Annotated in this window: 55 protein-coding genes (1 of these 55 cut by a window edge); 25 read left to right on the forward strand and 30 right to left on the reverse strand. The window is 65.9% G+C overall.

Annotated features, from left to right (window positions below):
- Both pepQ and G467_RS0104220 read left to right on the forward strand, forming a co-directional pair.
- Window positions 1-182, forward strand: the end of a protein-coding gene (pepQ, locus tag G467_RS0104215) for a Xaa-Pro dipeptidase (protein ID WP_022968484.1). Its footprint begins 1,135 nt before the window's first position; the window shows 182 of its 1,317 coding nt (coding positions 1,136-1,317); its start codon lies beyond the left edge, outside the window; its stop codon occupies window positions 180-182.
- A 471-nt stretch (window positions 183-653) separates the two neighbouring features.
- Window positions 654-3,410, forward strand: coding sequence for a valine--tRNA ligase (locus G467_RS0104220; protein ID WP_022968485.1), 2,757 nt, complete (start codon window positions 654-656; stop codon window positions 3,408-3,410).
- A 26-nt stretch (window positions 3,411-3,436) separates the two neighbouring features.
- On the opposite strand, the gene rimI is transcribed toward G467_RS0104220, so the two are convergent.
- From rimI to pssA, 3 genes are read right to left on the reverse strand one after another with little or no spacing between them, the layout of a single operon-like run.
- Window positions 3,437-3,931 carry a ribosomal protein S18-alanine N-acetyltransferase gene (gene rimI, locus G467_RS0104225; protein ID WP_022968486.1) on the reverse strand — a complete coding sequence of 165 codons (495 nt, stop codon included), beginning with the start codon at window positions 3,929-3,931 and terminating at the stop codon, window positions 3,437-3,439.
- Between the two features lie 4 nt (window positions 3,932-3,935).
- Window positions 3,936-4,220, reverse strand: a complete 285-nt coding sequence (locus G467_RS15345) for a hypothetical protein (protein ID WP_022968487.1) — start codon at window positions 4,218-4,220, stop codon at window positions 3,936-3,938.
- A complete protein-coding gene (gene pssA, locus G467_RS0104235; RefSeq protein ID WP_022968488.1) occupies window positions 4,217-5,020 on the reverse strand; it encodes a CDP-diacylglycerol--serine O-phosphatidyltransferase in 804 nt (267 codons plus the stop codon). Before pssA ends, G467_RS15345 begins: the two co-directional genes overlap by 4 nt.
- A gap of 102 nt (window positions 5,021-5,122) precedes the next feature.
- Between pssA and G467_RS17330 the strand changes: the two genes are divergently transcribed.
- From G467_RS17330 to fabB, 5 genes are all read left to right on the forward strand, one after another.
- A complete protein-coding gene (locus G467_RS17330) occupies window positions 5,123-5,494 on the forward strand; it encodes a DUF4124 domain-containing protein (RefSeq protein WP_022968489.1) in 372 nt (123 codons plus the stop codon).
- A 16-nt stretch (window positions 5,495-5,510) separates the two neighbouring features.
- Window positions 5,511-5,795 carry a DUF4124 domain-containing protein gene (locus G467_RS0104245; protein WP_022968490.1) on the forward strand — a complete coding sequence of 95 codons (285 nt, stop codon included), beginning with the start codon at window positions 5,511-5,513 and terminating at the stop codon, window positions 5,793-5,795.
- 55 nt (window positions 5,796-5,850) lie between these two features.
- The gene (locus G467_RS0104250; RefSeq protein WP_022968491.1) at window positions 5,851-7,551 is read left to right on the forward strand and encodes a proline--tRNA ligase; all 1,701 of its coding nucleotides are present in this window, start codon (window positions 5,851-5,853) and stop codon (window positions 7,549-7,551) included.
- Between the two features lie 199 nt (window positions 7,552-7,750).
- On the forward strand, window positions 7,751-8,260 hold the full coding sequence (gene fabA / locus G467_RS0104255; protein ID WP_022968492.1) for a 3-hydroxyacyl-[acyl-carrier-protein] dehydratase FabA: 510 nt from the start codon (window positions 7,751-7,753) through the stop codon (window positions 8,258-8,260).
- Between the two features lie 7 nt (window positions 8,261-8,267).
- The gene (gene fabB / locus G467_RS0104260) at window positions 8,268-9,479 is read left to right on the forward strand and encodes a beta-ketoacyl-ACP synthase I (RefSeq protein ID WP_022968493.1); all 1,212 of its coding nucleotides are present in this window, start codon (window positions 8,268-8,270) and stop codon (window positions 9,477-9,479) included.
- A gap of 3 nt (window positions 9,480-9,482) precedes the next feature.
- Here fabB and G467_RS0104265 read toward each other — a convergent pair whose 3' ends face one another.
- Entirely contained in the window at window positions 9,483-10,748 is a 1,266-nt protein-coding gene (locus tag G467_RS0104265) for a threonine/serine exporter family protein (RefSeq protein ID WP_022968494.1), read from the reverse strand.
- Between the two features lie 80 nt (window positions 10,749-10,828).
- Between G467_RS0104265 and G467_RS0104270 the strand changes: the two genes are divergently transcribed.
- The 5 genes from G467_RS0104270 to G467_RS0104290 are packed head-to-tail and all read left to right on the forward strand — an operon-like array spanning window position 10,829 to window position 15,207.
- A complete protein-coding gene (locus G467_RS0104270) occupies window positions 10,829-11,716 on the forward strand; it encodes a DMT family transporter (RefSeq protein ID WP_022968495.1) in 888 nt (295 codons plus the stop codon).
- Window positions 11,713-12,822, forward strand: a complete 1,110-nt coding sequence (locus tag G467_RS0104275; protein WP_022968496.1) for an MlaE family ABC transporter permease — start codon at window positions 11,713-11,715, stop codon at window positions 12,820-12,822. The genes G467_RS0104270 and G467_RS0104275 overlap by 4 nt, the downstream gene beginning before the upstream one ends.
- Before the next feature lie 20 nt (window positions 12,823-12,842).
- Window positions 12,843-13,664 carry an ABC transporter ATP-binding protein gene (locus tag G467_RS0104280; protein ID WP_026802346.1) on the forward strand — a complete coding sequence of 274 codons (822 nt, stop codon included), beginning with the start codon at window positions 12,843-12,845 and terminating at the stop codon, window positions 13,662-13,664.
- A gap of 2 nt (window positions 13,665-13,666) precedes the next feature.
- Window positions 13,667-14,593, forward strand: a complete 927-nt coding sequence (locus G467_RS0104285; protein WP_022968498.1) for an MlaD family protein — start codon at window positions 13,667-13,669, stop codon at window positions 14,591-14,593.
- Entirely contained in the window at window positions 14,590-15,207 is a 618-nt protein-coding gene (locus G467_RS0104290; protein WP_022968499.1) for an ABC-type transport auxiliary lipoprotein family protein, read from the forward strand. Before G467_RS0104285 ends, G467_RS0104290 begins: the two co-directional genes overlap by 4 nt.
- A 9-nt stretch (window positions 15,208-15,216) precedes the next feature.
- Here G467_RS0104290 and G467_RS0104295 read toward each other — a convergent pair whose 3' ends face one another.
- Both G467_RS0104295 and G467_RS0104300 read right to left on the reverse strand, forming a co-directional pair.
- Window positions 15,217-15,792, reverse strand: coding sequence for an alpha-ketoglutarate-dependent dioxygenase AlkB family protein (locus G467_RS0104295; RefSeq protein WP_022968500.1), 576 nt, complete (start codon window positions 15,790-15,792; stop codon window positions 15,217-15,219).
- Window positions 15,785-17,146, reverse strand: a complete 1,362-nt coding sequence (locus G467_RS0104300; protein ID WP_022968501.1) for an amidase — start codon at window positions 17,144-17,146, stop codon at window positions 15,785-15,787. Before G467_RS0104300 ends, G467_RS0104295 begins: the two co-directional genes overlap by 8 nt.
- A 97-nt stretch (window positions 17,147-17,243) precedes the next feature.
- On the opposite strand from G467_RS0104300, the gene G467_RS0104305 reads away from it, so the two are divergent.
- Window positions 17,244-18,845, forward strand: a complete 1,602-nt coding sequence (locus G467_RS0104305; protein ID WP_022968502.1) for an electron transfer flavoprotein-ubiquinone oxidoreductase — start codon at window positions 17,244-17,246, stop codon at window positions 18,843-18,845.
- Between the two features lie 148 nt (window positions 18,846-18,993).
- Window positions 18,994-19,560, forward strand: coding sequence for a hypothetical protein (locus G467_RS0104310; protein WP_155844820.1), 567 nt, complete (start codon window positions 18,994-18,996; stop codon window positions 19,558-19,560).
- Window positions 19,561-19,587: 27 nt separating this feature from the next.
- Here G467_RS0104310 and G467_RS0104315 read toward each other — a convergent pair whose 3' ends face one another.
- From G467_RS0104315 to G467_RS0104375, 13 genes are all read right to left on the reverse strand, one after another.
- Window positions 19,588-20,310 carry an HAD family hydrolase gene (locus G467_RS0104315; protein WP_022968504.1) on the reverse strand — a complete coding sequence of 241 codons (723 nt, stop codon included), beginning with the start codon at window positions 20,308-20,310 and terminating at the stop codon, window positions 19,588-19,590.
- A 130-nt stretch (window positions 20,311-20,440) separates the two neighbouring features.
- Window positions 20,441-20,854: a hypothetical protein gene (locus G467_RS0104320; protein ID WP_022968505.1), complete on the reverse strand. Its 414-nt coding sequence runs from the start codon at window positions 20,852-20,854 to the stop codon at window positions 20,441-20,443.
- Between the two features lie 108 nt (window positions 20,855-20,962).
- A complete protein-coding gene (locus G467_RS0104325) occupies window positions 20,963-21,697 on the reverse strand; it encodes a TonB C-terminal domain-containing protein (protein WP_022968506.1) in 735 nt (244 codons plus the stop codon).
- A 176-nt stretch (window positions 21,698-21,873) separates the two neighbouring features.
- Window positions 21,874-22,296 carry a calcium-binding protein gene (locus G467_RS15355; protein ID WP_022968507.1) on the reverse strand — a complete coding sequence of 141 codons (423 nt, stop codon included), beginning with the start codon at window positions 22,294-22,296 and terminating at the stop codon, window positions 21,874-21,876.
- Window positions 22,297-22,537: 241 nt separating this feature from the next.
- Window positions 22,538-23,002: a hypothetical protein gene (locus G467_RS17335; protein WP_022968508.1), complete on the reverse strand. Its 465-nt coding sequence runs from the start codon at window positions 23,000-23,002 to the stop codon at window positions 22,538-22,540.
- A gap of 10 nt (window positions 23,003-23,012) precedes the next feature.
- Window positions 23,013-23,513 (reverse strand): DUF4124 domain-containing protein, encoded by a 501-nt coding sequence (locus G467_RS0104340; RefSeq protein WP_022968509.1) that lies wholly within the window; start codon window positions 23,511-23,513, stop codon window positions 23,013-23,015.
- Complete coding sequence (locus G467_RS0104345; RefSeq protein ID WP_022968510.1) at window positions 23,500-25,152, reverse strand: M28 family metallopeptidase; 1,653 nt, start codon at window positions 25,150-25,152, stop codon at window positions 23,500-23,502. Before G467_RS0104345 ends, G467_RS0104340 begins: the two co-directional genes overlap by 14 nt.
- A gap of 87 nt (window positions 25,153-25,239) precedes the next feature.
- Entirely contained in the window at window positions 25,240-26,082 is an 843-nt protein-coding gene (locus G467_RS0104350) for a DUF3025 domain-containing protein (protein WP_022968511.1), read from the reverse strand.
- Window positions 26,070-26,777 carry an EcsC family protein gene (locus G467_RS15365; RefSeq protein WP_022968512.1) on the reverse strand — a complete coding sequence of 236 codons (708 nt, stop codon included), beginning with the start codon at window positions 26,775-26,777 and terminating at the stop codon, window positions 26,070-26,072. The genes G467_RS0104350 and G467_RS15365 overlap by 13 nt, the downstream gene beginning before the upstream one ends.
- 111 nt (window positions 26,778-26,888) lie before the next feature.
- Window positions 26,889-27,356 carry a hypothetical protein gene (locus tag G467_RS17995; RefSeq protein WP_155844821.1) on the reverse strand — a complete coding sequence of 156 codons (468 nt, stop codon included), beginning with the start codon at window positions 27,354-27,356 and terminating at the stop codon, window positions 26,889-26,891.
- Between the two features lie 98 nt (window positions 27,357-27,454).
- On the reverse strand, window positions 27,455-28,147 hold the full coding sequence (locus tag G467_RS0104365) for a COG3650 family protein (protein WP_022968514.1): 693 nt from the start codon (window positions 28,145-28,147) through the stop codon (window positions 27,455-27,457).
- A gap of 19 nt (window positions 28,148-28,166) precedes the next feature.
- Window positions 28,167-28,889: a hypothetical protein gene (locus tag G467_RS0104370; RefSeq protein WP_022968515.1), complete on the reverse strand. Its 723-nt coding sequence runs from the start codon at window positions 28,887-28,889 to the stop codon at window positions 28,167-28,169.
- Window positions 28,890-29,000: 111 nt separating this feature from the next.
- Window positions 29,001-31,649: a M1 family metallopeptidase gene (locus tag G467_RS0104375; RefSeq protein WP_022968516.1), complete on the reverse strand. Its 2,649-nt coding sequence runs from the start codon at window positions 31,647-31,649 to the stop codon at window positions 29,001-29,003.
- Window positions 31,650-31,899: 250 nt separating this feature from the next.
- On the opposite strand from G467_RS0104375, the gene G467_RS15370 reads away from it, so the two are divergent.
- Both G467_RS15370 and G467_RS17340 read left to right on the forward strand, forming a co-directional pair.
- Window positions 31,900-32,295, forward strand: a complete 396-nt coding sequence (locus tag G467_RS15370) for a hypothetical protein (protein ID WP_022968517.1) — start codon at window positions 31,900-31,902, stop codon at window positions 32,293-32,295.
- 332 nt (window positions 32,296-32,627) lie between these two features.
- Window positions 32,628-34,673 carry a beta-propeller fold lactonase family protein gene (locus G467_RS17340; protein WP_022968518.1) on the forward strand — a complete coding sequence of 682 codons (2,046 nt, stop codon included), beginning with the start codon at window positions 32,628-32,630 and terminating at the stop codon, window positions 34,671-34,673.
- Window positions 34,674-34,752: 79 nt separating this feature from the next.
- Here the strand turns inward: G467_RS17340 and G467_RS0104390 are convergent, their stop codons facing one another.
- A complete protein-coding gene (locus tag G467_RS0104390) occupies window positions 34,753-36,462 on the reverse strand; it encodes a hypothetical protein (protein WP_155844822.1) in 1,710 nt (569 codons plus the stop codon).
- Window positions 36,463-36,644: 182 nt separating this feature from the next.
- On the opposite strand from G467_RS0104390, the gene G467_RS0104395 reads away from it, so the two are divergent.
- Both G467_RS0104395 and G467_RS0104400 read left to right on the forward strand, forming a co-directional pair.
- On the forward strand, window positions 36,645-37,055 hold the full coding sequence (locus G467_RS0104395) for a hypothetical protein (protein ID WP_022968520.1): 411 nt from the start codon (window positions 36,645-36,647) through the stop codon (window positions 37,053-37,055).
- A 207-nt stretch (window positions 37,056-37,262) separates the two neighbouring features.
- Window positions 37,263-37,619: a hypothetical protein gene (locus G467_RS0104400; protein ID WP_022968521.1), complete on the forward strand. Its 357-nt coding sequence runs from the start codon at window positions 37,263-37,265 to the stop codon at window positions 37,617-37,619.
- A 52-nt stretch (window positions 37,620-37,671) separates the two neighbouring features.
- Here the strand turns inward: G467_RS0104400 and G467_RS0104405 are convergent, their stop codons facing one another.
- Window positions 37,672-40,623, reverse strand: a complete 2,952-nt coding sequence (locus G467_RS0104405; RefSeq protein WP_022968522.1) for a VIT domain-containing protein — start codon at window positions 40,621-40,623, stop codon at window positions 37,672-37,674.
- A gap of 79 nt (window positions 40,624-40,702) precedes the next feature.
- Window positions 40,703-41,551 carry a DUF3667 domain-containing protein gene (locus tag G467_RS0104410; RefSeq protein ID WP_026802348.1) on the reverse strand — a complete coding sequence of 283 codons (849 nt, stop codon included), beginning with the start codon at window positions 41,549-41,551 and terminating at the stop codon, window positions 40,703-40,705.
- Window positions 41,552-41,649: 98 nt separating this feature from the next.
- On the opposite strand from G467_RS0104410, the gene G467_RS0104415 reads away from it, so the two are divergent.
- The 3 genes from G467_RS0104415 to G467_RS0104425 all read left to right on the forward strand — a co-directional run bounded on the left by G467_RS0104415 (window position 41,650) and on the right by G467_RS0104425 (window position 43,177).
- Complete coding sequence (locus G467_RS0104415; protein ID WP_022968524.1) at window positions 41,650-42,111, forward strand: low molecular weight protein-tyrosine-phosphatase; 462 nt, start codon at window positions 41,650-41,652, stop codon at window positions 42,109-42,111.
- A 51-nt stretch (window positions 42,112-42,162) separates the two neighbouring features.
- Window positions 42,163-42,630 (forward strand): MarR family winged helix-turn-helix transcriptional regulator, encoded by a 468-nt coding sequence (locus G467_RS0104420; RefSeq protein WP_022968525.1) that lies wholly within the window; start codon window positions 42,163-42,165, stop codon window positions 42,628-42,630.
- Window positions 42,631-42,751: 121 nt separating this feature from the next.
- Entirely contained in the window at window positions 42,752-43,177 is a 426-nt protein-coding gene (locus G467_RS0104425; protein WP_022968526.1) for an organic hydroperoxide resistance protein, read from the forward strand.
- 58 nt (window positions 43,178-43,235) lie between these two features.
- Here the strand turns inward: G467_RS0104425 and G467_RS0104430 are convergent, their stop codons facing one another.
- Together G467_RS0104430 and G467_RS17345 are read right to left on the reverse strand one after the other, a co-directional pair.
- The gene (locus G467_RS0104430) at window positions 43,236-43,655 is read right to left on the reverse strand and encodes a nucleotide triphosphate diphosphatase NUDT15 (protein ID WP_026802350.1); all 420 of its coding nucleotides are present in this window, start codon (window positions 43,653-43,655) and stop codon (window positions 43,236-43,238) included.
- Window positions 43,652-45,265: a diguanylate cyclase domain-containing protein gene (locus tag G467_RS17345; protein ID WP_026802351.1), complete on the reverse strand. Its 1,614-nt coding sequence runs from the start codon at window positions 45,263-45,265 to the stop codon at window positions 43,652-43,654. The genes G467_RS0104430 and G467_RS17345 overlap by 4 nt, the downstream gene beginning before the upstream one ends.
- Before the next feature lie 207 nt (window positions 45,266-45,472).
- On the opposite strand from G467_RS17345, the gene G467_RS17350 reads away from it, so the two are divergent.
- Both G467_RS17350 and G467_RS0104445 read left to right on the forward strand, forming a co-directional pair.
- Entirely contained in the window at window positions 45,473-46,555 is a 1,083-nt protein-coding gene (locus G467_RS17350; RefSeq protein WP_022968528.1) for a toll/interleukin-1 receptor domain-containing protein, read from the forward strand.
- Window positions 46,556-46,564: 9 nt separating this feature from the next.
- On the forward strand, window positions 46,565-48,328 hold the full coding sequence (locus tag G467_RS0104445; protein ID WP_022968529.1) for an adenylate/guanylate cyclase domain-containing protein: 1,764 nt from the start codon (window positions 46,565-46,567) through the stop codon (window positions 48,326-48,328).
- Window positions 48,329-48,377: 49 nt separating this feature from the next.
- Here the strand turns inward: G467_RS0104445 and G467_RS17355 are convergent, their stop codons facing one another.
- Complete coding sequence (locus G467_RS17355) at window positions 48,378-49,223, reverse strand: putative signal transducing protein (RefSeq protein WP_022968530.1); 846 nt, start codon at window positions 49,221-49,223, stop codon at window positions 48,378-48,380.
- Between the two features lie 175 nt (window positions 49,224-49,398).
- Between G467_RS17355 and G467_RS0104455 the strand changes: the two genes are divergently transcribed.
- Window positions 49,399-51,651 carry a DUF5916 domain-containing protein gene (locus tag G467_RS0104455; RefSeq protein WP_022968531.1) on the forward strand — a complete coding sequence of 751 codons (2,253 nt, stop codon included), beginning with the start codon at window positions 49,399-49,401 and terminating at the stop codon, window positions 51,649-51,651.
- Window positions 51,652-51,658: 7 nt separating this feature from the next.
- On the opposite strand, the gene G467_RS0104460 is transcribed toward G467_RS0104455, so the two are convergent.
- The 5 genes from G467_RS0104460 to G467_RS17360 form a co-directional block, all read right to left on the reverse strand.
- The gene (locus tag G467_RS0104460) at window positions 51,659-51,973 is read right to left on the reverse strand and encodes a PilZ domain-containing protein (protein ID WP_022968532.1); all 315 of its coding nucleotides are present in this window, start codon (window positions 51,971-51,973) and stop codon (window positions 51,659-51,661) included.
- Window positions 51,974-52,049: 76 nt separating this feature from the next.
- Window positions 52,050-52,784 (reverse strand): hypothetical protein, encoded by a 735-nt coding sequence (locus G467_RS0104465; protein ID WP_022968533.1) that lies wholly within the window; start codon window positions 52,782-52,784, stop codon window positions 52,050-52,052.
- The gene (locus tag G467_RS0104470; RefSeq protein WP_022968534.1) at window positions 52,784-53,587 is read right to left on the reverse strand and encodes a hypothetical protein; all 804 of its coding nucleotides are present in this window, start codon (window positions 53,585-53,587) and stop codon (window positions 52,784-52,786) included. Before G467_RS0104470 ends, G467_RS0104465 begins: the two co-directional genes overlap by 1 nt.
- Window positions 53,580-54,446, reverse strand: a complete 867-nt coding sequence (locus G467_RS0104475) for an ATP-binding cassette domain-containing protein (RefSeq protein ID WP_022968535.1) — start codon at window positions 54,444-54,446, stop codon at window positions 53,580-53,582. Before G467_RS0104475 ends, G467_RS0104470 begins: the two co-directional genes overlap by 8 nt.
- 47 nt (window positions 54,447-54,493) lie before the next feature.
- Entirely contained in the window at window positions 54,494-55,366 is an 873-nt protein-coding gene (locus tag G467_RS17360; protein WP_081644562.1) for a penicillin-binding transpeptidase domain-containing protein, read from the reverse strand.
- A gap of 177 nt (window positions 55,367-55,543) precedes the next feature.
- Between G467_RS17360 and G467_RS0104485 the strand changes: the two genes are divergently transcribed.
- A complete protein-coding gene (locus G467_RS0104485; RefSeq protein ID WP_022968537.1) occupies window positions 55,544-55,975 on the forward strand; it encodes a PaaI family thioesterase in 432 nt (143 codons plus the stop codon).
- Window positions 55,976-55,992 lie beyond the last annotated feature (17 nt).

Here is a 55,992-nt window from a genome sequence, read left to right on the forward strand (position 1 = left end):
GCCTGTATTTCATCCCGACGCTGCTGGCCAAACTCAAAGAAAGCCAACACGGCCACGCGGTGAACTGGAAAAACGTCGAGCACCTCGCGAAATTCGGCGGCGTGCGCATCGAAGACGAAGTGCACTGCACCGACGGCGCTCCGGAAAACCTCACCCGCGATGCGTTTGCCGAATTGAGCTGAGCAAACGTGGCCCTAGGTCGCAGCGGCGACCCGAGGGGCTAGCCGCGACGACCGCTCGGTCGCAAGCGCCATCCGTGGCCAGCTCACGAGCGGCCATGCCGGCCATCCTGGCCGGCATTTCGTCGCGGCTAGCCCCTCGGGTCACCACTGCTCGAAGCAAGTTTCGCGAGAGTCAGAAGCGACAAGCTCTTCGTTCACCCTTCCAATCTGCTCGAGCGTCGGCGACCGGCGGGGGCATCGTGGGTGGAGTGAAGGCCATGGATGGCCGTAACGGTCGCTCGTGCGCTGGCCAGGATGGCGCTCGCGCCCGAGCGACCACCGACGATGCCCCCGCCGGTCGCCGACGCGTGCGCCTCAGCCCAGATTTCCATCCGCATCGCGCCCAAAGCCCTGTTTTGATAGGATTTGGGTATCAATTCGACCCGACAGCCGCCCGGCCCTGCGCCGGGCGTGCCGTCTTTGCCCTTTGCAGTGAGCCCCATGGACAAGAGCTTCGAGCCGCAGACTTTCGAGACCAAGTGGTATTCCCATTGGGAGACCACCGGCTGCTTCAAGCCGTCCGGGACCGGCAAGCCCTACACCATCATGCTGCCCCCGCCGAACGTCACCGGCACCCTGCACATGGGCCATGCCTTCCAGCACACCCTCATGGATGCCCTGGTCCGCTACCACCGCATGCGCGGCTTCGACACCCTCTGGCAGGTCGGTACCGACCATGCCGGCATCGCGACCGAAATGGTCGTCGGCCGCAACCTGTCCCGCGAGAATCTGACCCGCGACGGCCTTGGCCGCGACAAGTTCATCGAAAAAGTCTGGGAATGGAAGAAGCAATCCGGCGACACCATCACCCGCCAGATGCGTCGCCTCGGCACGTCCGGCGACTGGAGTCGCGAACGCTTCACGATGGACGAGGGCCTGTCGAAGGCCGTCGTTGAAACCTTCGTGCGCCTGCACGAACAGGGCCTGATCTATCGCGGCCAGCGCCTCGTCAACTGGGACCCCGTGTTGAAGACCGCGATCTCGGATCTCGAAGTCGTCAGCGAAGAAGAAGACGGCAAGCTGTGGTCGATCTCGTATCCGCTCAGCAACGGCGACGGCGCCCTGGTCGTGGCGACCACGCGCCCCGAGACCATGCTCGGCGACACCGCCGTCATGGTGCATCCGGAGGACGAGCGCTATTCGCACCTGATCGGCCAGACCGTGCGCCTGCCGCTGAGCGACCGCGAGATTCCGATCATCGCCGACGACTACGTCGATCGCGAGTTCGGCACCGGTGTCGTCAAGGTCACGCCGGCGCACGACTTCAACGACTACGCCGTCGGCCAGCGTCACGGCCTGCCGATGATCAACATCCTCACGCCGACCGCCGAGATCAACGACAACGCCCCGGCCAAATACCGCGGCCTGGACCGCTATGTCGCGCGCAAGGCCGTGCTCGCCGATCTCGAGGCCGCCGGCCTGCTGGTCGAAGAGAAAAAACACAAACTGCAGGTCCCGCGCGGCGATCGCACCGGCCAAGTCATCGAGCCTTATCTGACCAACCAGTGGTTCGTGAAAATGGACACGCTGGCGGCGCGCGGCCTGGAACTCGTCGAGAACGGCTCGGTGCGTTTCGTGCCCGAGAACTGGATCAGCACCTATCGCCACTGGATGAGCAACATCCAGGACTGGTGCATCTCGCGCCAGCTGTGGTGGGGCCACCAGATTCCGGCGTGGTACGACGCGAACGGCAAGATCTATGTCGGTCGCGACGAAGCCGAAGTCCGGCGCGTGCACGATCTCGCTGCTGACGTGGCGCTGACGCGCGAAAGCGACGTCCTTGAGACCTGGTTCTCGTCCGCCCTGTGGTCGCACAGCACGCTCGGCTGGCCCGACGGCGGCGACATGGCGAAATACGATTTCTCCAAGCGCCTGCCGACGTCGGTGCTCGTCACCGGCTTCGACATCATTTTCTTCTGGGTTGCCCGGATGATCATGATGACCGACCACTTCACCGGCGAAGTGCCGTTCAAGGACGTCTATATCACCGGCCTGGTGCGCGACAAGGACGGACAGAAGATGTCCAAGTCCAAGGGCAACGTGCTCGACCCGATCGACATCATCGACGGCATCACCCTTGAGGCATTGATCGCGAAGCGTACGACCGGTCTGATGAAACCGACCGACGCGCCGAAGATCGAGAAAGCCACGGCCAAGGAATTTCCGGACGGCATCCCGGCCTTCGGCGCCGACGCACTGCGCTTCACCTTCGCTTCGCTCGCGACCCATGGTCGCGACATCAAGTTCGATCTCAATCGCGCCGAAGGCTACAAGAACTTCTGCAACAAGCTGTGGAACGCCGCGCGCTTCGTGCTGATGAACTGCGAGGATTTCGCTGCTGCCGGCGCGCCCGAGCCCAAGACCGACGCTGAGCGCTGGATCCTGCACAGCTTGCAGAACATGCTGCTGAATGTGGAGAAAGGTTACGAAGACTACCGCTTCGACCAGGTCGCGCAGTCGCTGTACGAATTTGCCTGGAACGAGTATTGCGACTGGTTCCTGGAGCTGGCCAAGCCCGCCCTGACCGGCGACGACCCGGTCGCGGCCAACAGCACGCGACACACCCTGCTGTATGTGCTCGAGATCCTGCTGCGCGCGCTGCATCCGCTGATTCCCTTCATCACCGAGGAAATCTGGCACGCCGTGGCACCCAAGATCGGCGTCGGTGGCGAGTCGATCAGCACGCAGCCCTATCCCGAATTCGACGCCGGCTTGATGAATCCGACCGCCGCGAACGACATCGAATGGCTCAAGGCGGCGGTCACCCAGCTGCGCTCGATCCGCAGCCAGATGACGATCGCACCGAACAAGGCTATTCCCCTGCTGCTCGAAGGCCAGGCCGACGACGAAGGCCAGATCGCGCGGCATAGCGCCTCGCTGAAATTCCTGGCGCGTCTGGAATCGATCGAATGGCTGCAGGGCGAGGCGCCGGCCACGGCGATGGCACCCCTGGGCGGCCTCAAGTTCCATATCCCGCTGGCCGGCCTCATCGACCTGTCCGCGGAAAAATCGCGCCTGGAAAAAGAGATCAAGCGCATCCAGGGCGAGATCGGCAAATGCCAGGGCAAGCTCGCCAGCGACACCTTCGTCGCCAACGCGCCGGCGGCCGTGGTCGAACAGGAACGCACGCGCCTGGGGGACTGGAACAACCAGCTCAGCGCCCTGCTCGAGCAACAAAAACGCCTGTGATCAGGCGGTAACGCGGGCCACCGAAGTCAGAGCTTCGGCGGCCACTGCGATTCGGGCGCGAGCAATTCCATCGCCATGACGATCGCGTCCTCGCGACCTTTCGCGGCCGGGTAGTAGTTCGGGCGCCGGCCGATCTCGTTGAAACCTTCGTCGTTGTACAAGGCGATCGCGTTCGGATTCGACGGCCGCACTTCCAGGAACACGCGGTCGGACATGTGCCAGCGCGCCAGATCGATCAGACGTCGCAACAATCGCCGGCCGTGGCCATGCCCCTGGTGCTCGGGTGCGACGCAGACATTGAGCACATGCGCTTCGCCGGCCGCGCAGCTGAGCACGCCATAGCCGATGATGCCCGCGCGCGCCTCGAACACCCAGCACTGGTGGCCGATGCGCAGGCAGTCGCGGAAGATGCCGGCCGTCCAGGGAAATTCATAGGCGCGCTGTTCGATCGCGATGACCGCGTCGATGTCGGTCTGGCGCATCGGCCGCAGTTGCGACGCGTCGGCGGCTTGCGCGTTCATCGCGTCAGTGACCGCGGCGCAGGGCCCGCAGTTGCGGCCACAGCGTCCGCTTGCCGCGCGGATCGCGGCGCAGGGCCTCGAGATCGGTGATCAGGGCCGCGATGTCGCGCCCGTTGGCGGCGCGCTGCAGGGCTTGCAGCAGTTTTCCCGCGCTTGCCGGTGCAGCCGTCGCGGCCGGCGCATCGCTGTCCGCCATCGGCGCAACCGGCGCCACGGCGACACCCGCGCGCTGGTAGAGCGTGTAGCCCATCGCACCGAGCAAACGCTGCTGTTCGCCGGACCAGCTCATGCGACCGGCTTGCGCATCACTTTCGTCCAGACCCAGTACGCGGGACCGGACAGGGCATACAGCAGGGCCAGCGCCAGCAGCACGCGCGGCGGATCGACCATCAGCGCGACCAGCACGCCCACCACCAGCAACATCGCCCAGAACGGCACGCGCTCGCTCTTCTTGGCATCGGTGCCGCTCGTCGCCGGGGACTCCTCGGCCTTGGCGCCGCCCTTGAAGCTCGTGTACCGGATCCGGCTGACCATCAGCAGCGCGCAGGCCACCGTCACCGCCGCCGCGACGTAGCGCAGGGATTCACCGCTGAACTGGAAGTCGTTCATCGACCAGACGAAGGACATCATCACCGCCGCCGAGGACGGGCTGTTCAAGCCGATGAACCAGCGCTTGTCGACGACGCCGACCTGGGTGTTGAAGCGCGCCAGGCGCAGGGCCGCACAAGCGACGTAGAGGAAGGCCGCCGCCCAGCCGAGCTTGCCGGCCAGCGGCCCGTCGAGTTTCAGCGCGACCAGGGCCCAGTGATACATCACCAGGGCCGGCGCCATGCCGAAGCTGATCAGGTCGGCAAGCGAGTCGTACTGCACGCCGAATTCGCTGCTCGTCCCGGTCAGGCGCGCGACCCGGCCGTCGACGCCGTCGAACAGCGCGGCGACGAACACCGCCACGCAGGCCGGCACGAACTGGCCGTTGGCCGCGGACAGGATCGCGTAAAAGCCCGAGAACAAGCCGCAGGTGGTGAGCAGGTTCGGCAGCAGGTAGATATGGCGGCTGCGCGGGCGCGGGCGGTCGTCGGTCGGTTCCATGCGAGGAGTGTAACGGCTACGCCCGGCGGCCCATAGCCGCCCGCTTGCCAGCGGGGGTCGGGGGTGATAACTAGATCGCGTCGACCCCCCGCGGAGGCTGCCATGTCCCGTCCAACCCTGCTTGCCATCGCCTTGCTCGTCGCGTTGCCCCTGCTCGCCTCGGCCGAGGATCGCGTCTACAAATGGACCGATGCCAATGGCGTGGTCCACTACACCCAGATCGAACCGGACAAGGTTCGCAGCCAGGCGCGGGACATCAAGGTCCACACGCCGGAAGTCGCGCCGCCGAAGCCGACGCCCGAAGACACCGCCTGCCTGCGCGCGAAATTGAGCCTGGATCTGCTGGCGAAGGGCACGGCCCTGGTCATCGACAAGGACGGCGACGGCCAGACCGAACGGATGACGGACGAAGATCGCGCCGCCGCCAAGGACCTCGCGGAACGGCAGGTCGCCGCCTTCTGCAAGACCCCGTAACCGGCGCGGGCGCGCCGTGAAGCTGTTCCTGGCTATCCTCGCCGGCGTCCTGTTGGCCGCTGGCCTGACCTGGTGGAATCGCCATGAAACCCCGCGCACGGCATCCGACCCGGGGGCGGGCGACGAGACCGCACGCCGCGACGCCAACGCGCCCCACCCGCTCTATCGCTGGCGCGATGCGAACGGTGTGCTGCAGATCACCGACCAGCCGCCCAAAGGCCGTCACTACGAAAAGGTCACGCTGCGCGCGGACCAGAACGTGATTTCGAGCAGCGCGCCAGCGCCCGAGCCGCCGAACTGAGCGGACGGCCCGCTACAATGGCCGCTTCCCGTCTTCGAAGCCCGCCAGCCCGCCCATGCGCCTGTCCCAGTTCCACCTCTCGACCTCGAAAGAAACCCCCGCCGACGCCGAAGTGATCAGCCACCAGCTGATGCTCAAGGCCGGCATGATCCGCAAGCTCGCCGCCGGCCTGTACACCTGGTCGCCGCTGGGCCTGCGCGTGTTGCGCAATGTCGAGCGCGTGGTCCGCGAGGAAATGAACCGCGCCGGCGCGATCGAAATGCTGATGCCCTCGATCCAGCCGAAGGAATTGTGGGAAGAAACCGGTCGCTGGCAGAAATTCGGCGGCCAGCTGCTGAAGATCCGCGACCGCAAGGACGCCGAGTACGCCTACGGCCCGACGCACGAGGAAGTGGTCACCGATTTCGCGCGCAACGAGCTGCGCAGCTACAAGCAGTTGCCGCTGAACGTGTACCAGATCCAGACCAAGTTCCGCGACGAGATCCGCCCGCGCTTCGGCGTGATGCGCGCACGCGAGTTCCTGATGAAGGACGCCTACTCGTTCCACCTCACTGCGGAATCGATGGCCGTCACCTATCAGGCGATGTACGACGCGTATTCGCGCATCTTTACGCGCCTGGGCCTCAAGTTCCGTGCGGTCAACGCCGACACCGGCGCGATCGGCGGCAGCGCCTCGCATGAATTCCACGTGCTCGCCGATTCGGGCGAAGACGCGATCGCGTTCTCGGACGGCTCCGACTACGCCGCGAACACCGAAATGGCCGAGGCGCTGGCGCCCGGTCCGCGCGCGCCGGCGAGCGCGGCGATGGCGAAAGTCGTCACGCCCTGGCAGCGCACCTGCGAGGAAGTCGCCAAGCTGCTCGGCATCGAACTCGCGAGCACGGTGAAATCGGTCGCGATGATCGGCGAGCAGGGCTTCGTGCTCGCGCTCGTGCGCGGCGACCACATGGTCAACGAGATCAAGCTGGCGAAGCTGCCGGGCCTGGCGGAATACCGTCTCGCGACGGAAGCGGAAATCCTTGCGCACCTCGGCAGCGAGCCGGGCTTCCTCGGCCCGGTGAAACCGCTGCAGCCCATCACCGTCATCGCCGATCGCAGCGTCGCCGCGATGGCCGACCTGGTCGTCGGCGCCAACGAAAAAGGCTTCCACCTCACCGGCGTGAACTGGGGTCGGGATCTGCCCGAGCCGGACCTGGTCGCCGACATCCGCAACGCCGTCGCCGGCGATCCCTCGCCCGACGGCCAGGGCACGCTGGGCATCGCGCGCGGCATCGAAGTTGGCCACGTGTTCCAACTCGGCCAGAAATACGCCGAGGCGATGAAGGCCACCGTGCTCGATGCCGAAGGCAAGGCGCAGGTGATGTTCATGGGCTGCTACGGCATCGGCGTGAGCCGCATCGTCGCCGCGGCGATCGAACAGAACTTCGATGCAAATGGCATCTGCTGGCCCGAGCCGATGGCGCCGTGGCGCGTCGCGGTGTGCATCATCAATCCGAAAAACGATCCGGCCGTGGTCGAAGCAGCGCAGGCGCTGTACATCGACCTCAATGCGCGCGGTGTCGACGCCTGCCTCGACGATCGTGGTCTGCGTCCGGGCGTGATGTTCGGCGACATGGAACTGATCGGCATCCCGCACCGCGTCGTCGTGTCCGAACGCGGCTTGGCGGCCGGCACCTTCGAGTACCGCGCGCGTCGTGACGCCGAAGCGGTCAATCTCGATCGCGCTGCCCTGTTCGCGCAGCTCGGCCTGGAGTGATCGAGCACGCGGACGTCGTGCGGCGACCGCGCAATCGGCAAGGCCCCGCACCCGGGGCCGCGTCGCATACGTCGCCGTAGGGGATAAGCCAATCAAGGCCTTGGAAAGTACGCCCCTGTATGTAGTCGCGGAGTGTCACGGGGCATGTGAATAATTCGGGTTGAGTCGCCGTCCCTGCGACGTTCAAGGAAGACCCTCGATGCAAGCCTCTTTTTCGCGCGAACAGCTCATCGCCTGCGGCCATGGCGAGATGTTCGGGCCCGGCAACGGCCGCCTGCCCTTGCCCAACATGCTGATGCTCGATCGCATCACGCACATCGACGACGACGGCGGCGTGCACGGCAAGGGTCAGATCCGCGCCGAACTCGACATCCACAAGGACCTGTGGTTTTTCGGCTGCCATTTCGAAGGCGATCCGGTGATGCCCGGTTGCCTGGGCCTGGATGCGATGTGGCAGTTGGTCGGCTTCTTCCTTTGCTGGAAACAGAACCCCGGCCGCGGTCGCGCGCTCGGCGTGGGCGAGGTGAAATTTGCGGGCCAGGTTTTGCCGACCGCAAAACTGGTGAGTTACGTTATCGATATCAAGCGGGTGGTCGAACGCAAACTGGTGCTCGCCATCGCCGACGCCAAGATGTTCGTAGACGGCCGCGAGATCTATACCGCGACCGACCTGCGCGTCGGCCTGTTCACTTCCACCGATTCGATGTGAGTCCGTCATGAAACGCGTCGTCATCACCGGCCTCGGCCTGACTTCCTGCCTCGGCAACGACCGCCAGACCGTGACGGCCGCCCTGCGCGACAGCCGCGCCGGTATCCGCGCGATTCCCGAATACGCCGAACTGGGTTTTCGCAGCCAGGTCGGCGGCGTGGTCGAAGCCGACCTCGACGGCCGCATCGACCGCAAGCTGCGCCGTTTCATGGCCGACACCGCCGCCTTCGCCTATCTGTCGATGGAAGACGCACTCGCCGATGCCGGCCTGGCGCGCGACCAGGTGTCCGATCCGCGCATCGGCGTGATCGCCGGTTCCGGTGGCGGCTCCTGCGCCAACCAGGTCGACGCCGCCGATCTTCTGCGTGCCAAGGGCGTGCGCCGCGTCGGTCCGTACATGGTCACGCGCACGATGACCTCGACGGTCTCGGCCAATCTCGCGACCGCGTTCGGCATCCGCGGCGTGAACTATTCGATCGCTTCGGCCTGCGCGACCTCCGCCCATTGCATCGGCGCGGCGATGGAGCAGATCCAGCTGGGCAAGCAGGACATGGTTTTCGCCGGCGGCGGCGAGGAACTGCACTGGTCGCAGACGATGCTGTTCGACGCGATGGGCGCGCTGTCATCCAAGTACAACGCGACGCCGGAACGCGCCTCGCGCGCCTACGACGCCGAACGCGATGGTTTCGTCATCGCCGGCGGCGGCGGCATGGTCGTGGTCGAATCGCTCGACCATGCGCAGGCCCGTGGCGCGCGCATCCTCGCCGAGATCGTCGGCTACGGCGCGACCTCGGACGGCGCCGACATGGTCGCGCCCTCGGGCGAAGGCGCGGCACGCTGCATGCGCCAGGCGCTGGCGACGGTCGACGGCCCGATCGACTACCTCAACACGCACGGCACCTCCACGCCGGTCGGCGATCTGGCCGAACTGGGCGCGATCAAGGACGTGTTCGGTGACGCGGTGCCGCCGTTCTCCTCAACCAAGTCCTTGTCGGGCCATTCGCTCGGCGCGGCCGGCGTGCACGAGGCGATCTACTGCCTGCTGATGATGCAGGGCGGCTTCATCGCCGGCTCGGCGAACATCGACCAGGTCGATCCCGCGGCCGAGGGCATGCCGCTGGTGCGCGTGTCGCGCGACGCGAAGCTCGATACCGTGATGTCGAACAGCTTCGGTTTCGGCGGCACCAATGCCACGCTGGTGCTGCGCCGCTGGCCGTAAGCGTCAGAGATTTCGTCGCGGCGAAATCAGCAGGCTGCCGAACAGGATGCCCGCGACCAGGGCGATCAAGGCGGTGATGACACCGAACGCGGTGTCCAGGCCGAGCATCACGTCGCGCTCGAACACGAAGTTGAAACTGCGGAAGCCCAGGCTGCCCGGCACCAACAGGATGATGCCGGGCACGCGGATGAGCGCGCCGGGCCGGTTCCAGTAGCGGCCGTAGGCGTTCGACACCGCCGTCACCACCATGCTCGCGAAAAACACGCCGGTCGGCACGGTGTTGTTGTCCGCGCCCGGCAGCGTCGCGGCGAGTTTGGTCGCGAGATAACCCAGCCAGACCGAAGCCATGACCAGCAGCACGTCGCGGCGCGCGGCCTTGAACAGCACCGCGAACGCGAACGAGCCCGCCAGCAGGGTCAGCCACGGCACCCAGTTCGGCAGCGCGGTGGCATCGGCATTCGACAAGGCCTGCCAGCCCAACAAGCCGACCACGTGCGCACCGGCGACGGCGCCGAAGGTGAGCTTGAGCAGGATCGTCAGCGCGCCGGCGAAACGCGCGGTGCCCGACACTAGCTGCTGGCTCGTCAGTTCCGAGACCGCATTGGTCAGGGTCAGGCCGGGCATGAGCACGATGAGCGCGGCGACGATCACGCCCTGCAGCGACAGCGGTGCGATGAAGCTAGACACCGCACCGGCGGCGAGCGTGACGATAAACGCCGCGAGCGCTTCGTGCGCGTCGCGCAGACGCGGCCGGGTTTCGCTGTACACCGTCAGCGCACCGACGAGCACGCCCAGAATCGCCGCCGTGCACAGGTCCGCCCAGCCGGTGTGCTGCAGCAGGCCGGTGACCGAGGCCGAAGCCAGGCCGAAACTGAAAACCGCCAGCGGTTTGGCGTAGACGCGTGGCGGCCGGTCGAGCGCACGCATCGCGCGCAGGCCTTCGGCGATATCGAGTTTGCCCGACAGCACGTCCTCGGCGATCGCGTCGGCCGCCGCGAGCCGACCCAGATTGGTGTCGCCCGGTTCGAGGCGGATGATCTGGGTGATCTGGTGCGGCGCACCCCGCTCGACGTCCGCGAAACTGATCAGCATGCCGGTCGGGTTCGACCAGATCTGCGCCTCGATATCCAGCCGCTGCGCGACCTGGCTGACCGCTGCCTCCAGACGCTGCGCGGACGTGCCGTAGATGTGAAGACGGCGCGCGAGTTCGATCAGGAAGTCGATGCGGACCAGATACGGGGCGCGGGCGTCGTTGTCGATCGAGGTCATGGCTAAAAGCATGGCATGAAAAGGATGGCAGGAAATCGTCGCGCGCCCGACAATGGCCCGTCTCGGGGCAGGAAGCGGCAGTGACGAACGGACTCGGCGAACTGTGCTCGATCCTCAGTGCCCTGGCCTGGGCGATCGGCGTGATGCTGTATCGCCAGCTCGGCGCGACCCTGCCGCCGCTGCAGTTGAATTTCCTCAAGAACGCCCTGGTGCTGGCGATGCTATTGCCGGCGATCCCGCTGCTGCACGGCCTGAGCCTGCCCGCCTTCGACGGTTTGCAGATTCTCGCCGCCGTCGGCAGCGGCCTGCTCGGCATCGGTATCGCCGACACCCTGTACTTCCGCGCGCTCAACGAACTCGGCGCCGGGCGCATGGGCGTGATCGGCAATTTCTACAGCCCGTTCGTGATCGTGCTCAGCTTCGCCTTTCTCGACGAGCGCCTGCTGCCGGTGCAGGGGGTGGGCTTCGCCCTCGTCAGCCTGGGCGTGTGGCTGGCCGCCTGGCCGCGCCAGGGCAGCGCGCCGCGACCGGCGCACGTGCTGCGCGGTTTCTTCTTTGCCCTGCTCGCGATCGTGCTGATGGCGATCTCGATCGTGCTGGTCAAGCGCGTACTGGAGGCACAGCCGCTGCTGTGGGTCACCGGCCTGCGCATGCTCGGTGCGCTCGTGGGCATGGCGGCAATCGCCTGGCTGCGCGGAGAAACTGCGCAGTTGTCGCCGCCCAAGGTCGGCATGCCCTGGCGCAAGCTCGCGCTGGCGGCCTTCGTGGGTCAGTTCCTGGCGATGGTGCTGTGGCTGGCCGGCTACAAGTACACCCAGGCCTCGGTCGCGGCGATCCTCAACGAAACCGCGTCGGTCTTCATCCTGCTGCTGGCCTGGGCCTGGCTCAAGGAACCGCTGACCCGGCGTGCCCTGGCCGGGGTAGGGCTGACCCTGGGCGGGGTTTGCTGCATGCTTGCGGTCAGATGAGTTCCGCCCCCGCCATCACCCCGAGCCAGTCCGACCCGGACATCCTGCGCGCCACGGGCGAATGGACCCTGCCCCAGGCCGACGCGATCCTCGCGCTCATCGAGCGCGCGCCCGAGCGCGCCAAGGACATCGACGGCCGCGACATCACCCGTCTCGATTCCACCGGCGCGATGCTGCTGTCGCGTTATGCGGTGCGCGTCGGGCTCGGCCTGGCGACAGTCGAGGTCAAGCCGATCCACCAGAAGCTTGTCGATTCGGTGCGTCGCGTCTGCGAAACACCGCCGCGCAGCCGCCACCGCGACCACGGTTTCCGGGAAATGCTCGCGCGCCTGGGCTATTCGGTCGAGGACTACTACAACGAGATCAAGGCCCTGATCGGCTTCGGCGGCCTCACCCTGGAAACCGCCTTCCGCACCCTGCTGCGCCCGGCGCGCGTGCGCCTGACCGCGACCGTGCACCACATGGAAAGCGTCGGCCTCGATGCCGTGCCGCTGGTGCTGCTGCTGAGTTTCATGGTCGGTGCGGTGGTGGCGTTTCTTGGCGCGACGGTGCTGCGCGAATTCGGTGCCGAGGTGTTCGTCGTCGAATTGGTCACGATTTCCTTCCTGCGCGAGTTCGCGGTGCTGCTGACCGCGATCCTGCTTGCCGGCCGCACCGCCAGCGCGTTCACCGCGCAGATCGGCGCGATGCAGAGCGGCGAGGAAATCGATGCGATCCGCACGCTCGGCCTGGATCCGATCGAACTGCTGGTCCTGCCGCGCCTGACCGCGCTGATCGTCATGCTGCCGCTGCTGACCTTCCTGGCGATGATCGCCGGCCTGTTCGGCGGCCTCGCCGTCGGTGCCGGCAGCCTGGGCATTTCCCCGGAAATGTTCATCGCGCGCGTGCACGACACGATCGAGATCCGGCATTTCTGGGTCGGCCTGTCGAAGGCGCCGATCTTTGCGATCGTCATCGGCCTGATCGGCTGCCTGGAAGGCTTCCAGACCCAGGGCACGGCGCAGTCGGTCGGCGAGCGCACCACGTCCAGCGTCGTGCAGACGATTTCGCTGGTGATACTGCTCGACGCCCTGGCCGCGCTGTTCTTCATGGAAATGGACTGGTGAGCGCCGTGGTCGTGCATGCGATGGCGCACCAGGAGGAACTGCCGCTGGCGATCCGCGTGCGCGGACTGACCAACACCTTCGGCGACCAGGTCGTGCACGAGAGTCTCGACATGGACGTGCGCCCGGGCGAGATCGTCGGCGTCGTCGGCGGCTCCGGCACCGGCAAGTCGGTACTGATGCGCGCGATCCTCAACCTGCGACGCCCGCAGGCCGGCGTCATCGAAGTGCTGGGCGTGAATGCGCTGTCCGAGGACAAGGACGCGCGCCTGGCCGTCGAGCGCAACACCGGCGTGCTCTACCAGAACGGCGCGCTGTTCTCGTCGCTGACGGTCATGGAAAACGTGTCCGTGCCGCTGAAGGAACACTACCCCGAGCTGCCGCTCGACATCGTGCACGACCTGGCGATGCTGAAGATCCGCCTGTCCGGCCTGGCCGATACCGCCGCAGCGAAATATCCCTCGCAACTATCCGGCGGCATGCGCAAGCGCGCCGGCATCGCGCGCGCCCTCGCGCTCGACCCGGCCCTGCTCTTTCTCGACGAACCCACCGCCGGCCTGGATCCGATCGGCGCGGCCGCCTTCGACGAGTTGATCCGTACCTTGCAGCAGGCCCTGGGATTGACGGTGTTCCTGATCACCCACGACCTCGATACCCTGTACACGATCTGCGATCGCGTGGCGGTGCTGGCCGACCGCCGCGTGCTCATCAATGCACCCCTGGCCGAGGTCGAGACCTTCGACCATCCCTGGGTACAGGAATATTTCCACGGTCCGCGCGGACGCGCCGCACAGTCCGCGCAACAGTCGCCAAACGCCCACGCCGGCCCAGGCGAAAAGGAGTAAGCATGGAAACCCGTGCGCATCATGTCCTGATCGGTCTGTTCACGATCATCGTGTCGATCTGCGCCGTGCTGTTCGCGCTGTGGGCGGCGAACTACGCATCCAATCGCAGTTGGGACACCTACCAGGTCGTGTTCAAGGAAGCTGTGACGGGCCTGGGCACCGGTGGCATCGTCCAGTACAACGGCATCAATGTCGGCGAGGTGAAATATCTCTCGCTCGATCCCAACGATCCGCGCCGCGTCATCGCCGTCATCCGCCTGCGTGCGGGCACGCCGGTGAAGGTCGACACCAAAGCCAAGCTCGCCTTCATCGGCCTGACCGGTGTCGCCCAGATCCAGTTGTCCGGCGGCATGCCCGACAGTCCGCGCCTGATGCCCACGCGCGACGTGCCGATCCCGACGATCGCCACACAACCCTCGGCCCTGCAGAACGTTGCCGAAGCCGCGTCTGACATCGTCGAACGCGTCAAGCTCATTCTCAGCGACGAGAACATCGCACGCGTCAGCGGCGCGCTCGACGACCTGCACCAGCTCACCACGACGCTGTCGGGCGAGAAGGAAGACATCGCCGTGCTGATCAAGAATCTGCGCGACGCCAGCGGCCAGCTCAACGGGGTGCTCGACAAGGCCAATGGCAGTCTCGACACCATCGACACCCAGGTCGTGCAGGAATTGCCGCCGCTGATGGACAAGCTCGAGCGCACGCTGACCGAACTCGAATCAGCGAGCAAGAACGCCAATGCGATTCTCGGCGACAACCGCGAAGCGATCGCGGGCTTCAGCCAGAACGGTCTCACCCAGGTCGGCCCGGCCCTCACCGACCTGCGCAGCCTGATCCGCGACCTGCGCCGGGTCGCGAACCGGCTCGACAACAATCCCGCCGGCTACGTCACCGGGCGCACGCGTCCGGAGGAGTTCGATCCGAAATGAAAGCTCTCATCGCTCTCGCTCTCGCGGCTTTGCTCGCCGGTTGTTCGGTGCTCGGCGGCAAGGAACCGGTCAAGGTCTACGTGCCGCGCGCGATCGCCGCGGACGCGTCCACCGACTGGCCGAAGGTGGACTGGTCCCTGCTCGTGCTGCGGCCGGGTGCGGGCCAGGCCCTGGATTCCGAACGCATCGCGGTGCGCCCGGAAGCGGGTTACATCCAGGTCTACAAGGGCGCGATCTGGTCCGATGCGGCGCCGGACCTGGTGCAGAACGCCGTGCTGCGCCGGCTTGAGGATTCCGGAAAGATCCTCTCGGTCTCGCGTCCGGGCAGCGGCGTGCGCGGCGAATACCAGCTGGTCACCGAACTGCGTGCGTTCGAATCGACCTATCGCAATCCGGGTCAGCCCGAGGCGGTCATCGAAGTGCAGGCCAAGCTCATCCACACCACCGATGCCAGTGTCGTCGCCTCGCGCACCTTCCGCGACGTGCAGGCCGCGGGCAGCGAAGACGTGCCGGCGGTCGTGGAGGCCTTCTCGCAATCGCTCGACCGCGTCGCGACGCAACTCGCCGGCTGGGCGCTGAGCAACGGCCAGGCCAACGCCCGCAAGAAACCCTGATCTCCGCCTTCACCGCGACGGCAATATGCGGCGAAAGGTGAGATTGATGCGCTCGCCGACCGGTCGCGCCGTTCGCGGCAGGGCGTGGCGATAGTTTTCCTGCGTCCGTCCGCGCATCACCAGCAGACTGCCCGATGGCAGATCCAGGGCGAGTTTGCGCTGCGGCTCGCGACGATGTTTGAGCACGAACCGCCGCGTCGCCCCCAGACTCAGCGAGGCGATGACCGGCTGCTCGCCGAGTTCAGGTTCGTCGTCGCTGTGCCAGCCCATCGCATCGCGTCCGTCGCGATAACGGTTGGCGAGCACACTGTTGAACTCCACGCCGGTCGCCGCCTGCAACCGCTCGCGCACCTCAGAAAGCGCCGGCAACCAGGGCCTGGGTTCGAAGCGCGTGCGCGAATACACGTAACTCGCTTCCGGATCGCCGATCCAGCAACTCAGCCGCGGTGAATCGACGTCGCGACCGAACAGGCGGATTCGATGGGTTTCCCAGGGGATTTGTGCACGCAGGACCGAGAACAGCGCTTCGGCTTCTGCGCCGGTCAACCACTGCGCATCGAAATCGAGCGTCGCGCCATCAAGCATCGCTGGCGCAGTCGGCAACCGCCGACAGGACTTCGCCGAGCTCGAGCAATCGAAGATCGCTGCCCGGCGCACCGACCAGTTGCAGACCCTGCCCTCCGGCGAGCGGCAGACTCAACGCCGGGCAGCCGGCGAGGCTCGCCAGCGCGGTGAAGTCGGCGAGATTGGCCGGCTCGAGACTGCCCAGCAAGGGCGGCGGCGAAGGCACGGTCGGCAGCAGCAGGACATCGAACTGTTCGAACAGACGCCGCACCTGCACGACATAACCGTCGAGGCGGCGGTCGGCGCGCGCGAATTCCACCGCCGACTTGTTCTCGGCAAATGCCAGCAGCAAGCGCAGGCGCTCCGACGCACCCAGCAAACGCTCGCCATGCGCGGCCTGGATTTCCGCTTCCATGAGCAGCAGCGCCGCGCGTCGTGTCGCCGCGACCTCCATCGGCGCGATGTCGAGCGCCACCGGCATCGCACTGCCGAATACCGGCGCAACGCAGGCCATCGCCGCGCTGAATTTCTCCACGACCGCCGGCGCCACGCCGAGGGCGGCCAGATCGGCGACGACACCGGCACGCAATTCACCCGGCGCCCAGTCGGGCGGCGCCAGCGGGACGCGGCGCTTGCGCGAGCGCGGATCGCCCGCGTCGTAACCGGCGAGCACGGGCAGCAGCAGGGCCGCATCCTGCACGCAGCGCGTGATCAGGCCCGGGCAGTCCAGACGCCGCAGCCCCGCGCCCATGCCGCGGCAACTGAGTTCGCCGAAGGTCGGCTTGTGTCCGACCAGGCCCATGAACGCGGCGGGGATGCGCACGGCACCGAGCGTGTCCGAACCCAGTGCCGCGATCGCATGGCCGGCCGCGACCGCCGCCGCCGAGCCGGCGGAGGCCCCGCCCGCCGCGCGACCTTCATGCACGGGATTGCCGACATCGCCGAAATGCGGATTGCGCCCGACCGTGCCGAACGCGGCCTCGTCGAGATTGGTCTTGCCCAGGATCACCGCGTTGGCACCGCGCAGCCGCCGCACGACATGGGCATCGTCGGCGGCCGGCGGCACCGAGCCAGGCAGGCCCAGACTCGTGGGCAGGCCCGCGACGTCGAAAACATCGGTGATCGCCAGCGGCACGCCATCCAGGCGACCCAGGGGCTTGCCCTCGGCGCGACGCTGGTCGGAGGCGCGTGCGGCGGCGAGCGCGCCGGCATCGTCGACCCAGGTCCAGGCGTGCAGCGCATGGTCGCGCGCGATCGCGCTCAGGCAGGCCCCGGTGAGCGCCTCGCTGGTCACTTCGTTGCGCGCCAAGGCGTGCAGGACGCGGTACAGGGGCGCCCGGCGCAGGCGGTCGGCGATCGCTTCGCTGTCGGTCATGACCACGCCATCGGGGAAAACCCGAGTTTCCTCGATTGCCCCGCCCCCGGCAAACCCGGACAATTCGATGCCATAGCGTACGGAAGGAGCCAGCGGGATGAGCGAGCGCGATGTCATGGAATACGACGTGGTCACCGTCGGCGCCGGTCCGGCCGGTCTGGCGTTCGCGATCCGGCTCAAGCAGCTCAAGCCCGAGATGAGCGTGTGTGTCATCGAGAAAGCCTCGACGATCGGCGCGCATATCCTGTCCGGCGCGGTCATCGAACCGCAGCCGCTGGACGAACTGCTGCCCGGTTGGCGCGATGCCCCGCCGCCGGTCTGCGTGCCGGCCGGCCAGGACGAGTTCTGGATCCTGTCCAAGACCGGCGGCTTCAAGCTGCCGATCGTGCCGCCGCAGATGAACAACCACGGCAATTTCATCGTCTCGCTCGGCGCGATGTGCGCCTGGCTCGCGCCGCAGGCCGAAGCGCTGGGTGTGGAGATCTATCCGGGCTTCGCCGCGTCCGAGGTGCTCTACAACGACCACGGCGACGTCGCCGGCGTGCGCATCGGCGACATGGGCGTGGCCAAGGACGGCTCGCACAAGCCCGCGTACACGCAGGGCATCGACATCATGGCCAAGCTCACCGTGCTGGGCGAAGGCGCGCGCGGTCATCTGACCAAGCAGCTGGTGGACAAGTACAAGCTCGACCAGCACAGCGACCCGCAGAGCTATTCGATCGGCATCAAGGAACTGTGGCAGGTCAAGCCGGGCGTCTGCGAGCCGGGCAAGATCGTGCACACGATGGGCTGGCCGGCGGACCCGAAAACCTACGGCGGTTCCTTCCTGTATCACCTGGACAAGGACCGCATCGCGCTCGGCTATGTTTCCGGTCTCGATTACAAAGACCCGAACTACCAGCCCTACGAAGCCTTCCAGCAATGGAAGAACCATCCGAGCGTGAAAGCCCTGCTCGAAGGCGGCACGATTCTTTCCGCGGGCGCGCGCGCGATCGTCACCGGCGGCTACCAATCACTACCGAAGCTCGAAATGCCCGGCGCCTTGCTGATCGGCGACGCCGCCGGCCTGCTCAACGTGCCGAAGATCAAGGGCACGCACCAGGCGATGCGCTCGGGCATGATGGCCGCCGAGCACGTCGCGCAATTCGGCACGTCCGAAGGTTGGGATGCGCAGCTGCGCGGCTCGGCAGTGATGCGCGAACTCAAGAAGGTCCGCAACTTCAAGCCCGGCTTCAAGAAGGGTCGCGTGTTCGGCCTGCTCAATTCGGGCTGGGAAACGGTGACGATGGGCTTGTCGCCGTGGACGATGGCGGTGACGCCGGATTATTCCTCGCTCGAGAAGCTCGACGTCGCCGAAAAGCCCAAACGCGACTATGTCGAACGCACGCTCGCGCCACGCGACCGTCTCGCCGGCGTGTACTACGCCGCCACCGAGCATGACGAGGACCAGCCGATCCATCTGCACGTGTCCGACACGGACATCTGCATCACGACCTGCGCGACCGAGTACGGCAACCCGTGCACGCGCTTCTGCCCCGCCGGCGTCTACGAGATCGTCAAGGACGAAGCCGGCCCGCGCCTGCAGATCAACGCCGCCAACTGCGTGCACTGCAAGACCTGCGACATCAAGGACCCCTACCAGATCATCACCTGGGTCACGCCGGAAGGCGGCGCGGGGCCGAATTATCAAAACCTCTAGCCGGATGGCGACCTGCCTTGCGAATTGCTTGGGCAGCGGCGCGCTTGTGCTCTTTCTGGCGGCGTGCACGACCACATCGGCGACGCCAGCCCTTACGACGCCCGTCCCGATCGATGTATCGGAACCGACTTCCATTGAAGTTTCGGACGTGATTGTCGATCTCGACTGGGCCCGCTCCGCGCGGGTTCCACTCGATGGCAGTTCGCGCGAGCTATCTCGCAAGTTTTCGCGGTATTTCCTGAAGAAGTCGGTCGACGCCAGTCGTCGCGCCGGCATCGCACCCATGTCGGTTCTGTGCCGCGTGAAGAACCAAGATGTCTACCGCGTGAGCCGGCTGCGTGGTACGGACTACCAGGATGAACACGTTACGCTCTACGTAAGCGCTGGTCAGGCCCGCGTGGAGCGCATCGAAGTTTTGTGGCCCGATGATGATGATCGGCTGCAAATCGCATCGAGAACCAAGACCCTCGACCGCAACGCCTTGACGGCTGCCTTGCACGAGCTCGACGTCATAGGTATTTCGCAATTCCCTGCCGAAGTGCAGAGCGACATCATCAGCTTCCACACCAGCGTCTGGCTCATAGAGACCTGCATCGCACGGCAACAACGGTTGACGTACGACTCGAACGCGCTGGGCCTAGCCGATCCCGACAACATCGGCAAAGGAAACCGCTTTACCGATGCAGTGAAACTGCTGAGATCACTGGCCGACTGACGGCGCAGCAAGGGCGCTGGTCTGCTCCTAGGCTGCCGTGAGCGCCCGGGCAGCAAGCGTCGCCAGCGCCGCCGGAATCTCACTCGCGGAAGCAATCTGCAACAGCCGCGGATTGTCGATCTTGAAGCTGGTTTCGGCTTCGTGCGCCCAGGTCACGTGATAGGGCATGTACACGCCCCAACCGCCGAGGTCGACGACCGGCTCGATGTCCGAGCGCAGGGAATTGCCGACCATGCCGAACTGCACCGGCTGCAGGGCGAATTCGCCAAGCACGCGCCGGTAGGTCGGCTCGTTCTTCTCCGACACGATTTCGATGCGCTGGAAAATGTCGGCGAGACCCGAACGGGCGACCTTGCCTTCCTGATGGAACAGGTCGCCCTTGGTGATCAGCACGAGCCGGAACTCGCGCGCGACCGCCTCGACCGCCTCGCGGATGCCCGGCAACAATTCGACCGGGTGCGCGAGGACTTCCTTGCCCAGTTCCAGGAACCGGTGCAGGTCGCGCGTGGAAATGCGTTCGTCGGTCAGCGCGATCGCGGTTTCCAGCATCGACAGCGTCATGCTTTTCACGCCGTAGCCGAACACCTGGATATTGCGACGTTCGGTGTCGAGCAGGCGCTCGTGCACGCGTGCATCCGCCAGGTCGACGTACTGGCCGAGGATGCGCTCGAATTCGGCGTGCACGGCCTGGTAATAGCCCTCGCTGTGCCACAGCGTGTCGTCGCCGTCGAAGCCGATGAGTTCGATCATGGTGCCTTCCGATCAATCGCAGGCGCCTAGCCTAACCGCCGACGGAAAAATTCGCGACCGGCCGCCGGAAAAGAACAGGCCGGGCATGTGCCCGGCCTGCGAGTAACGCACGTCGGATCAGAACCGATGATCAGTGACGATCATGACCCCGGCCACGGCCGTTGCGATGGTCGTCGCGACCGTCGCCGTCGCGATCATGACCGCGGCGGCGGCCCCGATCATCGTCGCGGTAGCCGTATTCGCCCGGACGATGCATGCGGGCATCGTGGTAGTACGGCTGCGGGCGATAGTTCACCTGCACCGGTCGGCCGTAGTAGCGCGGCGGCGGCGCGTAACGATAGTAGTGACGGCGGCCCCATTGATCGTTGCTGTAGTAGACCGGCGTGCGATCGTAGCGGTAGTAGGGCTGACCGGAGACGAACACCACGTCGCCCAGGCTTACGACGACGCGAACGCGGGGGATTTCGGCCTGTGCCGCGGGCACCAGGGCCGCGCCGGCGAGCAGGGTGGACAGAGCAAGTACGAGCAAGCGGGAAGCGCGCATGTTGGACTCCTTGTTTTCAACGCAGCACAAGACTCGCGCTTGCGCGATGAATCGGTTTTGAACCCGAACACGCCGCCGCCGTTCCGTGCAGGCGCCAGTCAGCTTGATCTAGGGCGTGTCAGAACGCGGCAGAGGCCGCAGGCTCGGAAGCTCGACGCCTTCCACCAGCGAGGTGGTCTTCAGACCCTCGTCCGGATGCGCGGGGTCTTCGGGATAGCGGCATTCGCCACTTGGCTTGGCGCAGAAGCGGAACGGAATGCGGATCGCGCTGGCGACCGGCTTGCCGTCGACATAGTCGAGGTCGAAGCGCGTGTCGGCCAGCACCGTCTCGATCGCATGCTTGAAGCGTTGTTCGGCGCGCGAGGAAGTCTGCGACAAGTAGACACGCTCATAGCCAGGCGCTTTTGCATCGGTGCTGCCGTCTTCGCGCACCTGCAGGCGCACGACGACGAGGGCATCGTTCTGCTGACGCAATTCCTCGGACGGATATTTCGGCTCGGCGATCAAGGCCGCCTTCAGGCCGTTGCTGGCCTGGGTGAGGCGCAGTCGGAATCCGCCTTCGGGTTGGCGCTCGAATACCACGGTAAGCGACAGCGTCGTCGCGCTCGGCACCGGTTTGCCGGCGACTTTCGCCGGATCGAAATGCAGGGGCTTGGCCGCGGCCAGCACCGCACGCTGCACCGCCTCGGGAATATCGCTCAGGGGGCTGGCACGCACGATCGCACCGGCGGCATCGATCTCGACACGGAACAACAGCGTGCTTTCGCGATCCTGCGCGCGCGTCGCCGATACCGCGAACGCGGTGACCAGCAGACAGCAGCAACCCAGCAGGCGCTTGCCCATCGTTCGCTCCCGTGGCCGGATCAGCAAAGCTCGAACGGCACGAGCCATCTTAACGCGGTGTGTGCTGGCGGCAACCGGGCCGGGAAACGCAAAAAAAGGGCGGCCCGAAGGCCGCCCCGGCGAGGAGACGGGCCGCCTCAGTCGGCCCGCCTTCCCGGTCCTGCGATCACCTGGAATCAGCCGTGCGAGCCGGCCTTTTTGGCGGCGACATGCGCTTTGTATTCGGCCACGGTCACGAAGCCGTCCTTGTCGGCATCGATCGTCGGAAACTGCTTGAGCAGGTTCGGATCGGCCTGCGCTTCGGTCGCGCTGATCTTGCCGTCGGCGTCGATATCGATCGACGACCAAGCCTTGGCCTTCGGAGCGGCCGGCGTCGCCGGCGTGGTGGTCGTGGTCGTGGTGGTGGTCGACGCCTGCGCCGAACCGTTCACCGCCCCGGCGACGTCGGCACTGCCGGCCACGGATGCGGTAGCCGATTGCGGTGCTTGCGCGGCGGCGTCGACGGCGGCCCCGGCCTGGGCAAGTTGGGCAAAACTCAGCGGCGAGATCAGTGCAGCGCCCAAAGCGATCAGGGCAAGATTGCGGTTGCGTGCATTCATGGGATGACTCTCCTCGGATTTTTTGGGAGCCCCGCTTCGTTGCGGGACAAATCGAGGATTGGAAATTTTTCCTGTATCGACACTGACCCGAAAAACGCGAATGAATGTTTAACGCGACTGTGATTGCCGCTTAGCACTTTCGTTCGTTTTGCATCGTTTTTGCGCGTGAACCACCATTCACAGCCTCATGCGCGTTCAGTTCCAGCGCGAAATCGCCGTGCGATTTCGTCTGTGGCTCGCCTCATTGTTTCGGTGCCGCGGGCAACGCCTCGCCCTCGGCCAGCTGCAGCGTGATCAGCACCGGTTCGCCCGGATTGTTGCTGCGCAATCGCAACTCGTGCGCATCCAGCGCGAGGATGTCGGTGGGATAGCTCACGCCCTCTTCGATCATCGTCAGCGCGCCATCGACATAGGTCCAGCGGCCGAACGCGGGCGTCGCGCCGGGCGCGGTCATCGCCAAGGTGCCGTCGGCGAGAAAGGTGTAGGTGGATCCGACCTGGACGGCGGACGACTCGGTCACGCGCCAGACCTTGTCGACGAAGCCCTGCGGCCGGGGCGCCTGCGCCTCGGCGACGGGCGGCGCGGGCGGCGGTGTCGGCACGGTCGCCGGCGTAGTGGCAGGCACGACGTCCGGTGCGGTCGGTGGTGCTGCCCGTCCGCAGGCGCAGAGCGCCACCAGCAGCATCGCCAGCAAAATGTTTTTCATGTCCGCGTCCTCAGTGTTGTCCCGACACATCCGTGCATTGCTTGACGACCCAGTCGTTGAGGCGGCGCAGCTGATCGTCGCGCATTTCCAACCAGGGCTTGTCGCGAATCGACTGTTCCAGTTCGTGCGCCGTGCGGCAGGGACCTTTCGGCGGACCCTCGGGAACTACCGGTGCAACGACCACGGGTGGCGGTGGCGGGGCAGGCGGCGGCGTCTCCCGCGTGGTGCCGGCCATGATCGACAGGCTGCGTGCATCCGCGGATTCCTTCGCACGACGCGCTTCGGCCTGCTGCAGCTGTTCGGGCGTGGGTTGCGGATCGGGCACGGACTCGCGTTTCCACACCTGCACCGAACCCTTGGGGCATCGATCCGACTGGATGCTGGTTACGCCGTTCGCGTCCGTGCATTTGTACAGCGCGCCCGGGGCGGCTTCGCTGCGCGGCGGCAGCAGGCTCGCGAACGCGATCAGCGTGATCGCTCCGCCGACGGCGGCACGACTAGCGGCGTTCATTGGCACTCGCATCGCGCGCGGCGCGGAATTCCGAATCGGCGGCCCAGTTCGGCCAGCGCGAGGACTGCGCCAGATCGCGTCCGAACTCGCCAAGCATGCGCAGATCGCGCGCCATGCCGGTGAAGGACCAATCGGCCCGCCACTCGTCGGCCGGCTGATGATAGGCATCGGTGTTGTAGGCCTTGTCCGCGGCCTCGCCGGCTTCGACGCCGCCGTCGATCCAGTCGTTGCCCGAGCCATAGGAAATCGCCGGCACGCCGCGCTTGGCGAAGCTGAAGTGATCGGAGCGGAAGAAATAGCCCGCTTCCGGGTGTCCGTCCGGCGTGTAGGTCAGACCCTCGGTCTTCGCTTTCGCGACCAGATCGTCGATGAGCTGCAGCTTCGCGGTACCCGAGATGCTGAAGTTGCGCGCCGGCCCGTGCGGATCGAGGGCATCGACATTGATCACGCCGACCGTCGTGGCCAGCGGATAGACCGGATTGGCCGAGTAGTACTCCGACCCCAGCAAGCCCTTCTCCTCCGCCGTCACCGCCAGGAACACCACCGAACGCGCGCTGCGCGGCTGCTGCGCGAACCAGCGCCCCAATTCGATCAGGCTGGCGATGCCGGTGGCGTTGTCGATCGCGCCGTTGTAGATGCGATCGCCCTTGGCATCGGGTTCGCCGACGCCCAGATGGTCCCAATGCCCGCTGTAGATGACGGTTTCGTTGGGGCGGCGGCGGCCGTCGAGCCGGCCGAGCACGTTCTGCGAGGTGATCACCTGGGTGTCGACGGCGTAGTTCGCCGAGAAGGACACGTCTTTCAGCGTCACTGGCTGGAAATCGCGCGTCTGTGCCTGCTTCTTCAGCGCCTCGAAATCCAGGCCGGCGCGCTGGAACAGGTCCACCGCGAAATCGCGCTGCACCCAGGCCTCGAGCGCCGGATGTTTCGCGGTCGGATCCTGGCGCACGATGTCGAACATCGTGTTGGTGTTGGAATTTTTCACCGTCGCCCAACCGTAGGACGCGGGCGCGGTCTCGTGCACGATCAGCAGGCCGATCGCGCCCTGGCGCGCGGCTTCTTCAAACTTGTAGGTCCAGCGACCGTAGTAGGTCATGCCCTTGCCGCTGAAATCGCCGACGCCGGTTTCGAAATCGGGATCGTTGATCAGGGCAACCGCGATCTTGCCGCGCAGGTCGACGCCCTTGAAGTCGTCCCATTGCCGCTCGGGCGCCTTGACGCCATAACCGACGAACACCAGGGGCGCGTTCTCGATCGCCACCGAGGTGCTGCCGTTCATCGCGGCGCGAATGGCGATTTGCTCGCCCTGGGTCAGCGCCTGCGTCTTGCCGGCGACCGTCACGCCGAGCGTCATCGGACCGCTGAACTGGAAGCGGCCCAGCGGCACCGCCTGCGTCCAGCCGCGCTTGCCATCGACCAGATCGCCGCCCGGCTGCAGGCCGGCGGCCTGGAATTGCGCGATGAGATAGTCGATGGTTTTTTTCTCGCCGGCCGTAGCCGGGCCGCGGCCTTCGTAAGCATCCGACGATAGCTCTTTCACTTCCGCCGACAGACGCTGCGGGTCGATCGACGGCGACTCGGCCGCGATCGCAGTCGCGGACAGAGACAAGGAGATCAGGACGAGAGACAGTGGTTTCACGAGGGCGACCCGTCGGAGGGAGAGCCCGATGCTAGTTCGGGGTTCCGGGCGCGTCCATAGGCCGGGCGCGCCCCGCTCAGGCGATGCTCACACCGTCGTGTGCCAGGACAGGGGCTCGGGATAACGACGCCCGGCGCGCAGTGGCCGGAAACAGGGCTGCGTGCGGTAGAAAGCTTCATCCTGGATTTCGCGATGCCAGCCGGGAATGCCGGACAGCGGCAAGGGCCGCAATTCCTGCGGGTCGAGCAGGCAGGCGGACGCGAGAATCGCCTCGGCGATCCGCGCATCGATCGCAGCGCGCACGTCGCCGGCGGCGCCGTCATCGTCGAACAGCACCAGGGTCTTGGCGACGAGCAGCATCTGCGGATGCAGCGCGTGTTCGGGCAAGGCATGCCCGATCACCGCGAGCACCAGGCGGCCGTCGTGCCAGGCCGCGCGCTCGCGCAGGAATAGGCCCTCCCAGTCGTGCGCATCCCAGAGCGGCAACAAGCGACGATCGCGCAACAACAGCACCGCCCCGCCCTCGTCGAACTGCGTCAATGCATCTTGTGCGCGCGTGCGCTGTTGCGTTCCGACCCGGGCGATATCGGCGACCTGGCGGACGTTGAGCGCGGATTTGATCGCCGGATAATTGCGCCAGGCGAGCGCGTTGAACAAGTCGTGCCAGTTTTCCGCGCGCGTGGGAATCTCGCCGTGCTCGTGGATGCGCTGTTCGTAGGGCAACGGCGCGTCGTCCAGCGTCTGCTCGACCAGGCGCAGCGCACGACCGGTGACGCGGTGCGTCAGTGGCTGCACCTGAGCGTCGAGCGCGGCGATCGTCGGCCACGCGTCCTGCGCAAGCAGTTCCCGTGCCGCGCGGTGTTCGTCGAAAACGGGCTGGGAAAACGTATCGGCGCGGAGCGTGCCGCGTTCGGGAGCTAGGAAGCGCATTCCCCGATTGTAGCGACCGGTGACGGCGACGGCAGCAAGGGAACCGGCGCGGGCAAACACTCCACGTCGCTCTCGAACAGCTCGACGGCGCTGCGCGCGACTTGCAGGGTGTCGTAGTACGCGTATGCCGCCACGCCGGCCGCGCCGATCACAGGCAACCAGCGACTGATGCCGGCACCCAGGGCGCGTTGACTCACGCGCACGCCGATCTTGCGTGCGGCCAGCTGCAGCATTCGCACACTGGCCTGTTGCACCAGGAACCGCCCGCCCACCTGCACGACCAGATCGCGGACCGCCTGCGCCGCGGTATGGCGGAACAGGCAATACAGCATGCGCTCGCGATCGAGCGTGGCCTGCTTGCCGTAGACGCCGGCGATGTCGGCGACCATTTGCGCCTGCAGTGCCCAGACGGCGGCCAGCTCCGGCAGCACCGTCAGCCAGCCCAACGCGCCCGGCGGCAGCGCGAGCGCACCGGACGTCGTCGCAGCCCGGCGTGCGGCGGCGTGGGCGATCTGTCGCGCCTGCATGGCGGCCGCGCCGCTGAGCGCACGGTCGGTTGCGGGAATGCGGCCCAGCAGATCGAGCAGGGCATCACCGATGCGATGGCCGGGTGCGAGATCCTGTGCGGCGTCGCGGGCGGGCGAAAGACGAGACGGAGATCGGATGATGGCGGTCCGCAGTAGTGGAGACAGCACACAGCCTAGGACAGACGAGCGCAACGGGCGTTAAATGTGCAGCCGCGAGAACCGGTTCGTCGGTTGCGCGACAGCGGGCGCGCCATCATTACGACGCGCCCGCGCTGTCGGCTACTTTTTCGGGTTCTGTTGATCGCTCATTTCTTTCTTCGCCGCTTCCGCAGCGGCGGCCGCCGCATCGGCTGCCTGCGCGGCTTCTTCCTTCACTTCCGCCGATGCCTGATGCGCAGCGGCGGCGAGGTTCTCGCCGGCTTCAGCAGAGGCGGCGGCGGCGGCATCAGCGCTGGCGCTGGCTGCGTCGGAAATCGCCGCACCGGCGTTGTCCATCGCTGCATCGGCGCGCGCGGCCGTGGCATCCGCGGCGGGCGCCACCTCCGCCGCATCCGAACGCGCCGCTTCGGCCTGGGCCTCGTCGGTCCGGGCGGTGTCGCAAGCCGTCAGCGCCAAGCTCAGGCCTGCGGCAAGGAAAATCGTCGAAATTCGCTTCATGGTCGTTGCTCCGGGAAGGTCTCGCTCTCCCGCGCAGGCCAGGGTGCCGGCGCGGCGCGGACGCCCAACGATCAGCAGGAACCATGCCACGCGCACCACCGCGCTGTGTCGAAGGATGGTGGCGGCAACAGCGCCTCGTCTCAGGCAAATCGCCCTGTCGACTCAGGCAGACTGCATGATGACCGCGACTACTCGCCCGAGTACGCGCAGCCTTTCCACGACTTGCCATTGATCGTCGCCTGCGCGGTCCAGGCATACAGATGATCGGACATGCCGTCGTTGCAAGGCGTATGCGTGAGCGTCACGGCGATCGTCGTGTTGTCCGAGGAGACCTCGGCCTGCCGGGTATCGCCTTGCTCGGCAAATCCGGAGAACGCGACGGTGATCGCGGACGCATCGGGCTGCTCGAACGTCATCGCGCCGCCAGAAGCGGTCAGCGACCAGAACGGCTCGGTGCCATGGGCCTTGAACACGAACGGCGTGGGCGCCTCGTTGCAACCCGGCCCGTCGACATAGGCCAGCTCGATGCGCGAGAGGCTGCGCCCGGTGTCGGTATGCGCCGTGCCCCAGGCATCGACGAAGAATTCGCGCGGACCTTGCTTGAGGAAGGCTTCCACGAACGATTCCGCCGCCGGCGACAGGGCCGTGATGCGCTGGGTCTGCTCGCCGCACAAGGTGATGCCGTAGCCGTCCTTGCCCACGACCAGCTGCCCACGCAGGCGTTCTTCGGCCGGCGCCGCCGGTTCGCTGGTGACGTCGGGTGCAGTGACCGTCGTGGGCGTCGGCGTCGATGCCGGAACCGCCGGCGTCGCCTGCGGCTGGCAGGCCGCAAGCGTCAAGGTGGCGAACAACAGCGGCACGACGCGATGCGGGCGATTCATGGCATTCCTCGCAGTTTCGTCAGGGTTTGTTGGCGACGGCCAGCGTGCGCGTCACCAGCGTGCCCAAGGTCTGGCGCACGCGCTCGAGATCGGCCGGAGCGTGATACTGCTGGTAGGTGTACACGAAAATGACTTTGTTGCGCACATGCAGGACGGCGCCAGCCGCCGCGAGTTTGACCTCGACCGTCTGCCCGGCCGTGCTGAAACTGACCGGCAGCACCATCATGAAGCGGATCGATTCGGCGTCGGTGCCGTACACCATTGGCCGACCCATCTGGCCGAACACGATATCGACGTCTTGCTGCGACACGGCACGCACGCGCTGGTTCATGCCGGCGGCGTCGTCGCGCATGAGCGCATTCATGTCCAACGAACCCATCTGCGCAGCGAGACCCGGCTTGGCCTGCGCCCATTCGCCGGCGCTGATCTGCTTGCCTTCGAGTTCGCGGAACACCTGCACGGCGTAGAACACGTCTTCGGCCAGCGCACCGGAGGTCACGCGTCGCGCATCGGCCTGCGTGTAGAACGATTCGATCAGTCGGTTCTGCGTGCCGACGGCGGCGGCTGTTACCGCGAACACTTCCGGCGTTTTCACGCTGGCGCGCACATAGCCGTTGCTGAGCGGGAAATTGACCGTCGTGCCGCCGACCGACAGCGGCACGGTCGTGTAGTCGGACTTGGTGGTGTTCTTGGCCAGCGCGAACGCCGGCAGCAGGGCAAGCAGCAGCAGAAAACGTTTCATGGCGGATTCCCCGGCAGGCGGTTCGGGCATGCTTCCCCTTTCCGCCGCCGCTGACAAGCCCCGTACGCCGCCGGAAACCCCGATGGCGCGCTCACGCGGCTTGTGCAGGCATCAGCTCCGATGTTTCGCCAGCCAAGCATCGACCGCCGGCAGGCGTTCGCGACGGATCTTGATCCGGTACGTGATGCCGGCCACTGCCGTCTCGGCATCGCGGCGCGAGCCTTCGGCCAGATTCGCGGCCGCATACGCGCGAATCTTCGCGATCATCGCCGGATCGGCCGATCCACCGGCCAGGCCAGGGTAGTAGCGGCTGCGCGACGTGGAGTCGACGCGTTCGTTCACCGCCGCCATGTTCTCCAGCGCGAAATCGAACGCCAGGTCCGGGTGCAAACCGGCGACGTCGCCGATCATGCCGGCGCTGTTGGTCGCACCGGGCTCGTCGGTCAAGGCCAGGGCCAAGGCACGCTTGGCAAGCGTTTCGTCCTCGCTGAAGGCCAGCAACGAATACATCTGGTCCTTGATCAGTGGCGTTTTCTCGGCGACGGCCGCCGCGTGCAACGCGTCCCAGGTCCGCGCGTCGGCATGACGGGCCACCACGGCGAGAATGGTTTTTCGCAACGCGGCGGGGACGGCAGCCGGGTCGCTATCCTGCGCGGCGTAGCGACGACGGGCTTCGGCGATGACTTCGGCGTCGCCGAGCGCGCTCAAGGTGCCGATGAGATTGCTGCGCAGGATCGCGACGGTATCGAGTTCGCCAGGTTGCGCGATCCAACCCACACGCGTGAACACCGGCGAAAGACGCGTGATCGCAAACTTGCGGAACGCCGCCTGCCGCGCCGGCTCGCCATCGTAATAGCCGTTGATGCTGTTGAAGACCCGGGAAATCTTGCCCCAGATCTGTGGATCGGCATCGACGGGCGTGGCACTGGCGAGATCAAGGAAATCCGACGTTGGCTGCAGGCCCGCCACACCCAACGACCAGCTGTCGGACATGACACCCAACTGGTCGATCGGCGCCAGCGTCGCGAAACCGTTGCGGATGCCGGCAAACTGCGCCGGCGAATACAAAGTTCGGTAGTAACCGCTCTGCCCGGCATTGACGACGACCGGACCACACCCGGGCACGCGCACCGAGCCTTTGCCGTCGCTGATGAGCGCGCGCACCGGCGCATTCGCGCCGAGACGGTCGACGATGACCGGCACCTGCCAGCGCAGCGGCGTCTTGTCGGGACGGTCGGTGGTGAATTCGCCCTGGCTCAGCTGCACGGTGGTCATGCCGTTCGCGCAGGTCGCGCTTTCGACCCGGATCATCGGCACGCCCGGCTGCAGGGTGAAATCGTGCGCGATCGCAGTGATCGGCTTGCCAGCCGCGGCTTCGACTTCCCGCCACAGATCATCGGACAGGGTGCTGCCATAGGCGTGAGCCTTCATGTAGCGGCGCACGCCGTCGCGCCACGCGTCTTCGCCCACGTAGCTCTCGAGCATGCGGATGACCGCTTCGCCCTTGCCGTAGGTGATGCCGTCGAACGCCTGACTGGCCTGCTCGACAGTTTCAACGTGCTGCACCACCGGGTGCGTGGTCGCGAGTGCATCGCGGCCCATCGCCGACTCGCGCACGCCAACGGCCCCAAGCGCCGTGTTCCATTCCGGATGCAGCTTCTCGGTGGTGCGACCTTCCATCCACGAGGCGAAACCTTCGTTGAGCCACAGGTCGTCCCACCAGGCCATCGTCACCAGATCACCGAACCACTGGTGGGCGATTTCGTGGGCGGCGGTCGTGAAGATGTTCTGCTTGTCGTTCTCGGTGGAAATCGAAGGATCAAGCAGCATCGCGTATTCAAAGGTGTAGATCGCGCCCCAATTCTCCATCGCGCTGAAGAACTGGCTGCTGCCGGGCGAGGCGATGTTGTCGAGTTTGGGCAGCGGATAGGGCGTGGCGAAATAGTCGTTGTATTCCTGCAGGACGGCCTGCGACGAACTCAGGGCGAATGCCGCCTGCCCGCCCAGGCCCCTCTGCGTGACAACACCGACCTCGGTATCGCCTGCCTGCGCCGTCGCGCGCTCGAAATCGCCCAGGCCGAAGAACAGCAGGTAGGTCGACATGCGCGGCGACACGGCAAAACGCACCTTCGACAGGCCGCTGCCGACATCCGTGGCCTGTGCGATCGGCATGTTGCTTACGGCCATCTGCGTCTTGGGCACGGTGACTTCCAGCGCGAACGTGGCCTTGTAGGCCGGCTCGTCCCAGGACGGAATGAAACGACGCGCGTCGGAGTTCTCGAACTGCGTGTACAGGGCCCGCTGGTTGCCGGACGCGGTGTCGTAGTCGATCGCGAACAGACCATTGGCCTGCGTGCCGATCTTGCCCGTGTAGTCCATCGCAAGCCGGTAACTTCCCGGTGCCAGCGGCTGATCGAACGAGAACGTCGCCGTCTGCGCCTGGGCATCGACTCGCACGCTTGCGGTCAGGACGACGCCCACCGACGAGGTGAGCGAGACTTTCGAAAAGCGCATGTCCAGGGCATTGAGGGTGATGCTGCGCGTGCTCTCCAGTACGTCGACGGTGATGACCACCTTGCCGTCGAAATCCAGGGTAGCGGCACGCGGAATGATCGCGATGTCGTAGTGGGTGGGGCGCACCGTGCGTGGCAGTTGAGTCGTGTACAAACGCGCCGCGCTGGCTGCCGACGCAGCGTGGGCGGGCAGCGCGCCGGCGCCGGCAAGCGCGAGGGCAACGGCAGAGACCAGAAGACGATGCATGGAGTTACCTCATGAAATGCCGGAGGGGCGCGGGACGTAAACGCGCCGCAAGAGCGGCGATCGCCGGGCGGAGTGCCGCGAATGGCGCGCGCTCCGTCCTCGGTCCAGCCGTGCAGCGAGCCTGAGGGGCCGCCCCCGATCGTCGACAGGGCCAGAAGTCATGACTCGCGCCTTGCCAGCACGAGGTATCCCAAGGATCATTCCCGCATCCAGGACGCGTCCTGTTGGCCCGCTCGCGCAAGGAAATCCGATGTCCCGCCAGTCCAAGGCAAAACGCGACGCTCGCCGCAAACACCCGACGAAATCCGGCCCGGTGCGCGCCGGTCGACCGATCCAGGCCCATGCGCATCTGCTCGACGGCGATGGCAAGGTCATCGGCGGCGCCGGTCATCGCGACGAGCAGTGGTCGGTGATCTTCAACGGCAAGATCGTCGCCAATACCGACAGTCCCGGCATGGTCATCGCGATGCTCACGCACATCGCTGCGCTGCGTGAGCAGGCCGGCCATGCCGCGCAGACGAGCTATTCACCGGAGCTGCGCGAGCTCGCCACGGCCGAAGCGCAATTGCACGGCAAGACCCTGCCCGAATACCTGGACATGCTCGAAGCCGAGCGGCTGGAACGCGTGGCGGAGCGGGCCAGCTGAGCGCGTCGCGGGGCATCATCCGTCCTTCACGCGGACAGGAATTTCATGTTCGGTAGGCCTGTTCAATTCGGCGTTCCGATTCAAAGCTTTACGCCAGCTATCTCGAAAAACCACGACGCGTCCACAGTCTGGGCCTGACCGGCCTCGTCCGTGTTGCCGTTTGCGGCACCAGATCACGTTATCGACGGATACCCCGGTGTAACTTTCGTGGCACTTGTCCTGCCCAAACTGAAACCGCCCCCCGGCAAAACAGACCAGGGTCATCAAGGGGATCATCGTCCTAGAGTGACGATGAAAACTTTTGCACCAAGTCACCCATAAAGGGGATAGTCATGGTCGCTCAGCTGCAACGCATCGTTCGTTCTATTCTCGTCGCCACGGCCGCCTTCGTCGCGCTGCCAGCTTTGGCGCAGCCGTATGTCTATGTGCCGAATTCCTCCAGCGGCACCGTGTCGGTCGTCGATGGCACGACTCACGGCCTGGTCGCCACCATCACCGTGGGCAGTGCCACGTCGAGCCCCGTCAACGTCGCGGTCGCGGCGGACGGATCCAAGGTGTACGTGGTCAATCGTGGCAGCGCGGAAGTCGTGGCCATCGACACTGACACCAACACGGTCGTGGCGAACATCGCGGTCGGAGCCAATCCTTTCGGCATCGTTTTCAGTCCCGATGGCACGCGCGTCTACGTGACCAACACGACCGGCAACAGCATTTCCATCATCGACACGACCACCGATAGCCTGCTCGCGACTTTTGCTGTCGCGGTCAAACCGTATGGCGTCGCAATCAGCCCGACGGGCACCACGCTCTACGTCGGACACCAAGGCACGAACACGGTCTCGGTCGTGGACATCAACCGGGAGGCGACGTTGACGACGCTGACCGTGGGCACCAATCCGATCGCCGTAAAAATTGACGAGCAAGGCAATTTTGTCTACGTCGCCAACAGCCTGAGCAACGATGTATCCATCATTGATACCGCGACCAACACGGTCGTCGGCACGGTCGCCGTAGGTTCAAGCCCGTACGGCATCGCAGTCAATGCGACCGGGACCACGGTATTTGTCAGCAACTTCGCGAGCAGCACGGTTTCTGTCATCAACACCCTGTCGCAAGCGGTGACGGGAACCTTTCCGGTCATTGCGCCGCGTGGCATTTCGATTTCCCCCAACGGCTCTTTTCTCTACGTCGCGTCGCAATCAAAGAAGCGCGTATACACCCTCAATGCCAACACTGGCGCCACGCTCGGTTCCGCACTGGTGACTTCGCCCAACATCTCCATCGGCGGCTTCACGGCGCAGCCCCTGTTCGGCCAGGGCGCCATCGCCGCGGGCCAGGAACATACCTGTCGCTTGCGTGGCGACGGCAGCGTTTCGTGCTGGGGAAAGAACGGTGACGGCCAGCTCAGCGTGCCGTCGGGCGCCTACACCCAGATCGTCGCGGGCGACAAGCACACCTGCGGCGTGCACAACGACAACACCGTGACCTGCTGGGGCGACAACTCGGTCGGCCAAACTGCGTCGCCGATCGGAACCTTTTCCCGCCTTGCCAGCGCCGCCGACTACACCTGCGGCTTGCGCAGCGACGCGAGCATCGAATGCTGGGGCAACGGTCCGGAAGGCGAAACCGCTGCCCCCCCGGGCGCATTCACCCATGTCACGGCCGGCAGCACGCATGCCTGCGGCGTCTTGCGCGGCAGCAGCACCGTGGCGTGCTGGGGTCGCAATGCCGAGGGTCAGGGCACACCGCTTCCCGGCGTGTTCGTGAACCTCGCCGCCGGCAACCAATTCACCTGCGGTCTGCGCCAGAACGGCGTCGTCGAGTGCTGGGGCAGCAACGCTTCCGGCGCCGTGTCTCCGGCTCAAGCGGGCACCTTCAGTCAGATCGACACCAAGGGTGATCACGTCTGCGGTGTGCACACGGATGGCACAGTGAGCTGCTGGGGCGAGAACGGCAACGACCAGGCGACCGCACCTGCGGGTTCGTTCGAACAGGTCGCGCTCGGTAGCAGCCACAGCTGTGGCCTGCAGGCGCACGGCCTGATGCAGTGCTGGGGCTCGAACGAGGAAAACCAGGCGCCGCAGGTGGCCCTCGGCCCGTCCAGCCTCGACAGCGCGCCGGTCAATCAACCGTATTCGCAGATGGTGACGATGGTGGTCGGAAACGAAGGTCCCGGCTCGACGGTTTACGCGCCGGAAACGCCTGCTTTCGTGGTCGTGGCGGGCGCGCTGCCGCCGGGCCTGTCCTTCACGGCCAATGGTGAACTCAGCGGCTCGCCGACGGTGTTGGGCGACTATCACTTCACGATCGAGAGCCAGGACAACAACGGCTTCCGCACCCAGACCGAATTCACCTTGACGGTGTTCCCGGGCGCCTGATCCCCACCACGTCGCCGGTACACCGGCGACCTCTGCGCGACCTCTCGCCCTTGCCGGCTGTCCGGCAAGGGCGATTTTCTTATCGCGGTCCCGACACCTTGGTATAGACCGACGTGACCGTACTGCCGCCACCCACCGGCGTGGTCACGCGCAACGAACTGCCGCTGCAGACATAGGGCTGCGAATACGGCTGTAACGCATTCACGGGCATCGGCGAGGTAATCGTTCGGCCATGGATCGTCGTCGTCACCGAGCCGGCGACGGCGCCCGCATCCGGGCACATATTGAAACGCCCACCCGCGGCCGACCACCGTCCGCTGACCTGCCCGGCCAACCGGGCCGTGCCGTGCGCGCGTGCACCGGGCGTGCTCATTTCGCCGCTGGCCGAGACGTGCGAAGAGCCGGTCATGAACGTCCGGTCCTCGTTCAAGGTCAGCGTATTGCCTTCGGTCGACGCGCGGGTGATGTGGAAGTTCGGCGCATGCTCGCGCACCCATTGCTGCATGCCGTCGGTGGTGAGTTGCCAAGTGCCGATCAGGCAGCGATCGATCTCGCGGCTCGCCTGGCATTCCTGACAGCTTGCCTCGCGCGTGGCCGCAACCTGCAAGGCGACATTGCTCGTGCCGGTGGCGATGCCGACAAAACGAAACTCGCGCGTCGTACCATCCATCGCGTCGATCGTGGTCGGGATGGGCGCCCAGGCATCACCGCTGGCCGGTTTGGCCGCGTGAAAACGACGCGGCTGTGGATCAAGCCGCCAACGTCCGCAGCGGAAGCTCAGGTTGGCGCGCTTGATCACAAACGGCAGCAACTCGATGCGCTGCGTCCGTGTCGCCTCCCAGTCGTAGGTCGGACCCACCTGGGGTGTGGATCCGATCGAGGCCCCGTGACCGTCGCGGATGCGCTGATCCCGGTAGTCCTGGGCGTAACGCAGCCATTGATCGGCTGGCAGCGCGGCGCTCATCGCGCTGCGTTGCGCGGATTCCGCCGCACTCGATGCCATCGCACGCAGGAAGGGCACCACGCTGTTCGGCCCCCGCGCTCCGCCCAGCCACGCAAAGAACACATAAGCATCGTAGGACATGCGATTGAGCGGCGTGGTCGGGGAATCGGCATCGAAGGAGCGCACGCGATCGGCCATGAAGCGCGGCGTGGTCGGGATCGCCAAGGTGACGAACCAGTCGGCCGATCCTTCCGTCCACCAGGTGCCGCCGCCCGCGACACCACCGCCGGACGAACTGCGTAACTGTGCATCGGACAGCGACGAGCGCTGCACGCAATGGAACAACTCATGGGCGACCACCGCCGCGCCGTAACTCGCCGTCGCGCCGGGCCCGAGCAACCAGACCGTGATGCGGCATTCGTCACCGCCATCGAAACTCGTCCACGCGGCGATGTCGCCGAATCGCTCGCTGCCGCCACCGGGTCCGAACCCGTCGACCAGCAGGATGCTCACGTCGGAAATGCGAAACCCGCCGAGTGCCGACATGGCGCGCGCGGATGAGGAAACGCCCTCTTTCAGCGACCGCATCGCGCCCGGACGCGTGGCCCAGTCCGCGACCAGGTGCTGGATGATGCGCACATGCGTGGTGCCCGCATCGGAGGTGATCGGGACGTGCTCGCTTTCCACGCACAGGAAGCCCGACTCGCGCGCCAATCGCGCATCGAACCGCGCCAGGTAGGCCGAATTGTTGCAATCGGGAAAGGAAGCCTGGGCCGGTGCGGCAGCGAAGGCTGTCAGCATCAGCAAGATCAAGAGCGAACCCATTCGCAGCAGGGAAAATTGCACGGCGATCACCTCGACGTTCAGCAGAACCAACGATCCCGAAAGGCTTCGGGAGGCTTCCGTGCCAACGATACGCCGTCGCGGCAACGGCCACCGCCGGTTCACCCGGCGACGTGAATGCAGCGGCGTCGGCCCGGGCGTAAGCTGGCCCTACCCCAATGACCCTTGGTCAGGGAGCGCCGCCCATGTCGGAATCCACCCCCGCTCCGGATCGGGGCTATCGGCTCACTTTCCTGCTGCGCGACGACATCCTCGAGGTCGGCGTGAGCGGCGACATCGATGCGCAGGCCATCCGCATCGCGTATTGGCAAGAGATCGTCGCGGTAGCCGTGGCGCGCGGTTGTCGCAAGCTGTTGGTTACCGATCGCAAGAAAGGCAAGCCAGCGCGTCCGGAAGAACTTGCCGAACTCGCGCGCCTGCTGCGCAGCGAGCGCGAACACTTCGACCGCGTCGCGGTCATCGAGCCGACCCCGGATTTCCTGCCGGCGATCGAGCACGCAGAAATTCTCGGCCTGGAGCAAGGCATCAATGTCCGGGTTTTCGGCCATTACGCACAGGCGGCGAGTTGGTTGCGCTATGGCTCGCCGGACGACTGAACGCGCTGGCGGACCCGGCGGAAAACGCCGCTGCGCCCAGGTGAAAGCCGGAGCGCCAGGACGTTACCGGCGCTATCGGAGTCATGACTTCCGCACATTCGTCGGCGCCTGACCTCCACTGGTCGGTTTTGTGTGGTGCAGCACCGTCTTTCCCCACGATTGCGGTAGGGTGCGAGCAGCGGTTACCAGCCAGGGGAGCGGGAAGTCATGGGGAGCTATCGGTTCGAGCGCGACACCGACCAGGGTGCGGGCGAAAATGCCGGCGATTCGCTCGAAGACGATGTCGCCCGTGCGCTCGGCGAAATCGACTGGGTCGAGCGCTTCGCGATCCATGCCAACGAAGCCAACGACCTGCAGGTCGTCGCCGACGTGATCTTCGACGAGGACTGGCCCGACCATTGCGCCGCCAATCCCGGTCACGTCGCGCAGGTGTTCCGTCGTTACGGCTTGCGCACGATTGGCGACTCGGCCAATTCGAAAATCGTCGCCAACGATCCGCTGAGCGCCGATCCCGCGACCGGCGACGATGCCGAGGGGCTGGATCTGTTCCTGATGGAAGATTGATTCCCGGCGGTCGCCGAAGCGACCGCCGAGACGTTGCCGCCGCACGCCTGATTCAGGGCTTGACCTCGAATTCCCCGACGAACACGGTTTCGCTGCTGTCCTTCAGGCGCAGGGTGACCCACTGGTCCTTCGCCGCGCGCGTGCCGAACGCGGTCGTCAATCGCACCTGCAAGGTGGTCGCACCGGCGACGACCTGCTGACGATCACCGAAATAGTTGACCTCGACCTTGTACTTGCCGGGTTTCGCCGCGCGCAGCGAGAATTCCTCCGGACCGTAGCCACCGGTGAAGTCGTCGGAGATGCGACCGCCCTGATAGGTCAGCGTATTGCTGTAGAAGCACTTCTCGCCGTTGGGATCGGTCACCCACAAGTCCATGTCGCTGTTGTCGGCATCCCAGGTCAGCACGACGCGCAGGTCCAGCGGCAGGTTCTTGAGCAGGCGCGGATCCATCTGCGAGGTGTCCAGCGCTTTCGCCGAGCGGGCTACTATGGCGTTGAGATCGGCGAGCGTGATCAGTTCGATCTCGGCGAAACGATTGTCCCAAGGACGCTGCACGACCTCGTACAGCTGGCCGATCGCTTCCTGGTCCCGACCAGCGGCGGCCAGCGCCAGACCCAGATCGCGGAAAGACTGCGGTTCGTCCTCCGCGAGCCAGCGCACTTTCTCGAACACGGGGATGGCCAGTTCCGGCGCGCCGGCCTGCACCAGGCGATAGCCGAGGATGCGCAGCACCTGGCGATTCTCCAGGTCCATTTCGGCGAGGTTGGACAACACGCGCAGGGCGAGGTCGCGCTGCTTGTTGTCGAGCAGGACGTCGGCGACGTCGAGATAGAACGCGCTGCTGTTGGTGTAAGCGGGTTTCTCGTCGAGATAGATCGCGTACAGGTCTTCGGCGCGCGCGGATTGCATGCGCGAGATGTAGGGGGCGTCGGCGGTCCATTTTTTCAACGTCATACCCAGGCCTTCACCATTGGCGCGCCCGGAAGGATCGGCGGCGGCCATTCCTGTCACGTTCCGCCCCACAGGAACACGTGCGACCTGAGCCTCGGTGAGTAGGGTGTTGGATTCGACACTGGTCGCCATATCGACTGGACTGACCGCACCGTCGCCTGCCGCGGCGACAGAGTCGCGAGCGGCCTCGGCTGCGGGTGACGGCGGCGCGCTCACCATCGCCGGTGCCGGTGCACTCATCGATCGCTCACTCTCGCGGCGGCGTTCGGGCTTGGGCTTCGGCGGCGCATTCTTGGGGAAGGACTTTTCCCACCAGGCGACCTTGCTGGCGTAAGCGTCAGCGATGTCATTGATGTGCTCGTCGCGATTCTTCTTGCGCGTGCCCTCTTCCTCGGCGCGCAGGCGCGCGTATTCGGCCTGCAGCTCCGCTGGCGGTGTGATGTCGTGCCGCACATAGTCCTCGACGCGATCGAGGACGATCAGCGAGGTCTCGCGCGTGGCGATGCCGAAACGCTGGCCGAGGCGACGAATCTGCGCGCGCTGCAGCTCATGATCCGCCTCCAGCGCCGCCAGACGGTAGCTTGCCCACAGACGCGCCGCCATCGGGTGTTCGGGCGCTTCTGCCGACACGGGCACCATCACCGTGCTGCGACGGCCGTCGCTGGTCAACTGCACGGCGACCGTCGCGTTCGGAGCCAGGAGGCGACCGGCGATACGCACCAGACCGTTCTCAGGATGGGCCGACTCGAACTGCAAGTCGGCGACGCCGGTGCCTCGCAGGCTGTCCAGGTGCGGACCTTCCGTCAGCAGCGAGCGTGCGGCGGCGCCGGGCGACTGCGCCGACACCTGCACGAGACGACCGCCGCTGCGCTCGGCCAGCGCGCGCAAGCGTCCGGTGTCGGCACTCGCGGAGGAGTTGATCGCATACAGGCGCTGTCCGCTCGCGAGAACCGGGAAGGCCTGCGTGCCGTAGTTGATCAGGCCATCGCTGACCAGCAAGTATTCGCCGACATCGGACTGCGGTTTCCAGTCAGCCAGGGCGCTGGCGCCATCGTAGACGGTGGTCTCCAGCGCTTTGCGCAGCGCACTCCAGTCGCCGTTGACGATCTTGAAGGACGTCGTCGGTTCCGCGCGGTCGCGCAGGCGCGTCAACCGTACTTCGCCGTGATCCAGGGCGCGGAAGTAGATATCGAGCTCTGCCAGTTCCGCCGCCAGCTGACGTCCCGCGCCGGAACCCGAACTGTCCCAAAGCAGTCCGACCACCCGCGGCAAGGTTCGCGCAGAGCGTGCACCTTCCACCGGCACCTCGGCGACGAAGAACACATCGCCGTCCTGCGTTTGCGTAAACGTCTGGGCTTCCCGCGTGGCCGGCAACAGGATCTGCAGTCCTTCGGTCGCCGCAAACTGGTGGCGAGCCACCTGAGCCGACCAGCCGCTGCGGTCTCTCTCAAAGATCAGCTTGCCCAGACTCTGGTTTGCCCGCGGCCGGGCCGCGCCACCAGCCAGATGCAGGCTCAGCGCAAAATCGTCGGCACCGCCGCCGTAGGCCAGTGGCAAGCGGTACGACCAGTCGTCACCGACGCGCGCGAGCGACTCGCTATAGACCAGTTCGACCGTACGCGTGCCCTGCGCCGCGATCGGGTAGATGCGCAGGCGGAAGTTGTTGCCCTGTGTGCGCTCAAGCAGGGCCGGGTCGATGCGCTGGCGTTCGACTTCGTCGAACACCTGGCGGCCCTTGGCTTTGTCGACCGGCACCGCCGAACGCATCTTGCCGTTGATATCGAGCGCGAAGCCGGTGACATCCTGACCATCCAGCAGCGGAAACTGCAGATTTCCTTCAAGTTGCCGGGCATTGGGATTGAAAAAAACCATGCGCACGGTGGTCTGCGCCAGACCGCCGCGCACCTGGGAGGAAATATGCAGGCTGCGTAGCTGGATCGGCTTTTCGCCCTTGAGCGTTTCGATCAGCGGCGGGTTCGCCGCGTCCGCCGGCATCGCGCCGAGGACGAGGAACGTGGCGGCCAGGAGTGCCAGCAAGCGATGACGGAGCATGGGTGGATCCTTCGGGGCATTGGAGTCGAGAGTACAACGCCTCAGCGACTCCTACGGGGTGGAGGTCTGCGACCTGCGCCTAAGTCGTGGCGTAAAGCGTGATCAGGAACAAGGCGAACCGGTAACCAAGCACGACAGCGGCCGCGCCCATCGCCAGCAGGATCGCCTGCAGCACTCGCCAGCCCCCGCGCACCTCGTACACCGGCCCTACCGCGCAGTAGAAATAGAAGGCCGTGATCGCCAGCAGGCTGATCGACAGAACATCGTCCAGCCGCTGCGAGCCCAGACCCACGCCGCCAAACCACTTGTCGACCGTCGGCACCAGCAGTGCAGCACTGAAAAGCAGCAGCACGAAGGCATGAAAGTGCAGGGAGAACGCCAGGTTCGCCACGAAGGGTCGGTGCCGGCGATAGAACACCAGCGCCGCCAGGAGAGCGAGCGGCGGCACCATCATGAAGACGAAGGACTGCGCATTGGTGTTCACGGCCTGGTTGAAGATCGGCGCATACCCGGCCAAGGTCGTATTCGCCGCCAGCAGGTGCTGCGCGACCTGCTCCTGCGCCCAGGGGCTCCAGGGCTGCCGGTGCAGGTGGTTTTCCAGGGTCGGCGAGAAGATGTGCGAGTCCGACAAGGATTCCATCGCGACGAACACGACGTTGGCCAGCAGAAACAGCGCGAACGGCCCGATGAAGGGCTTGCGCGGGCCCTTGAGATACAACTGAGTCAGCATGCCCGGACGTGCGATCAGGCAGCGCACGGTGCGCAGCAGGCGCGCGTCGAGATTGGTGAAGGCATGCAAGCCCTGGCTGATGACGCCACGCAGGGACAATTCCCGCGGATCGAGCGGCCGTTCGCCGCATTGCGGGCAATACGGCGTGGTCGCCGGAAGATGGCAGGCCGGACAGGTCCAGGACTTGGTGCTGCTCATCGCCACCCCCGCTTGCCAGGTGCGGTCCAGCATATCCCAGGCTTGACCGCCTGTCGGACCGCCACCACGATGCCTCGTCCACCTTCGATGCAGGCGCCATGCCCGACATCCTTTTTGTCTGCCTCGGCAACATCTGCCGCTCGCCCTTGATGGAAGGTCTGGTGCGCGCGCACTGGACGACGCGCAGGCCGGACACCCGACTCGATTCCGCCGGCCTCGGCGACTGGCATGCGGGCGAACCGCCCGACCCGCGTGCGATCGCGGTTGCACACCGGCACGGCATCGACATTTCCGGTCAGCGCGCGCGAGCCTTGCGGCCCGACGACTTCCACCGCTTCGACCTGATCTTATGCGCGGACCGCAGCAACCTCATGCAATTGCGCCAACGCAGTCCGCGCGACGCCAAAGCCGAATGCGCACTTTTCCTTGAATGGTCCGACGTACAGGCCGGCGGCGAGGTCCCCGACCCCTACACCGGTGGCGTCCGCGAGTTCGAGGCGGCGTTTTCGCTCGTCGAAACAGGCGCCCTGGGCCTGGTCCGACGCCTGTCTGGGGCTTAGCCGATAAATACCGCTTGCTATTCAATAGCGCGCTATGTATATTGCCGACCCATGACCAGCAAACGCCCTGCCGCCAAGACCGGAACCCCGCGCGTCCTCCCGCTCGAGGACCAGCTGTGTTTTGCGCTGTACTCGACCGGACTGGCGATGAGCAAGGTCTATCGCAAGCTGCTTGGCGACTTGGGCCTGACCTATCCGCAGTATCTGGTCATGCTCGTGCTCTGGGCCGGCGACGAGCTCACCGTGTCAGAAATCGGCGAACGCCTGTTCCTCGACTCGGCCACGCTCACGCCCTTGCTCAAGCGCCTGGAAGCGGCGCAGCTGATCACTCGCACGCGCGCTGTCAGCGACGAACGCCAGGTCGTCATCGCCCTGACCGCTGCCGGGCGCGCGCTCAAGAGCAAAGTACACAAGGTACAGAACGGCATTTTCTGCGCAACCGATTGTTCGATGAAGGAACTGTCGGAAACCAAGGCGCGGCTGGAAGCCTTGCGCTCGAGCCTGCTGGCGAACACCTGACCGGCCGGACAATCCAACCACACATCCCACATACATAGCGCGCTATTTAATATCACACAACTTACATGGATCGGACTGCGCTGGCCGATCCTGTGAAACCCACCCACCACGGAGATCCACCATGTCTGTCGAAAAAGTCCTCTACCGCGCCACCGCCACTGCCTCGGGTGGCCGCGACGGCCGCGCCGCATCCTCCGATGGCGCGCTTGACGTCAAACTGAGCACGCCACGCGAACTCGGCGGCGCCGGCGGCGACGGCACCAATCCCGAGCAGCTGTTCGCGGCGGGCTATTCGGCCTGCTTCATCGGTGCGATGAAGGTCGTCGCCGGTCGCACAAAGGTCGCGCTGCCCGCCGACACCGCGATCACGGCCCTGGTCGGCATCGGCCCGATCCCGGCCGGTTTCGGCATCGAAGTCGAGCTGCAGGTGTCGCTGCCCGGCCTCGATCGCGCCGTTGCTGAGCAACTGGTCCACGCCGCACATGGCGTCTGCCCCTACTCCAATGCCACGCGCAACAACATCGACGTGACCCTGACGATCGTCTGATCGTCATCCGCAGGTCGATACAAGAACCCCGGTGTCGCAAGACGCCGGGGTTTGTTTTTCAGTCCGCCGCCGGCACGTAACCCGAACGACGCAAGGTCTCCAGCGGCGCAAACAATGGCGCGGGGAAGTCTGTCCAACGGAACCAGTCCCAGCGCAGACATTTTTCGGGCTCGCTAAGGACCGGCTCGCCATCGGCGCTGTGCGCCACGACGAACAAGGTCACGTAATGCTTGCCTTCGGCCGCGAACAGATCGTTGGCATACGGCGCCGCGCGAAGCGTGCCCAGCACCAGACCCGTCTCTTCCCGCACCTCGCGACGCGCACAGTCCTCGACCGACTCGCCGAATTCCAAATGTCCGCCCGGCAAGGCCCAGGTCCCTGCCCCATGCGAACCAATGCGCTCGCCGAGCAACACCTTGCCGTCGCGCATCACGATGACGCCGACGCCGACGCGCGGAGAATCGCCGCCGACACTCACCCCGACGACACCACACCATTGCGCCCGCCTTCCTTGGCCCGGTACAGGGCCTGGTCGGCGCTCTGCATGAGGTCTTCGAAATCGGCGGTCTGCGGCGGTGTGCGCGTGGAAATGCCCATCGACACCGTGACGCGGCTACCGTCGGGATTGCCCGCGTGCGCGATGCCGAGCGATTCGACCCGGCGGCGCAGGGACTCGGCGACTTCCTGCGCGGCAGCCGTATCGGTGCGCGGCAGGATCACCGCGAATTCTTCGCCGCCGTAGCGCGCGACGAGCGCGCCCTCGCGGCGCACGCCGGCCGCGATCGCGGTCGCGACCTGCTGCAGGCAACGATCGCCCGCGCCATGGCCGTAGAGATCGTTGTAGGGTTTGAAATGGTCGATGTCGATCATGATCAGCGACACCGGCTCGCCATGCCGCGTCGCCAGATGCCATTCGCGTTCCAGCGCTTCGTCGAAGCTGCGACGGTTGGCGAGCAGGGTCAGGCCATCGGTCGCCGACAATTCGCGCAGACGGTCCTCGAGCTGCTTTTGCACCGTCACGTCGCGGAACACCATCACGTAGTGCTGCACGCGGCCATCGCCGTCGTGCACGCGGTCGACGCTGGCCTCGAGCGGAAAACGATCGCCGTTCGCGCGACGCGCCAGCAAGGTGCCGTCCCAGTGCGTACCGGCCTGCAGGCGCGTCCTTACCTGCTGCAGCGCGTCGGCATCGTCATCGAACAGCGGCGCAACCTTGCCGATCGCCTCGTCGGCAGGATGGCCGGTGATGCGCACGAATCCGGGATTGGCGCTGACCACGCGCAACTCCGGATCCAGCACCAGGATGCCCTCGCCGGTATGACGCACGACGACATCGGCCAGACGCAGGCCTTCCTGCGCGCGCTCGAGTTCGGCGAGCTTTTCCTGCAGCTGGTCGTTGACCACCGCCAGGCGTTCGCCGGCGCGTTTTTGCAGATGCAGGCCCAGCGTGAACAACACGATCAGGGCCAGGATCAAGCCGCAGATCGCCCAGGCGAAGGCTTGATAGCGCGCCTGTGTCGCCAGCCAGGTGTCGGCCCGGATATCCATGCCAAGAATCGCGACCATCGTGCCGTTCGCGTTGCGCACCGGCGCGATCGAGGTGACCCAATAGCCCCACTTGTCGCGATACGGCGGCTGAATCTCCGGAATGCCGGTGCTGAATACGCGCCACAGTTCCAGCGACGGGCCGTCGTAGATGTCGCCGGGCGCGGAATAGTCCGACGACTCCGCGGCTTCGGCATCGGCGAGGAATACCATCTTGCGCTGGCCGTCGGCGGCCGGCCGCATCAGGTAGACGAAACGGAAGTCGGGATTGACGTCGCGCACGCGGCGCAGCTCGTCGCGGATCGCATCGAAGTCATGCGTGCCGATGTCGGCGGTGCTGCCCTTGAGCATGCCGATGCGACCGGACTCGAGTGTGGCCGCCGCCGTGCGCGCGAGCGACTGCACGCGCTCGCGTTCGAGACGATCGCCGGTGCTGGCGACGAAGCCGACGAAATACCAGGAGCCCAGCGCCGCCAGAACGAACATCGCCAGTCCCAGCCAGAGATGGGAAGCATCGGAACGGGGCGACGCGGGCACGGTCATGGGCTTTCGGGGACGGCGGCAGGACCGGGCCAGCTTACTAGGGTTGGCCGCGGACTGAAGGGCCGGAAGGCAGGGGCCCGGAAATCACGGTTCCCCGGACCCGGTGCACCCGCCCCGGACCGGTCCTGGACGCCCGCCGGTCGCCCGCTGACGCGCCGGCCCCGCTGCTAGACTGGCCGCCACGCTCCCGAACGGTCGAGGCGGACGGTGCCCGATATTTTCGTCAGTTATGCCAGTGCCGACCGCGATGTCGCGTTCCGCATCGTCGGTTTCCTCGAAGGCCAGGGCATCAGCTGCTGGGTCGCACCGCGCGATGTCTCGCCGGGCGTCGAATACGGACAGGCGATCATCGACGCGATCGAGCAGGCCCGCGCGCTCGTGCTCGTGCTCTCGGACCAGTCCAACGACTCGCAGTTCGTGCGCAAGGAAGTCGAACGCGCGGTCAGCAAGACCAAGCCGGTGTTGCCGGTGCGCATCCGCGAAGTGAATCCGTCGGGTGCGTTGGAGTTCTACATCTCCTCTGCGCAATGGGTCGACGCGTGGAAGTCGCCGATGGAGCAGCACCTCATGCCCTTGGTCGCGGCGATCAAGGCGATGTCCGTGCCGGGCGCAGCACCGGTGCGGTCGACGACGCCGATGCCGGCACCGACGCCGGCCGTCGCACGCACGCATTCGCCAGTGTTGCTGGGCCTGCTGGGCCTGGCGGTCGTCGCCCTGGCGATCGCCGGCACCTGGATCGTCAGTCAGCGCAATGCCGTGCCCGCACCCGTCGCGACGGCCACGACGGCGCCTGCGGTCGCGGCACCCAGCGACGTCGCCACGACGACGCCCGTGCTTGCACCGACCCCGACGACTACCGCACCTGCCACGACCACACCCGCACCGGCACCTGCAGTTGCGGCACCACCGCCGGTCGCTTCCGCCCCGGCTCCCGCACCGGTTGCCGCCGCGGCGCCCGTTGCCCGCGCGCCCAAGCGCAGCGACATCGCCTTCCTCGTGGGCCACTGGTGCCAGCCCTACAACGGCCTGACGATCCGCTACGAAATCCTGCGCACCGGTCCCGACACCATCCTTACGCGCGTGAACCATCCGCAGACCTCGAACTGGGACGTTCCCTCGCGCGCCATCGCCGCCGGCGACGGTTTTGACTTCCTGCCCGAAGACAAACAAGCCGATCAGACCGACAGCTACCACCTGCAGATCGTCGACGACAACCTGATGAAACTCACGCGCTCGCGCGGCGAAGTCGAAGACGGTTCGATCATCCGTGTCCGCTGCGCGGCCGAATAACCCGCGCGCATGAACGGTCCCGAAGACTGGCTCGCGCGCGTCCGCCAACTCGAAGCCCGCGGCGAACTGCTGCTCGCCTACGACACCGCCCTGCAAGGGCTGGAAGCGCATCCGGGCCATCTGCGCCTGGGCCACCGCGCCGTGCTCAATCTCGCCAAGGCCGGAGCCACCGCGCAGGCAGACGCGGAGTTTCGGCGCCTCGGCCTGGCCACTGCGAAGGATGGCGACATCGCCGCGCTCGCCGCGCGCATCGCCAAGGATCGCGCGCTCACGGCGCCGGCGAACGAACGCCCCGCCCTGCTCGCGCAAGCCGCCGACCGGTATGAAGCGATCTATCGCGACGGCGGCGACTACTACCCAGGCATCAATGTCGCGACCTTACGATTGCTCGCCGGCGATGTCCGGGCCGCGGAAGTGATGGCGAACGCGGTCCGGCCGCTGTGCCGGGCGGCGGGCGCCAGCGTCGAAGACAATTACTATCGCGCCGCTTCGCTCGCGGAAGCGGAGCTGGTGCTGGGGCATGTCGATGCGGCCGCGGGCGCCCTCGAACACGCCGCGCACCAGGGCCACGATCTCGCCGCGCGCGCCGCCACGCGCCGGCAACTCCGCCTGATCTGCCGGCAGCGTGGCATCGACGATGCCGTGCTGGCGCCGCTCGCGCCGCCGACCGTGATCCACTACACCGGCCATATGATCGCCGCACCCGGTGCGCGCGGCCGCTTCCCCGCGAATGAGGAAGCGGGTGTCGCCGACGCGATCGGCAAACAACTTGCCGAACGACAGGTCGGCTTTGGTTATGGCGGCCTCGCCTCTGGCGCCGACATCCTGTTCGCCGAAGCCCTGCTTGCGCGCGGCGCCGAGTTGCATGTGGTACTGCCATTCTCGCGCGACGAGTTCACCGGCATCTCGGTCGCGCCCGCCGGCGCGCCCTGGCTCGCGCGGTTCGAGCACTGTCTGCAGCACGCGAGCTCGATCACCTTCGCTACCGACGATCGCTTTCTGGGCCACGACTGGATTTTCTCGTACGGCTCCTTCGTCGCGATGGGCCTGGCAATCCTGCGCGCACGTTTTCTGGACGGTGACGTGCAGCAGATCGCGGTCTGGGACGGCGTGGTCACCGGCGGCGTCGCCGGCACCGGCTTCGACGTCAGTACCTGGCGCGAAACGGGTCGCACCACGACCGTGATCGCGAGCCCGGGCAATGCGCCCGCCGCGAACACACGCTCGCCCTTGCCCGCGCCCTCCGAACGCCAGCTCAAGGCGATGCTGTTCGGCGACGTGAAAGGCTTCAGCAAATTGCAGGAAGCGCAGATCCCCGCCTTCGTCACCCATGTGCTCGGCGCGATCGGCGGCGTACTCGCGAACTACGGTGCGCATCTGAGTTATCGCAACACCTGGGGCGACGGCCTGTTTCTCGTGCTCGACGACGCCGTCGCCGCCGCGCGCTGCGCGCTCGACCTGCAAACTGCGATGAAAGCGCTAGACCTGCACGCCTGCGGTCTGCCGGACACGCTCGCCCTGCGCCTGGGCGGCCACTACGGCCCGGTGTTCGAAGCGACCGATCCGGTGCTCGGCCTGACCAATTATTTCGGCGCGCATGTCAGCCGCACGGCGCGCATCGAACCAGTCACGCCGCCGGGCGAGGTATTCGTGACCGAACAATTCGCCGCCCGCCTCGCACTCGCCCCGGACGGCTATGCCTGCGACTATGTCGGCCAGGTCCCCGCCGCGAAGAATTTCGGCACGCTGCGCATGTACCACCTGCGCGCATAAGCCTCGACCGAGGCACAGCGGGCATCACCGCCCGGAGGCAGCAGCGTGATTACGGGGCGACGGTGTCGGACGGAATCACTTCGCCGATCCGGTCAAACTTTCGTTTTATCTCCAGAGTGCCGTCGCGATCGCGATCCATTTCTTCGGTGTCTAGCACGCCGTGGACATACAGGCGCTGCTTGAAGACAGACGAATCGCGTGGGTCCAGATATTGATCGCGCCAAATCACCCCGTCCACATAGTCGCTGCGCTGCTCGAAGAATCCGTCGCCGTCATCATCGACGGCATACGAATTCAGGAGATTCTTCTTGTAGATCATCACGCCCTCAAACCGTCCGTCGAAATCATCATCGACCTGGACTTCGGCCGCGCCACTCCAAGGATTGAGCGTGATCTGATCCGGCTTGGAATCGCCATTGCGATCGTCGACGATCTTCTTGAGGACCTCGCCTTCATAAGTCTCACGGGAATCGACGAGATTGTTGTGGTCGTAGTCGAGTTCATCCACCTGCACCGGCACATGCATGCGCCAGTAGGTCAGGCCGGCGCCAAGGAGCAGACCGACCGCCAGCCCGATCCAGCCACGCCCTCCCGATACGACGGGCGCCGCCGTGGCAGAGCCCGGCGACGCTTCTGTTACTTCGGCTTCGACGTCAGCTTCGTCCCAGTCGTCGCCCTCGGCCGAGTTCTGCGCCTCACGCTCAGCCAGGCAGGCACGCGCTGCCGCTTCGTCGTCATCGGCCACCCATACACGCACCATTTCCCCGATCGGCAGTTCGCCGATCGCACCGGACAGATAATTGCCCTGCACATGCGCGTCGATGCCTTCGGCGGCCAGCCAATCGACTACGAGTTGCGCATCAAGCGGGCTGGCGGCGCGGTAGACGGTTTTCATGAGGTTCCGGCGGCGATTTACCAAGGCCGATGCTAACCCGTCGGCCAGACGGTTGGCGGTGCGCCAAACCGGTGCCTGCATCACGCTCACCCCCCACCAATGGCAGGGGGGCGACGCGCCCGGCGACTTCTAGAATAGGCACCCGCTGCCGCAACACCTGCCAGGCCACGCCCGCATGATCTCGTCTCCGCCCTCGCTGCTCGCCCGCGCCCTCTTCGCCGCCCTGCTCTCGGGCAGTGCATTCGCCGCCCACGCACAGTCGATCACGGTCGACGGCAAGCTCGACGAACCGGAGTGGGCGCAGGCGCGCGTGTTCAAGGACTTCAAGGTCACGCAGCCGTATTCGCTGGCCACGCCCGATCCGGCGCTCGCGACCGAAGCGCGCATGATCTCGACGCCGCAGGGCATCGCGGTGGGCTTCACCGTCGCGCATCCGGCGAACGTGCCGCGCGTCAAGCCGCGCCTGGAACGCGATCAGGGCCGTCCGAGCGATCGCGTCAACTTCATGATCGACTTCGACGCCGACGGCCGCACCGCCTACAACTTCACCGTCGGCCTGTCCGGTTCGATCCAGGACGTCGTCGTTACCAACGAAAACTATTTCAACTCCGACTGGGACACCGACTGGTCCTGGGCGGTCACCGAAACCGAGACCGGCTGGTACGTGGAAATGCTGATCCCGTGGTCGGTCGCGCCGATGCGCGGCTCGGACACGCCCACACGCACGGTCGCGGTGTATTTCGATCGCGTCATGGGCGGCAACGGCGAACGCTATGCCACGCCCGCCGCGTCGTACGAGCGCCCGCGCTTCGTCTCCGATTTCGAGAAGGTGGAAATTCCGCAGTACCGCAAAGCGCTGTTCCATGTCTGGCCCTACGTCACGGTGCTGCACGACCTCATCGACGGCAGCACCGACTACAAGGTCGGCGCCGACCTGTTCTGGAAGCCTTCACCGACCTTCCAGCTCAGCGCGACGATCAATCCCGACTTCGGCCAGGTCGAAGCCGACGAACTCGTCGTCAATTTCGATGCGGTCGAAACCTTCTACACCGACAAGCGCCCGTTCTTCACCGAGAACCAGGGCTTCTTCGATCTGCGCACGCCCGACAACGGCCAGCTGATCTACACGCGCCGCATCGGCGCGAATGCCGACGACGGCTCGGGCGCGGCCGATATCGACGCGGCAGTGAAGCTCAACGGTTCGGTCGGCGAGCTCGGCTACGGCCTGCTCGCAGCCGCCGAACACGACGATGCCGGCCGTGATTTCTACGCCGCGCGTCTGCTCTACCCGGTCACGCCGAAGCTCAGCCTCGGCTGGCTGGGCACCGACACCGAGCGGCCGTTCCGCGATCGCACGGCGCAGGTGCAGGCCTTCGACCTGCGCTGGCGCCCGAGCGATACGCTGACGGTGAACGCGCAGATCCTCGCGAGCTTCATCGATCAGGCCGGCCTGTCGAAGGACGGCACCGGCGGCTGGTTCCGCATCAACTACGCGCCCTCGCAGTCCTGGACTTACGAAGCCGAAGCGACGCATTTCGATCGCCGCCTGGACTTCAACGACCTCGGCTTCCTGCGCCGCGCCAGTCTCAACGAGCTCGAGCTCACCGCCAACTACACCCGCCGCGCGACCAGCGACACCTCGCGCATCCGCAGCTCCGGTTTCTCCGTCGAAACCCAGCATCGCAGCAACGATACCGGTGATCGTCTGCCGACCTGGCTCCTGCTGAACGGCGAACTCGAACTGCGCAGCGGCGGCAACATCGAAATCGGTCACAACCTCATCAGTGCCGGTTGGAACGATCTGATCTCGCGCGGTCATGGCCTATGGCGCGTGTCCGGCCGCAGCAACTCTTTCGCGGAATTCAATTCCGCGCGGCATGGCCAGTGGCAGTTCTCTGTCTACGGCGAGCTGGCCCCGCAGGGCCTGGAGAACGGCGACGCGAAAGTGCTCTACCTCACCACGAACTGGTATCCGAGCGACACACTCAATGCCCAGCTCGAGCTCGGCCGGCAGAAAGCCAGCGACTGGCTGATCTGGGAAGGCGGCACCGACTTCGGCCGCTACCACAAGGATCTGCGCGAGATGTCGCTCAATCTGGGCTGGTTCCCGAGCAGCAAGCACGAGTTCCGGGTGAAAACGCAGTGGCTGGCGATCGGCGCTGACCGCGGCGAACGCTATCTGCTGCAGCCCGACGGCCGCATGAGCAACGGCGCCCTCGCCTTGCCCGCGTTCGAGATCAACAGCTTCGGCGTGCAGCTGCGCTACCGCTACCTGCTCGGTCCGCAGTCGGACATCTATCTGGTGTATTCGCGCGGCGGCTATCTGGAAGAGAACCGCGAACTGCGCTCGACCGGCGACCTGTTCGACGAAGCGCTCGGCCTGCGCGATTCCGATCAGATCCTGGCGAAGATCCGCTACCGCTTCTGAGCCGCGCCTAGTCGCCCAAGCCGATGCCGGCCAGCAGCTGCCGGATCGCGTCGGCTTGCACGGGCGCGAACTGCACGCCCATGTGATCGACTGCGAGCCGCGTGACGCGGCCATTGAGCATGACCACGTGTTCGGGATCGAGCTGGAAGTACAGACGCAACGCGGTGCCCGCATGCGCCTCCCAGTCGTCGGCCAGACCAAGCCGCGCACCACTCTCGGACAAGTCGTAGACCACGACGCGGTGTTCGCTGCCATTGGGCGAAATCATGATGGCGAGAAACACGTTCTCGCGCGGATGCTCGCGTTTTTCGGCGGCGGCCATGGCGGCATTGTGCTCGCGAAAACGGCCGGAGGCGAATCGGCCGCCGTCGCGTGGAAACGCGTCTCCGCGTACCCGTCTAATCGGTCTTTTCGGCGGGTGCGACCTGGACGGGTGCGTCGCCAGTCAGGGGATCGAGGTCCACGAGATGCACGGTGTTGAGGCGCCGGGCGTTGCCGAGCGAGAAGGTCGCGTCCGGGCCCAGGGCCAGCGTCGCCGATGCGATGGTCCCGGCCTGCTCGAGCGACACGCTGCCGTCGCGCGTGGCCACCGTCAGCGCCTGGATCGTGCCGCTGCGAATGGTGATCATGTTCGCGCACTTGCCTTTGCAACCGGCCGGCTCACGCGTATCGATCACGCGCAGCTGCTGGACGTCGCCCTGCAGGAACACCGGCCCCGAACTGCGCACGTCGAGCGAGGGCATTGGCGTTTTCACCTCGATTTCGCTGCCGCGCAGGATGAGATGGCGGACGCGGGTCGGCAGGGAGACTTTCAATTCCCGGTAGCGCAGCGTCGGATTTTCTTCGGTGGGCTCTGGCAAGGCACGCGTCGCGATGATCAGGGTGCTGCCGCGTCGGGAAACCTGCACGTCGCGGATATCCTCGTGCACGCTCGGCGAGTCGACACGGACTTCATGGGCCTGGCCGTCGGCAAAGGTGAGCGAGAAATTGTCTTTGGAGGCCACCTCGACGGTATCGATCCCGGTGAAATCCAGGGCGACGCGACTGGTTTCGTCCGGTGGCCGTTGCGAAAACGCGATCGCGCTCAAGAACAGTGCCATGGCGACAGCGAAAGTGGCGGCAGTGCGTTTCATCAGGCGATCTCCCGTTCCCGCAGCGCAAACAGGCAGGCGATCCACAACAGGACCGGCACGCCGACCCAGGCGGCGGCGAACAGCGTGCTTTGCCAGGTGGGCAGCTCCCACACGCTGCTCCAGTATCCGAAGAAGAGATCGGGCTGGGTGCTGAGTACGGAGGCCAGGAAGATCACCGCCAGCAGGACGAAAAAGGCGGCAAGAATGGTCTTGATGAAAGGCATCGCACGAAAATACAGGCTGCCGAGCACGGCGAAGCCCTGCAGCGCGCCGAGCGACAGGATCACCATCCACAGATACGCCCGGTCGATGTGCTCCCAGACGAAATACAGCTCGAAATTCTCCGGCTTCAGGAGATATCCGAGGTTGTCGTTGCCCGCCGCGGCGCTCAGCACATAGGCGTTGTGCGCCTGGGCCGCAGCGATCAGACCGGCGGGAATATTGCAGACGTTGTAGGCCAGGATATAGGCCAGCGGATAGGCCACTGCGACAACGAGAAATGCCAGCAGCCATTTCTCGAACGAAGAGGCGGGCCGCATCAGCAGCACCAGGCTCGACTCCGGCCGCGTCATCGCCTGGAAGTAGCGACCAGCGAAAATCGGCGCGGTCAGGTACAGCCCCGTGTAGAAGAACGCCGCCTGGCCACCGGTGCTCAGCGCGCGGAAGCCGTCATCGGGCAGGAGCAGGATCAGCACCAGCACGAAGTGCACGATCACACCGATGCCAAGGAACCAGGCGTACGTGCGCCATTGTTCGGCCCAATGCGCTGCCGCCAGACGCCGGAATCTCGTCAGCTTAAACATGCGCGCTCTCCTGGTCGGTCGCCTGCAGGGCCGCGAGCACGCCGGCCTTGTTGCGGCTCAACGCCTTGTACAGCAGCTCCAGATGCACGGCACCCGGCGTCGAAGAGGCATTTTCGGCGACGAACGCCCATTGCTCGCCCATCGCCTCGTGGTAAATCAGCCCGTCGACCTCCGCCAGCGCCTCCGCGTCCGCCGCCACGCCCATGGTCATGGCCGCCGCGAGTTCGGGCAAGGTCGCCGACAGCGCCAGCGTCGCCGAATCGACGAACAGGATATGGCTCATGATGCGTTCCAGATCGTGCGCCTGGTGCGTGCTGATCAGGATCGTGCGGCTGCGCTGTTCGGGACGGGCGACGATGTTCTTGAACTGGTCGCGACCCAGGATATCCAGGCCATTGGTGGGCTCGTCGAGCAGCAGCACCGGGGTGAACGTCGCAAGCGCGAAGGCCATCGCCGCTTTTTTCTTCTGGCCCAGGCTCATCTGACCGAAGGTCTGCTGCGCCGACAGCTCGAAGATGTCGAGATATTCGGCAAAAGCCTCGGCCGAAAACGCCGCATAGAACCCCGCCTGCGTCTGCGCAAGCCGCGTCGCGCTCAGGTCGGGCAGATGGAATTCCTCCGGGACGATGTAAACCTGCGCCAGGAAGTCCGGATGCCGCCGGCGCGGTTCGAAACCCCGCACCTCGATGCGACCCCGACGTGGAAACAGCAGCCCGGCCAACAGCTTGAGCAGGGTCGACTTGCCGCTGCCATTGCGCCCGAAGACACCGTAAACGCCCGGCTCGTCGATCTGAAGATTGAAACGCTCGTAAAGCTTGTTCTTCCGGTAGGCAAAGGAAAGATCGTTTACGCGGATCACAAGCGCCCCTCGCTGGTTGCTGCCGGCATTCTAGGCACAACCCGCGGTCAGAGCACACCATTCTCGCGCAGGGATTTCGCCGCCAGATCGATCGCCGCCTCGGCGGGCGTGTCCTCGTCGCCGATCACGCAGCTGACGAAGAGATAGGAACTGCCTTCGCGACGCACGCGCCCGACCAGCCAGCGCACGGTGCGACCGTCGGCATCGGTGCCGCTGCCGGTTTTCGCCGCGACGGACGTACCCGCCGGCCACGGCGCGTCGAACGGATGCTCGCCCAGCGAATTGACGACCACGCCTGGCGGCTGCAGCAGCATCGACATCACCGTCGTCATCGATTCGAACTTCACCGGCAGCTTGCCGTCGTAGAAGCGGCGCAGGAAATCCAGCTGCTCCTCGGGGGTGATCTGCAGCGAACCGCCGAGCCAGAACGTGGTCAGCCCGCTCTCGCTGTCGGCATTGCCGTAGGCGAATTTGCGCAGGTACGCGGCTTCCTTTTTCTCGCCGACGCGTTCGGCGACCTTCTGGTAGTACCAGACCACCGAGTTCTGCAAGGCGCTGGCCAGGGTGTGATCGCGCTTGGACGATTCGGGCCAGTTGCCACTGCCGTCGTAGGGGATGACCTCGTCGGGCCCGGACACGGCGCCGGTGTCGAGCGCGATCAGCGAATGCGGAATCTTGAACGTCGACGCCGGCGTGACGCGCGAGTCGCAGACCTCGTCCGGTGCGCGGCGAACCTCGCCCTTGCCCACTTCGAACAACAGGAAGCACGAACCAACGGCCGGCTTCTTGTCCGCCTTCCACGGCAACTCGATCGCCGCCGCACTGCCCACCCACAGCAGGCCCGTCAGCGCGGCCAGAGACAGGCCCCGGCGCCAACGCAGCGCCCACGCGGCGTGTCCCGACATTCTTTCTTGATGCATGGTCCCATTACTCCTGAAAACGCACGAATTAACGGCATTTTAGCCGTGTGGCGGCGTTTATGACCCCGCCGGAAGGCAGGGGTTCAGGCCAGGTTCGTCGAAGGTCGGCGCGTTCAGGGTATTCGGTCGGCGACGCCGCGATTGCGAGGGGTGAAGCTTCGCCCCTATGCTCGGGTCATGACCGATGCCCACGCCCCTGCCGCCGATTTCGCCGACCGTGTCCGTGCCTGCTTCGATCTGCAACCCGCGATGCACCTCATCGGCGCCGAACTGACGCGTGTGGACGCGGGCGAGGTGGAGATCGCGATGGCGCATCGCGACACGCTGACGCAGCAACATGGCTTCATCCATGCCGGTATCGTCACGACCCTGGTCGACAGCGCCTGCGGCTTCGCGGCGCTATCGCTGATGCCGGCCGGCTCGGATGTGCTGAGCGTGGAATTCAAACTCAACTTGCTGCGCCCGGCGGCCGGCACGCGCTTCCGCGCCGTCGGCACGGTGCTCAAACCGGGCCGCACCCTGATGATCACGCGCGGCGATATCTTCGCCGACCAGGAAGGCACGTCGGTCCTGGTCGCGACGATGCTGGCGACGATGATCCGCCGCTGAGCGGCCGCGTCGCAACG

The sequence above is a fragment of the Arenimonas oryziterrae DSM 21050 = YC6267 genome, assembly GCF_000420545.1.
In the GTDB taxonomy this organism is placed as follows: Bacteria; Pseudomonadota; Gammaproteobacteria; order Xanthomonadales; family Xanthomonadaceae; genus Arenimonas; species Arenimonas oryziterrae.

Excerpts from the sequence above, each read along its gene's own strand:
- G467_RS0104420 (WP_022968525.1), top strand. The coding sequence starts at position 42,163 with ATGACCAGCAAACGCCCTGCCGCCAAGACCGGAACCCCGCGCGTCCTC.
- G467_RS17335 (WP_022968508.1), bottom strand. The coding sequence starts at position 23,002 with ATGAAAAACATTTTGCTGGCGATGCTGCTGGTGGCGCTCTGCGCCTGC.
- G467_RS0104460 (WP_022968532.1), bottom strand. The coding sequence starts at position 51,973 with ATGGCCGCCGCCGAAAAACGCGAGCATCCGCGCGAGAACGTGTTTCTC.
- G467_RS17355 (WP_022968530.1), bottom strand. The coding sequence starts at position 49,223 with ATGAAAACCGTCTACCGCGCCGCCAGCCCGCTTGATGCGCAACTCGTA.
- G467_RS0104485 (WP_022968537.1), top strand. The coding sequence starts at position 55,544 with ATGACCGATGCCCACGCCCCTGCCGCCGATTTCGCCGACCGTGTCCGT.
- G467_RS0104410 (WP_026802348.1), bottom strand. The coding sequence starts at position 41,551 with ATGAGCAGCACCAAGTCCTGGACCTGTCCGGCCTGCCATCTTCCGGCG.
- rimI (WP_022968486.1), bottom strand. The coding sequence starts at position 3,931 with ATGAACGCGCAAGCCGCCGACGCGTCGCAACTGCGGCCGATGCGCCAG.
- G467_RS0104425 (WP_022968526.1), top strand. The coding sequence starts at position 42,752 with ATGTCTGTCGAAAAAGTCCTCTACCGCGCCACCGCCACTGCCTCGGGT.
- G467_RS0104290 (WP_022968499.1), top strand. The coding sequence starts at position 14,590 with ATGAAAGCTCTCATCGCTCTCGCTCTCGCGGCTTTGCTCGCCGGTTGT.
- G467_RS0104465 (WP_022968533.1), bottom strand. The coding sequence starts at position 52,784 with ATGAAACGCACTGCCGCCACTTTCGCTGTCGCCATGGCACTGTTCTTG.
- pssA (WP_022968488.1), bottom strand. The coding sequence starts at position 5,020 with ATGGAACCGACCGACGACCGCCCGCGCCCGCGCAGCCGCCATATCTAC.
- G467_RS15345 (WP_022968487.1), bottom strand. The coding sequence starts at position 4,220 with ATGAGCTGGTCCGGCGAACAGCAGCGTTTGCTCGGTGCGATGGGCTAC.
- G467_RS0104415 (WP_022968524.1), top strand. The coding sequence starts at position 41,650 with ATGCCCGACATCCTTTTTGTCTGCCTCGGCAACATCTGCCGCTCGCCC.
- G467_RS15355 (WP_022968507.1), bottom strand. The coding sequence starts at position 22,296 with ATGAATGCACGCAACCGCAATCTTGCCCTGATCGCTTTGGGCGCTGCA.
- G467_RS0104295 (WP_022968500.1), bottom strand. The coding sequence starts at position 15,792 with ATGCTTGATGGCGCGACGCTCGATTTCGATGCGCAGTGGTTGACCGGC.
- G467_RS0104275 (WP_022968496.1), top strand. The coding sequence starts at position 11,713 with ATGAGTTCCGCCCCCGCCATCACCCCGAGCCAGTCCGACCCGGACATC.
- G467_RS0104445 (WP_022968529.1), top strand. The coding sequence starts at position 46,565 with ATGAACGGTCCCGAAGACTGGCTCGCGCGCGTCCGCCAACTCGAAGCC.
- G467_RS0104315 (WP_022968504.1), bottom strand. The coding sequence starts at position 20,310 with ATGATCGAACTCATCGGCTTCGACGGCGACGACACGCTGTGGCACAGC.
- G467_RS0104300 (WP_022968501.1), bottom strand. The coding sequence starts at position 17,146 with ATGACCGACAGCGAAGCGATCGCCGACCGCCTGCGCCGGGCGCCCCTG.
- G467_RS0104405 (WP_022968522.1), bottom strand. The coding sequence starts at position 40,623 with ATGCTCCGTCATCGCTTGCTGGCACTCCTGGCCGCCACGTTCCTCGTC.
- fabA (WP_022968492.1), top strand. The coding sequence starts at position 7,751 with ATGCAAGCCTCTTTTTCGCGCGAACAGCTCATCGCCTGCGGCCATGGC.
- G467_RS17360 (WP_081644562.1), bottom strand. The coding sequence starts at position 55,366 with ATGCATCAAGAAAGAATGTCGGGACACGCCGCGTGGGCGCTGCGTTGG.
- G467_RS0104265 (WP_022968494.1), bottom strand. The coding sequence starts at position 10,748 with ATGACCTCGATCGACAACGACGCCCGCGCCCCGTATCTGGTCCGCATC.
- fabB (WP_022968493.1), top strand. The coding sequence starts at position 8,268 with ATGAAACGCGTCGTCATCACCGGCCTCGGCCTGACTTCCTGCCTCGGC.
- G467_RS0104470 (WP_022968534.1), bottom strand. The coding sequence starts at position 53,587 with ATGTTTAAGCTGACGAGATTCCGGCGTCTGGCGGCAGCGCATTGGGCC.
- G467_RS0104305 (WP_022968502.1), top strand. The coding sequence starts at position 17,244 with ATGAGCGAGCGCGATGTCATGGAATACGACGTGGTCACCGTCGGCGCC.
- G467_RS0104280 (WP_026802346.1), top strand. The coding sequence starts at position 12,843 with ATGGCGCACCAGGAGGAACTGCCGCTGGCGATCCGCGTGCGCGGACTG.
- G467_RS0104370 (WP_022968515.1), bottom strand. The coding sequence starts at position 28,889 with ATGAAACGTTTTCTGCTGCTGCTTGCCCTGCTGCCGGCGTTCGCGCTG.
- G467_RS0104455 (WP_022968531.1), top strand. The coding sequence starts at position 49,399 with ATGATCTCGTCTCCGCCCTCGCTGCTCGCCCGCGCCCTCTTCGCCGCC.
- G467_RS0104395 (WP_022968520.1), top strand. The coding sequence starts at position 36,645 with ATGTCGGAATCCACCCCCGCTCCGGATCGGGGCTATCGGCTCACTTTC.
- G467_RS0104320 (WP_022968505.1), bottom strand. The coding sequence starts at position 20,854 with ATGCGCGCTTCCCGCTTGCTCGTACTTGCTCTGTCCACCCTGCTCGCC.
- G467_RS0104285 (WP_022968498.1), top strand. The coding sequence starts at position 13,667 with ATGGAAACCCGTGCGCATCATGTCCTGATCGGTCTGTTCACGATCATC.
- G467_RS17340 (WP_022968518.1), top strand. The coding sequence starts at position 32,628 with ATGGTCGCTCAGCTGCAACGCATCGTTCGTTCTATTCTCGTCGCCACG.
- G467_RS15370 (WP_022968517.1), top strand. The coding sequence starts at position 31,900 with ATGTCCCGCCAGTCCAAGGCAAAACGCGACGCTCGCCGCAAACACCCG.
- G467_RS0104325 (WP_022968506.1), bottom strand. The coding sequence starts at position 21,697 with ATGGGCAAGCGCCTGCTGGGTTGCTGCTGTCTGCTGGTCACCGCGTTC.
- G467_RS0104340 (WP_022968509.1), bottom strand. The coding sequence starts at position 23,513 with ATGAACGCCGCTAGTCGTGCCGCCGTCGGCGGAGCGATCACGCTGATC.
- G467_RS0104375 (WP_022968516.1), bottom strand. The coding sequence starts at position 31,649 with ATGCATCGTCTTCTGGTCTCTGCCGTTGCCCTCGCGCTTGCCGGCGCC.
- G467_RS17345 (WP_026802351.1), bottom strand. The coding sequence starts at position 45,265 with ATGACCGTGCCCGCGTCGCCCCGTTCCGATGCTTCCCATCTCTGGCTG.
- G467_RS0104400 (WP_022968521.1), top strand. The coding sequence starts at position 37,263 with ATGGGGAGCTATCGGTTCGAGCGCGACACCGACCAGGGTGCGGGCGAA.
- G467_RS17330 (WP_022968489.1), top strand. The coding sequence starts at position 5,123 with ATGTCCCGTCCAACCCTGCTTGCCATCGCCTTGCTCGTCGCGTTGCCC.
- G467_RS0104250 (WP_022968491.1), top strand. The coding sequence starts at position 5,851 with ATGCGCCTGTCCCAGTTCCACCTCTCGACCTCGAAAGAAACCCCCGCC.
- G467_RS0104350 (WP_022968511.1), bottom strand. The coding sequence starts at position 26,082 with ATGCGCTTCCTAGCTCCCGAACGCGGCACGCTCCGCGCCGATACGTTT.
- G467_RS0104365 (WP_022968514.1), bottom strand. The coding sequence starts at position 28,147 with ATGAATCGCCCGCATCGCGTCGTGCCGCTGTTGTTCGCCACCTTGACG.